Raw genomic sequence first — 57,671 nt, forward strand, 5'->3', positions numbered from 1 at the left:
GGTTGCCGCGGGTGAATCTGATAGCCAGCCGCACCGCGCGCCGCTGGGGCGGCTGGGTATTGACCCTGCGCTGCCTGGGGCATGAAAAGGTGGTTCAGCTGGAGAAAAAGATTGGCGCCCCGCTGCGGCTGTATAGCGGCTATAGCGATAGTGAGCAGGATAATCCATTGCTCGGCTTTTGCCAGCATCGCTGGCGGGTAACCCCTCAGGGAGAGCTTCAGCAGCTGGAGTAATAGTGTGTAATTGATAGCGCCCATGTATAATGCGCCCCGCTTTTTCTGCTGGAGTGGCCGCTGTGTCTGACCTCGAACTCAATGATGAATACTGGATGCGTCATGCCCTGACGCTGGCGAAACGCGCCTGGGAAGAGGGCGAGGTGCCGGTGGGCGCGGTGCTGGTGCATAACAATCAGGTCATTGGCGAGGGCTGGAACCGGCCGATAGGCCGTCACGACCCCACCGCCCATGCGGAGATCATGGCCTTACGCCAGGGCGGACTGGTGCTGCAAAACTACCGCCTGATCGACGCCACGCTGTACGTGACCCTCGAGCCCTGCGTCATGTGCGCGGGCGCGATGGTGCACAGCCGTATCGCCCGCCTGGTGTTTGGCGCCAGGGATGCCAAGACCGGCGCCGCCGGCTCGCTGATGGATGTTCTGCACCACCCGGGAATGAACCATCGGGTTGCGATAAGCGAAGGCGTGCTGGCAGAGTCCTGCTCTGTCATGCTGAGCGACTTCTTTCGCTGGCGGCGGGAAGAGAAAAAAGCGCTGAAGAAAGCCCGGGAGCAGACCGGGGAAAGTTAATACAGGTGGCCGGGGAGTTTCATCCGGGCATTATCCATCTGCTTATCGGCGCGAAACTTGAAAAAGGGCAGGGTGGTCTCCTGCGGCTGTTCGAGCTCATTGGGGAGCACGGCCGGGTAATCCTCCGCCAGGGCCAGCGTTTGCTGCTGCTGGCGCTCCTTCTCTGACAAATAGCCGACAAGGCTTATCTGATATTTGCGGATGTTTTCCACATAGGCGTAGGCCTCATGGCCGCGGGCATAGCCGTATTTTAGTTTGCTGTAATAGGGTTTCTGGCTCAGCAACGGTAAACGCAGCTTAACGTCCGCCCAGCTGTTAGGATTGCCTTTCTGTTTGCGGGTGAGCGCCATGGCGTCCAGCATATGGGCATAACCCATATTATAAGCGGCCAGCGCAAACCAGATGCGTTCATCTTTCGGGATCGAATCCGGCACTTTATCCATCATATCCTGCAGGTAGCGCATGCCGCCGTCGATACTCTGCGCCGCATCGGTGCGGTCGGTTAGACCCAGGCTTTGCGCCGTATTGCGTGTGAGCATCATCATACCGCGCACGCCGGTGGGGGAGGTGGCCTGCGGATCCCAGTGGGATTCCTGCCAGGCGATGGCGGCCAGCAGGCGCCAGTCAATCTCGCGGGCGTATTTTTCAAACAGCGGCTGCACCTCCGGAAGAATATTTTCCACCGCGCGCAGGAAGGTGCGGGTATCGACATAATCGAAATCGTTGCCGTGGCCGAGGTACTTCTCCTCGAGGCGCGCCAGGGTACCGTCTTCATTGATGTTGTTGAAGAAATCAAGCATTGCCGCCGACAGCGAATTATCGTCGTCCCGGGCGCTAAACCAGGTGACCGGCTGTTCGTCGGTGATATCGAGGGCCACCGCCAGCTCCGGATGGACGCGCTGAAACAGGCTGACGGCCACCGAGTCAGCGATGGTGTAATCAAGTTTACCGTCAATCACCGCCTGCATCAGCGCCGTGGTACCGCGTTTTTCGTCCACGCGCCAGGCAAGATCCGGGTATTTCTCGGCTTTTAAGGTCTGCAGGTCGGTGATCGCCACGTGGCCCGGAGCGATAGTGAGCTGCTCGGCGGTCAGCGCCGCGAGGGTGCGCGGCCGGGTATTGCCGACGCGGTAGACCAGCTGTTGCGAAACGGAATAGTAGGTGGGGCCGGCCTGATAGTTTTTCACTCGCTCCTGGTTATAGACCAGTCCGGCGGCCAGCATATCGGCCTGACCGTCGTCGAGGTCGTCAAACAGCTGGCTGATGTTTTGCCGGACGGTTATCTTAAGCGTTACGCCAAGGTAGTCGGCAAACTGCTTCGCCAGTTCATAATCCAGACCGAACGCTTTATTGTTCATGGTGGCGAAGGTCATTGGCGAGTTGATAGTGCTGATGCGCAGCTCGCCGCGAGCGATAATGCCCGCCACCCGGTTCTCGGGTTTACCAGACCAGGGGATCGACGGCCACAGGGCCGCCGCCAGCAAAAGGGTGACAATGCCGATCAGCAGATAATTAATCTTTAATTTTTTCAGAGAGTTAATCTTCTGCAGCTTCAGGTTCCTCAGCAGGCGATGTCCGGAAAAAACGCAAGGTTGTCGTCGAATGTGCGGCATTCTGCTTAATAATGCGCCAGTTGGCAACTTATTCGCGATGGTCGTCACATTTATTGATAAACAGCATCAATGATTTTATTTCTACGCAAACGGTTTCGTCGGGGCGCAGGATTCACTATAATGACGCCCGTTTCCCCCCCTGGCTCACCCTGAAAGCTTCGAAGACGAGAGACTTATGATGGAAATTTTGCGTGGTTCACCTGCACTGTCGGCATTCCGTATTAATAAACTGCTGGCACGATTTCAGGCGGCCAACCTTCCGGTAAGCGCCATATATGCCGAATATATTCATTTTGCCGATCTGAATGCCCCGCTGAGCGCTGACGATCGCGAGCGCCTGGCGCGACTGCTTCAGTATGGCCCGAGCTTAAGCAGCCATACCCCGACCGGTAAATTACTGCTCGTGACCCCTCGCCCTGGCACCATCTCTCCCTGGTCTTCTAAAGCTACCGATATCGCCCATAACTGCGGCCTGGCTCAGGTTGTGCGTCTGGAGCGCGGCGTGGCGTATTATGTTGAAGCCTCGACCCTGACCGAAGCGCAGTGGACCGCGGTGGCGGCGGAGCTGCACGACCGCATGATGGAGAGCGTCTTCGACGCGCTGGAAGCGGGCGAAAAGCTGTTCGCTCACCATCAGCCGACGCCGGTGACCAGCGTTGACCTGCTGGGCGAAGGGCGTCAGGCGCTGATTGACGCCAACCTCCGTCTGGGTCTGGCGCTGGCCGACGACGAAATTGACTACCTGCAGGACGCGTTTACCCGCCTGGGACGCAACCCGAACGATATCGAGCTGTATATGTTCGCCCAGGCGAACTCAGAGCACTGTCGCCACAAGATTTTCAACGCCGACTGGATCATCGACGGCGAACAGCAGCCGAAGTCGCTGTTCAAAATGATCAAAAACACCTTTGAAAAAACGCCGGACTACGTGCTGTCGGCCTATAAAGATAATGCCGCGGTGATGGAAGGGTCTGAAGTCGGGCGCTATTTCGCCGACCATCAGACCGGGCGCTACGACTTCCATCAGGAGCCGGCGCACATTCTGATGAAGGTGGAAACCCATAACCACCCGACGGCCATCTCTCCATGGCCGGGCGCGGCAACCGGCTCCGGCGGCGAAATCCGCGATGAAGGCGCCACCGGCCGCGGCGCGAAGCCGAAAGCGGGCCTGGTGGGCTTCTCGGTTTCCAACCTGCGTATCCCGGGCTTCGAACAGCCGTGGGAAGAAGATTTCGGTAAACCGGATCGCATTGTCACCGCCCTGGACATCATGACCGAAGGCCCGCTGGGCGGCGCGGCGTTTAACAACGAATTTGGTCGTCCGGCGCTGAACGGCTACTTCCGCACCTATGAAGAGAAAGTCACCAGCCACAATGGCGAAGAGCTGCGTGGCTACCACAAACCGATCATGCTGGCCGGCGGTATCGGCAACATCCGCGGTGAGCACGTGCAGAAGGGCGAGATTACCGTCGGCGCGAAGCTGATCGTGCTGGGCGGCCCGGCGATGAACATCGGCCTCGGCGGCGGCGCGGCGTCTTCTATGGCCTCCGGCCAGTCCGATGCCGATCTCGATTTCGCCTCCGTACAGCGTGACAACCCGGAAATGGAGCGCCGCTGTCAGGAAGTGATCGACCGCTGCTGGCAGTTGGGCGACGCCAACCCGATCCTCTTTATCCACGACGTTGGCGCCGGCGGTCTCTCCAACGCCATGCCGGAGCTGGTGAGCGACGGCGGCCGCGGCGGTAAATTCCAGCTGCGCGATATTCTCAGTGATGAGCCAGGGATGAGTCCGCTGGAGATCTGGTGTAACGAATCGCAGGAACGTTATGTTCTGGCGGTCGCCCCGGAGCAGCTGCCGCTGTTCGACGAACTGTGCCGCCGCGAGCGCGCGCCTTATGCCGTTATCGGCGAAGCTACCGCTGAGCAGCATCTGAGCCTGAGCGACAGCCACTTTAACGATCAGCCGATCGACTTGCCGCTGGACGTCCTGCTCGGCAAAACGCCGAAAATGACCCGCGACGTGCAGACTCTGAAAGCTCAGGGTAGCGCGCTGGATCGCCAACCGATTACCCTTGCCGATGCGGTTAACCGCGTTCTGCATCTGCCGACGGTGGCCGAGAAAACCTTCCTCGTCACCATCGGCGACCGCACCGTGACCGGTATGGTCGCCCGCGACCAGATGGTTGGCCCGTGGCAGATCCCGGTGGCCAACTGTGCGGTGACCACCGCCAGCCTCGACAGCTACTATGGCGAAGCGATGGCGATGGGCGAGCGCGCCCCGGTCGCCCTGCTGGACTTCGCGGCCTCTGGCCGTCTGGCGGTCGGCGAAGCGCTGACCAACATCGCCGCCACGCAGATTGGCGAGCTGAATCGCGTGAAACTGTCGGCTAACTGGATGGCCGCCGCAGGTCACCCGGGCGAAGACGCTGGCCTGTATGAGGCGGTGAAAGCGGTAGGCGAAGAGCTGTGCCCGGCGCTGGGCCTGACCATTCCGGTCGGTAAAGACTCGATGTCGATGAAAACCCGCTGGCAGGAAGGCAGCGAGCAGCGCGAGATGACCTCTCCGCTGTCGCTGGTCATCTCTGCCTTCGCCCGTGTCGAAGATGTCCGTCATACCGTCACGCCGCAGCTTTCGACGGAAGATAACGCCCTGCTGCTGATCGACCTCGGTAAAGGGCACAACGCGCTGGGCGCGACGGCGCTGGCGCAGGTCTATCGCCAGCTCGGCGACAAGCCGGCTGACGTGCGCGATGTCGCGCAACTGAAAGGCTTCTGGAATGCGATGCAGGCCCTGGTGGCGCAGCGTAAACTGCTGGCCTACCACGACCGCTCCGACGGCGGTCTGCTTGTCACGCTGGCGGAAATGGCCTTTACCGGCCACTGCGGCGTGGAAGCGGATATCGCCGCGCTGGGCGACGACCATCTGGCCGCGCTGTTCAACGAAGAGCTGGGGGCGGTGATTCAGGTCCGCGCCGCAGACCGTGAGGCGGTGGAAGCCATTCTGGCGGTTAACGGCCTGGCGGACTGCGTGCATTACCTCGGTAAAGCGGTTGAGGGCGATCGCTTCGTGCTGACCGCCGGCGGTCAGACGGTGTTCAGCGAAAGCCGCACCACGCTGCGCATGTGGTGGGCGGAAACCACCTGGCAGATGCAGCGTCTGCGCGACAACCCGGCCTGCGCCGATCAGGAGCATGAGGCGAAAGCCAATGATGCCGACCCGGGCCTCAATGTGAAGCTCTCGTTTGATATTAACGACGACGTCGCCGCCCCGTACATTGCCACCGGCGCGCGGCCGAAAGTGGCCGTCCTGCGCGAGCAGGGGGTGAACTCCCACGTTGAAATGGCGGCCGCCTTCCATCGCGCCGGCTTTGACGCCATCGACGTGCATATGAGCGACCTGCTGGCCGGCCGGACCGGTCTGGGCGATTTCCATGCCCTGGTAGCCTGCGGCGGCTTCTCCTACGGCGACGTGCTGGGCGCGGGCGAGGGCTGGGCGAAGTCGATTCTGTTCAACGAGCGCGTGCGCGATGAGTTCGCGACCTTCTTCCATCGTCCGCAGACGCTGGCGCTCGGCGTGTGCAACGGCTGTCAGATGATGTCCAACCTGCGCGAGCTGATCCCGGGCAGCGACCTGTGGCCGCGCTTTGTGCGCAACCAGTCTGACCGCTTTGAAGCGCGCTTTAGCCTGGTGGAAGTGACGCAAAGCCCATCCCTGCTGCTGGAAGGCATGGTTGGCTCACGGATGCCGATTGCGGTCTCCCACGGCGAAGGTCAGGTGGAAGTGCGCGACAGCGCGCATCTGGCTCAGCTTGAGAGCAAAGGTCTGGTGGCGCTGCGCTTCGTGGATAACTTCGGCAAAGTGACCGAAACCTATCCGGCGAACCCGAACGGTTCCCCGAACGGTATCACCGCGGTGACCAGCGAAAGCGGGCGCGCGACCATCATGATGCCTCACCCGGAACGCGTCTTCCGCACCGTAAGCAACTCCTGGCACCCGGAGAACTGGGGCGAGGATAGCCCGTGGATGCGTATCTTCCGTAACGCGCGTAAACAGCTGGGTTAATCTTCCCGCCGCGCTTCACGCGAACGTATCAGCCCCCTGCCTGACAGGGGGCTTTTTTTATCTGTGATGGTCGGCACGCCAGGGTGTCGGGAATTGCCGACAACTGCGATATTGCAGTGTCGTCAATAGGCGACACTTAAGTCATTGATTTAAATGATGAGTAATCGGTAGCCTATTTGGTGTCGCTAAATAGCGACAATGCGGGTGAAAAATAAACAGTGGTGGTTCGACTGTTTCTGCGGTTAAAGTCATATATATCAGTATGTTAATAAAATGTTTTGAGAGCTGGCATAGTTCATGCATAATATTAACCAGTGGCTCATTCACCTTCTTATGTCAGCCCCTTCGGGACGCGCTACATAAACTTCGAATGACGCACAAACAGGTGCCTGCCGTCCAACTCCTGATAACAGCCTGGCTTTATCAGACATCGGGCGAAACGTCGAGTAAGGCACCGCCTCATTCCTGAACAAAGCCAGGCCTTGCGCCTGGCTTTGTTGTTTCTGCGGCGCAGTAACCAGCGGTAGCGCTTTTCTCCGGCGCGCTCCTCAGTTAGCATCGACCAGAGCTAATGATTGAGACAACATCCTTGAAGCGACTCTCTCTTTTCCCCCGTTCGCTGCGTCAGCTGGTGACGCTCTCTTTTGTGCTGATCCTGCTGCCATTGCTGGTGCTGGCCTGGCAGGCCTGGCAGAGCCTGAACGCCCTTAGCGCCCAGGCGGCGCATATTAACCGTACCACCCTGGTCGACGCCCGACGCAGCGAGGCGATGATCAATGCCGCACTGGAGATGGAGCGCAGCTATCGCCAGTACTGCGTGCTGGACGATCCGACGCTGGCGCGCGTCTATCAAAACCAGCGGCAGCGCTACAGCCAGATGCTGGACGCCCACGCCGGCGTGCTGCCGGACGAGAAGCTCTGGCAGGCGCTGCGTCAGGATGTCAGCGATCTGGCGCAGCTGCAGTGTAAAAATAGCGGCCCCGATGCCCAGGCAGCCGCCAGACTGGAAGTTTTCGCCAGTAATAACAGCGATATGGTGCAGGCGACCCGGGCGGTCGTCTATTCTCGTGGCCAACAGCTGCAGCAGGAGATAGCCGAACGCGGCCAGTTTTTCGGCTGGCAGGCGCTGGTGCTGTTTCTGCTGAGCCTGGCGCTGGTGCTACTCTTCACCCGCATGATTATCGGCCCGGTGAAAGGCATCGAAAGAATGATCAATCAGCTGGGGGCAGGGAAGTCGCTGGACGACGCCGCATTGTTTACCGGCCCGCGCGAGCTGCGATCGGTGGGCAAGCGCATCATCTGGCTCAGCGAGCGCCTGGCGTGGCTGGAGTCGCAGCGGCATCAATTTCTTCGCCATCTGTCGCATGAGCTGAAAACCCCGTTGGCCAGTATGCGTGAAGGTACCGAGCTGTTGGCCGACCGCGTCGCGGGGCCCCTGACCCCTGAGCAGCAGGAGATCGTCGAGATCCTCGACAGCAGTAGCCGTAACCTGCAAAAGCTGATTGAACAGCTGCTGGACTATAACCGAAAACAGGCCGACGGCCCGGTGGCTCGCGAAGCGGTGGACCTGGTGGACCTGGTGGAAAACGTCGTGGCGGCGCACAGCCTGCCCGCGCGGGCTAAACTGATGCATACCGAACTGACGCTGCAGGCGCGGCGTTGCCTGGCAGAGCCTGCGCTATTGATAAGCGTAATGGATAATCTCTACTCCAATGCGGTGCACTATGGCGCTGAATCCGGTAACATCCGTATCCATAGCTACCGGCACGGAGAGCAGGTGCGTATTGATGTCGCCAACAGCGGCGAACCGATCCCGGCCGCGGAAAAAAACATGATATTCGAGCCTTTTTACCAGGGGAGTCACCAGCGTAAAGGGGCCGTTAAGGGCAGTGGACTGGGGTTGAGTATCGCCCGCGACTGCGTCCGGCAGATGCAAGGGGAGCTCAGCTTAGTTGATGCGCCCGCCGGGCAGGTCTGTTTTCGCATTACGCTTCCCTCAGCGCCGGAATAATCCAACTTATGAATCGATATCGGGGAACTATGTCCCAATTCCTGGCCTGGCGCCGTTCCCTCAGCGGATGGCTGCTTTCAGGCATTGCTTGTCTGACGCTGGCGGGGTGTTCCGCCGGCTTTTCACCGCATACCGCGGAAGGTACCGCCGCCCCCGGGCAGGCGCAGCATCAGGTGGCCGATTTTGTCGCGGTAGACTGCGCGGATATCTGGGCGCACAGCAGCGATGCCAGCGACAAAAATCCCCTCTACTGGCTGCGGGGCATTGACTGTGCCGATCGCCTCGCGCCGGCGCAGGCGCGGGCGGAGGCGAAACGCCATACCGACGACAGCTGGCAGGACGCGTTCCGTCGCGGCATCCTGCTTGCTGATGCTAAAATTACCCCTGAGGAGCGCCGCGACCTGGTGGCGCGGCTCGATACCTTCAGCCCGCAAATCGCCGTTCAGGTCCGCCCGCTGTATCAGCTCTGGCGCGACGGCCAGACCCGTCAGCTGCAGCTGGTGGAAGAGCGTGCCCGTTACGCGAAGCTTCAGCAGTCCAGCGACAGCGAACTGGAGACACTGCGTCAGCAGGAGCTGGCGCTGCGCGAGCAGCTGGAGCTGACCACCCGCAAGCTGGAGAACCTGACGGATATCGAACGCCAGCTCTCCAGCCGCAAGCCGGGCGGCAATTTCGGCAGCGAAAAAGTGCCGGAGGTGATCCATGACGATCCGTAAACCGGCGCGTTTACTGCTGGTGGATGACGATCCGGGACTGTTGAAGCTACTGGGCATGCGCCTGGTCAGCGAAGGCTACAGCGTGGTCACCGCCGAGAGCGGGCCGGAAGCGCTGCGCGTGCTGGGGCGTGAGAAAGTGGATCTGGTGATTAGCGATCTGCGGATGGATGAAATGGACGGCCTGCAGCTGTTTAGCGAGATCCAGAAGGGCCACCCCGGCATGCCGGTGATCATTCTCACCGCTCACGGTTCGATTCCCGACGCCGTGGCGGCTACCCAGCAGGGGGTGTTCAGCTTCCTGACCAAGCCGGTCGATAAAGATGCCTTGTATAAAGCCATTGATGAGGCGCTGGAGCAGCGCTCGCCGGCCACCGACGAAGCCTGGCGCCAGGCGATTGTAACCCGCAGCCCGCTGATGCTGCGCCTGCTTGAGCAGGCCGGGATGGTGGCGCAATCGGATGTCAGCGTACTGATTAATGGCCAGAGCGGGACCGGGAAGGAGATCGTCGCCCAGGCGATCCACAACGCCAGCCCGCGTCATGATAAGCCGTTCGTGGCGATCAACTGCGGCGCGCTGCCGGAACAGCTGCTCGAATCCGAACTGTTTGGCCATGCGCGGGGCGCTTTTACCGGCGCGGTCAGTAACCGTGAAGGATTATTCCAGGCCGCTGAGTGTGGTACGCTGTTTCTCGACGAGATCGGCGATATGCCGGTTGCGTTGCAGGTGAAGCTGCTGCGCGTCCTGCAGGAGCGCAAGGTGCGCCCGCTGGGCAGCAACCGCGATATCGAAATCAACGTGCGGATTATCTCCGCCACCCACCGCGACCTGCCGAAGGCGATGGCCCGCGGCGAGTTTCGTGAAGACCTGTTCTACCGCCTCAACGTAGTGAACCTGAAAATACCGCCGCTCTCCGAACGTACGGAAGATATTCCGCTGTTGGCCAACCATCTGCTGCGTCAGTCTGCCGATCGCCATAAGCCGTTCGTGCGGGCGTTTTCCAGCGATGCGATGAAGCGGCTGATGGCCGCCAAGTGGCCGGGCAACGTACGCCAGCTGGTGAACGTGATCGAACAGTGCGTGGCCCTGACTTCGTCGCCAGTGATCGGCGACGCACTGGTTGAGCAAGCGCTGGAGGGCGAGAACACGGCGCTGCCGACCTTCGTTGAGGCGCGCAATCAGTTTGAGCTGAACTACCTGCGCAAGCTGCTGCAAATTACCAAGGGCAACGTCACTCACGCCGCGCGGATGGCAGGGCGCAACCGCACCGAATTCTATAAGCTGCTGTCGCGCCATGAGCTCGACGCCAACGACTTTAAAGAGTAGCTCCGCACTATAGCGCAAGTTATGATACGGTAAGCAACCGGTTACGCGATTAAGACAGGAACCCCATGAAAAAGATTGATGCGATTATTAAACCTTTCAAACTGGATGACGTGCGTGAAGCGCTGGCCGAAGTCGGCATCACCGGGATGACGGTAACGGAAGTGAAAGGCTTTGGCCGCCAGAAAGGGCACACCGAACTGTACCGTGGTGCCGAGTATATGGTCGATTTTCTGCCGAAAGTAAAAATTGAAATTGTGGTGACCGACGATATCGTCGATACCTGTGTGGATACCATCATCCGTACCGCACAGACCGGTAAAATCGGCGACGGTAAAATCTTTGTCTTCGACGTGGCGCGGGTCATTCGTATTCGTACCGGCGAAGAAGACGACGCGGCGATTTAACGCTCGCCGCTCGCTGCAGTATTGCCGGGTGGCGCTGCGCTTACCCGGCCTACAGATCCCCGCATCGTCGGGGCTTACAGCACCTTATGCGGGCCGAAGCATTCGTAATGAATGTTGTCTTTGTTGACCCCTAATTCGACCAGCTGCTTCGCTGCAAACTGCATAAACGCTACCGGGCCGCAGAGATAATACTGCATCTGCGGGTCGCGAATATTGTCCGCCACTGCTGCTAAATCCATCAAACCTTCGCTATCAAAACGTCCAGCCTGACGGTCGGCCTCAGTCGGGGTGCGATACCAGACGTGAGAGGTAAACGCCGGCAGCGCCGCGCCGAGCGCCTTCACTTCATCGGCAAAGGCGTGAACGTCGCCATTTTCCGCCGCATGGAACCAGTTCACCTGACCCTGATGACCGCTCTTCGCCAGCGCATCCAGCATCGCCAGCATCGGCGTTTGCCCGACGCCGCCAGAGAGCAGAGTGACCGGCGTCTGTGGCTTAACGTTAAGGAAGAAATCTCCCGCCGGGGCGGCCAGATAGACCACATCGCCTTCGCTGGCATGGTTATGCAGCCAGCTGGAAACCTGACCGCCTTCCTCGCGTTTAACCGCAATGCGGTAGCCTTTGCCGTCCGCTTTGCGGGTCAGGGAATACTGGCGGATTTCCTGATATTCGAAGCCTTCCGGTTTCAGCCAGATGGCCAGGTACTGGCCAGGCTGGTAATCGGCGACCGGCTGGCCATCAACCGGTTCGAGCTCAAAGCTGGTGATAAGCTGGCTGCGCGGGGTTTTCTTCACGATGCGGAACGCGCGGGTCCCTTCCCAGCCGCCGGTTTTACTGGCGTTTTGCTGATAGATCTCGGCTTCACGGCCGATAAAGACGTTCGCCAGCACGCCGTAGGCTTTACCCCAGGCATCGAGCACTTCCTGGCCCGGACTGAACATTTCATCGAGGGTCGCCAGCAGATGGCTGCCAACAATATTGTACTGCTCCGGTTTGATCTGGAAGCTGGTGTGTTTCTGGGCGATCTTTTCCACCGCCGGCAGCAGGGCAGGCAGGTTATCGATATTGCTGGCGTAGGCGGCAATAGCGTTGAATAACGCTTCACGCTGATCGCCGTTGCGCTGGTTGCTCATGTTGAAGATCTCTTTGAGCTCCGGATTATGCGCGAACATACGATCGTAGAAATGGGCGGTTAATTTCGGGCCGGTCTCTACCAGCAGGGGAATGGTGGCTTTTACCGTGGCGATGGTTTGAGCGTCAAGCATAGCGTGCTTCCTTATGTGTTATCTTAATGATGCATTTTAAATGCATCTTAAAGAAATAACCCTGCGTTGTAAATGGTTCTTTAACACATTCCCCCGATCCAGTTACAACATGAAGAATTTGCATCACAAACCTGAAAAGAAATCCGTTGATACTGAGAGAGGCGTTATTGCTCAAAGCCTTGTGTCATGCGGAGCCAATCGTTTGCGTAAAATCCTTTGTCAAGACCTGTTATCACAGAATGATTCGGTTATACTGTGGGCCGTTGTCCAATCGGACCGCCTTTTTAGGCCGAAATTTTATTGTTAGCTGAGTCAGGAGATGCGGATGTTAAAGCGTGAAATGAACATTGCCGATTATGATGCCGAACTGTGGCAGGCTATGGAGCAGGAAAAAGTACGTCAGGAAGAGCACATCGAACTGATCGCCTCCGAAAACTACACCAGTCCGCGCGTTATGCAGGCGCAGGGCTCTCAGCTGACCAACAAATATGCTGAAGGGTATCCGGGCAAGCGTTACTACGGCGGCTGTGAATACGTCGACGTGGTTGAACAGCTGGCAATCGACCGCGCGAAAGAACTGTTCGGCGCTGACTATGCTAACGTCCAGCCGCACTCCGGCTCCCAGGCTAACTTTGCCGTCTACACCGCGCTGCTGCAGCCGGGCGACACCGTGCTCGGTATGAACCTGGCGCAGGGCGGCCACCTGACTCACGGCTCCCCGGTTAACTTCTCCGGCAAACTGTACAACATCATCCCTTACGGTATTGATGAGTCCGGTAAAATTGACTATGACGACATGGCGAAGCAGGCTCAGGAACACAAACCGAAGATGATCATCGGTGGTTTCTCCGCTTACTCCGGTATCGTTGACTGGGCGAAAATGCGTGAAATCGCTGACAGCATCGGCGCTTACCTGTTCGTCGATATGGCGCACGTGGCAGGCCTGATTGCCGCTGGCGTGTACCCGAACCCGGTTCCGCATGCTCACGTTGTGACCACCACCACCCACAAAACCCTGGCGGGTCCGCGCGGCGGCCTGATTCTGGCGAAAGGCGGTAGCGAAGAGCTGTACAAAAAACTGAACTCTGCCGTGTTCCCAAGCGCGCAGGGCGGCCCGCTGATGCACGTTATCGCGGCGAAAGCGGTGGCGCTGAAAGAAGCGATGGAGCCAGAGTTTAAAGTTTACCAGCAGCAGGTTGCGAAAAACGCTAAAGCGATGGTGGAAGTGTTCCTGAACCGCGGCTACAAAGTGGTGTCTGGCGGTACTGAGAACCACCTGTTCCTGCTGGATCTGGTGGATAAAAACCTGACCGGTAAAGAAGCTGACGCCGCTCTGGGCCGCGCCAACATCACCGTCAACAAAAACAGCGTGCCGAACGATCCGAAGAGCCCGTTCGTAACCTCCGGTATCCGTATCGGTTCTCCGGCAGTGACTCGCCGCGGCTTTAAAGAAGCGGAAGTCAAAGAGCTGGCTGGCTGGATGTGTGACGTGCTGGACAATATCAATGACGACGCGATCATTGAGCGCGTGAAAGGTAAAGTGCTGGATATCTGCGCCCGCTTCCCGGTATATGCGTAAGCGTTAGCGTTGACATCAAAAAGGCCGCGTATGCGGCCTTTTTTGCGTCTGGAGATTAGCGGCGGTCGAGGGAGATCGCCCCGGGGCCGGTTACCGCCAGCAGCAGGAAAGCGCCGGCGATGCTGACGTTTTTCCAGAAGTTAATCATGTTCGGCAATACCGCATCGCCAGTCATATCCCAGTAGTGATGGCCAATCACCGCCGTGCCCAGGGTGTAGAAAATAAAGATGACCGCCAGCGGGCGGGTGAAAAAGCCGAGCACAATCAGAATCGCGGCAGGCACTTCCATAATGACGGCGATAATCGCCGCCAGGGTCGGCATCGGCGCGCCGGAGGCGGCCATGTACTGCACCGTACCGTCAAAGCCCAGCAGTTTGGGGTAGCCAAAAAGAATAAACAGAATCACCACGGCGATGCGGGCGATAAGCAGCAACAGAGAGCGGGAAGCGCCAAAATCAAAATAGCGGAGTGAGTTCATAATCAGCTCGTTATGAGAGACGTGTGATTTAAACGTAATACACAAATTTGCGCTCCGCCACGTTCGTTTATGACTAAACCAGCGTCTGCAATTGCTCCTCAACGTACAGATAACCTATCCCCATCAGCTGCTGGGCGCGCGTCAGCTGGCCAAAGCCTATTTGGGTGGCGTGCGCTCGCGGCGTATCCCTGTGGTCAAAGGGGTTAAAACCCGTTTGTTTGACGATACTTTCCAGCCACTGCTCACCGAAGGCGCAGCTGCGCCCGTAAAGCCAGATTTGATTAATATTTAATATATTCAGGAAATTATAGAGGCTTAAGCCAATCGCGTTGGCAGCGTTATCAACCCATGCGCGAATTTGCACATCTCCCTCTTTCCAGGCCTCAATGAGCGACGCCGTGGTTAACTGCTCGGGGGCGAGCGTTGCTTCAGGCTGCGTTTTGAGCCACATTCGGGCCTGTTTTTTCAGCGCGCTGAGAGAGGCGACGGTTTCGAGGCAACCGTATCTTCCGCAGTCGCAGGCTTTGCCGTCAGGATTGACAATCGTATGCCCAATCTGCCCGCTGCCGTACAGACTGCCGCGATAAATATGATCGTTAATCACAAATGACGAGCCGATACCGTAGTCGACGTTGATCACGCAAAAATCCTGCTGTGTACCCTGATGCTGCCACTTCTCCGCCAGCGCCAGCATCACGCAGTCGTTATCCACCCGAACCTGCACGCCAAGCCGCTCCTCAAGCAGATACTTTATTTCGATCGGTGTTTTCCAGCGTGCCTGGGGCATGGTTTGTGAAACGCCGGTAATCGGATCAACCTGTCCATGCACGCCAAGGGCGAGATTGATGCTGTGCTGCGGGTAGCGGCGGTGGATATGCCGCCAGCATTCAACGATGGCCTCAAGCAGGGCCTGAGGAGTGGGCGCGTTGACCGGCAAATGCTGATGACCATCCACTGCCAGCAGGCGGGCGTCGGCAAGCTGATATTCAATGCTGGTCGGGGTGATATTCATGCACAGTGTCCAGGCGCCGTGCTCGGGGATCTGGTAGCTGCCGCTGTTCACGCCCCGTTTGCTCAAGTGTTCCGTTGAGTGACCGATCAATCCCTCGCTAAGCAGCTCGGCCAGAATATTGCTCACCGCCGGAATGGAGAGACCGGTGAGTTGAGAGAGCTGTGATTTACTGAGCTGCTTTTCCCGCCACAGATGGGAAAGAAAAATCGACTTATTGGCCTGCCGGACCCGGGCGTTATTAAAGCCAGTACGCTGCATACACTTAACTCCCTTAACTATATTGCGTGAGCATTGCGCATTTTAACAGCGAATTGGCGATATAGACTCCTGTTATTGCAACTTTTACTTCGTTTTGTTTAGTGGAGGCATCATGTACGGTTCGGTTAAGGTCTGGCAGGAAATCATTTCATTACCAACGTGGACGACGGGAGCGGAAGATCCGAACCCTATGTTTCTGGAAAAACGTGTTTATCAAGGATCTTCCGGCAGCGTCTATCCCTACGGCGTGATTGATACCCTGACCGGCGAACGCGAAATGCGCGATTATCAGGCAGTGTGGATGGAGAATGATTTCCTTCGGGTCATGCTGCTACCGGAGCTTGGCGGCCGTATTCACCGGGCATATGATAAAGTCAAACAACGTGATTTCGTCTATTACAATGAGGTGGTTAAGCCAGCCCTGGTAGGGCTGCTCGGGCCCTGGATCTCCGGCGGAATCGAATTTAACTGGCCGCAACATCACCGGCCGACGACCTTTAAGCCGGTCGATTTTTCTATTCAGCAGGGAGAAAACGGCGCGCAGACCGTATGGATGGGGGAAGCGGAGCCCATGCGCGGTTTGCAGGTTATGGCCGGGTTTACGCTCTATCCTGACCGCGCGCTGATTGAAATCACTGGCAAGATCTTCAATGGTAACGCCACGCCGCGCCATTTCCTGTGGTGGGCCAACCCTGCAGTAAAAGGCGGCGATGCCCACCAGAGTGTATTCCCACCCGATGTCACCGCTGTATTCGACCATGGTAAGCGTGATGTTTCCGCTTTCCCGATTGCCACCGGTACCTACTACAAAGTGGACTATTCTGCGGGGGTTGATATCTCCCGTTATAAAAACGTCCCGGTACCCACTTCGTATATGGCGGAGAAGTCGGATTACGATTTTGTCGGCGCTTATCATCATGACGAGCGAGGCGGGTTACTGCATGTTGCCGATCACCATGTCTCTCCTGGCAAGAAACAGTGGAGCTGGGGGTACGGGGATTTTGGCCAGGCCTGGGATCGAAATCTGACTGATGAAAATGGCCCTTATATTGAGCTGATGACCGGCGTCTTCACCGATAACCAGCCTGACTTTACGTGGCTTGCGCCTTATGAAGAGAAGGTGTTTGTGCAAAATTTCCTTCCCTACAGCGAGTTAGGGATGGTGCAAAATGCCAATACACAGCTGGCACTGAAGCTGGTTCGCGAGTCTGGGCAACTGCAGCTTGGCGTATATGCCATTGCTCCGCTAAATCATATCGTGGTTGAACTCAGCGCTGACCATCAGCCATTGTACGAAACTCAGCTGACGCTGAAGCCCGGTGAGAGCTGGCAGCAGACGCTGCCGGAAAATGGCGTCGGGCGCTTAACCCTCAAAGTGAAAACCGCCGAGAACCAGCCGCTGCTGGATTATCAGGAACATATTACCCAACAGACGCCGCTGCCCGAACCAGCTATAGCGCCCGCGTTACCGGAAGCGATCCACAATGGCGACGAGCTCTATTTTATCGGCCAGCACCTTGAACAATACAACCACGCAAGCCGCTACGCCGGGGATTACTATCGTCGGGCGGTTGAGCTCGATCCGCAGGATTATCGCAATAATGTTGCCCTCGGTACCCTGGCGTTCAACAGTGCCGACTGGGCGCTGGCGGAACAGTGTGCCCGTGCTGCGCTACAGCGCGCGCATCGTTTGAATAAGAACCCGCGAGATGGCGAAGCCAGTATGCTGCTTGCCAGCGTGCTGGAAAGGATGGGGGATGATGCAGGCGCCTGGGATCACTATTACAAAGCCTCCTGGAGCGGTAACTGCCGTGACGCCGCCTGGTGGTCGCTGGCGCGGCTGGCGATGAAGCGCGGTGATGTTGCCGATGCGCTGGAAAAAGTAAACACCAGTCTGCGGTTCAACGCCAGCAATCCTCTGGCGATGGGGTTGAAAGCGCTGGCATTAGCCAACAGTGGGCAGAAGAAAGCAGCGCTGGAGTTTATTTTCGCCTCTCTTGAGCAATACCCATTGAGCTATCCGCTGCACTGCGCGCGCTGGATGATTGAGCGGAGCGACGACGCGCGAGAAGCCCTGCTGCGCATCACGGGGCGCAGAGGGGTCAACGCCAGCCTGCTGGCGGGTTGGTTGCTCTCTATCGGACAGACGTCGGCGGTGAAAGAGGTTCTTGCGGTTCTGGACAGTCAGGAAGCGCTGCCGATGCTCTGGCGTGCGTCGCTAAGTGATGATGCCAATGAACGCCAACAGTTTATTGCCGCCGCCGAGCACTGCCATGCGCACAATGTTCGTTTCCCTAACTCGCTCGATGAAGTTCAGATGCTGCAGTCGCTGGGCGACAGCGCTTTTGCCCGCTATCTACTCGGTTGCTTCTGGTACAGCAAACGTCGCTATGACGAGGCGGTGAGCTGCTGGCGCGAGACGCTCGAAAAATCTCCCGATTATGCGCCCGCTCATCGTCTGCTGGGCGTTTACTCCTGGAATAAACAGCAGGATGCAACGCAGGCGCTGGCTTATCTGCAGCGCGCCGTAGCGCTGGAGCCGGACAATGCGCGCTTCCTGTTTGAACTCGATTTTTTGCAAAAATTACTGGCCAGGCCGGTACATGAGCGACTGACGACGCTGGTGGAACGTAAAGCCGTGGTGCTGAAGCGGGACGACCTGACCGCTGAGCTGCTAAGCCTGTGGAACGCGTCCGGTCATTATGCCGATGCCGCCGCGATTCTGGATACGCGCGTATTCCATCCCTGGGAAGGAGGAGAAGGGAAAATCACCGGCCAGTATTTGCTCAATCAGCTCCATCGGGCATTACAGTTCATCGAGCGTGGGGCGTTTAAACAGGCCACGGACTGTCTGAAAGCCGCATTACGCTATCCCGACAATCTGGGGGAGGGGCGACTGCCTGGGCAAACGGATAACGATATCTGGTATTTGCTGGGCTACTGCGCAGAACAGGCTGGGGATGCGCAGCAGGCGGCGGAATATTACCAGCTTGCCCGGCAAGGGGGCTCAACGCTGGACGCCGGGCGGTACTACAACGATCAACCCGCCGATTATCTTTTCTGGCAGGGCATTGCGCTGCGTAAGAGCGGTAACCCAGCGCAGGCCGAGCAGCACTTCCGCCATTTTATCGACTGGGCCGCGCAGCATCGGGATGACGTTCCGCAAGTCGATTTTTTTGCCGTCTCTCTTCCGGACCTGGTGGTTCTCGATGTATCAGCGCAGCAGAGACATCAGCAGCACTGCTTGTTTATTGAAGCGTTGGGCCATCTGGGGCTGGGCAACGTATCCGCCTGCCAGCAGAGGATGCAGCAGCTTCTGCAAATAAATCCGGCTCATGATAAGGCGCATCTGATTCGCCATGCCCTGCAAAGCGGCATTTTTTCCTGAACCTCAATGGGCGGGCTCGGCCCGCCTGAACCCTACTGTTCCCTGCGTTTCCCTTATAGAGGAATCATTATGAACAACGCGCAGACACATCTCAAAATGGGCTACGTCTGGACGATTTGTCTGGTCGCCGCCTGCGGTGGTTTACTGTTTGGCTATGACTGGGTGGTGATTGGCGGCGCTAAGCCATTTTATGAAGCCTGGTTTTCAATTACGGACCCGGCGCAGTCCGGCTGGGCGATGAGCTCAGCGCTGTTGGGCTGTATTTTCGGCGCATTAATTTCGGGATGGTGCGCAGACAAACTGGGGCGCAAGCTGCCATTAATTCTTTCCGCCGTGCTGTTCAGCGCGTCGGCCTGGGGGACGGCGGTCGCCAGTCATTTCGATATGTTTGTGGTTTACCGCATTGTGGGCGGCGTAGGGATTGGTCTGGCTTCCGCTCTCAGCCCGCTTTACATTGCCGAAGTCAGCCCGGCAGAGAAAAGAGGACGTTTTGTCGCGGTCAATCAGCTCACCATCGTGATTGGCGTGCTGGCCGCTCAGTTAATCAATCTGATGATTGCTGAACCGGTGGAGCCGGGGGCGACGCAGCAGATGATTGTGGACAGCTGGAATGGGCAGATGGGCTGGCGCTGGATGTTCGGTGCGGAACTGGTGCCGGCGCTGGCGTTTCTGGTCCTGATGTTTTTTGTCCCCGAGTCGCCGCGCTGGCTCATGAAGGCCGGTAAACCGGAGCGCGCCCGGGCTGCGCTGGAACGCATTGGTTCTGCCGACTATGCCGACAGGATCCTGCGTGAAATCGCGCATACCCTGGAAAAGGATAACAACAAAGTCTCCTACGGCGCGCTGTTGGCTCCCCAGGTGAAACCGATTGTGATCATTGGCATGGTGCTCGCCATATTCCAGCAGTGGTGTGGGATTAACGTCATCTTTAACTACGCGCAGGAGATTTTTGCCTCGGCGGGGTTCGATATTAACAGCACGCTGAAATCGATCGTCGCGACGGGCGTCGTTAATCTGGTCTTTACCATTGCGGCGCTGCCGCTGGTGGATAAAATCGGTCGCCGTAAATTAATGCTGCTTGGCGCTTCGGGATTGACGCTGATCTATGTGCTGATCGCCGGCGCTTACGCCATGGGCATTATGGGGTGGCCGGTACTGTTGCTGGTGCTGGCGGCGATTGCTATTTATGCGTTGACCCTGGCGCCGGTGACCTGGGTGCTGCTGGCGGAGATTTTTCCCAACCGCGTACGTGGACTCGCGATGTCTTTAGGTACCCTGGCGCTGTGGATCGCCTGTTTCCTGTTAACCTATACTTTCCCGCTGCTTAATGCCGGTCTGGGCGCGGCAGGAAGCTTCCTGCTGTATGGTGTCATTTGCGCTGCCGGCTACCTCTATATCCTGCGCAACGTCCCGGAAACGAAAGGTATCACCCTCGAAGCGCTGGAAGAGCAGCTGGCGCAGCGTCATACGGGCGTTAATGCGGCGAAGCAGGAGCAGATGCGCTAATGGCGGAAGAGTGGATTCTGGAGAACGCGCATCTGCGGATGTGCGTCTCTTCTCTGGGCGGCAAAGTGCAAAGTTTATTCTCGCGGCAATATCAAGCGCCGGTGCTATATGAAAATCCCGCCGGCGGCATGTTTCCGATGCTGCCATTGGCCAATCGCGTCGCCGGCAACCGTTTTATTTTTCATGGGCAGGAGATTATCCTGCCTCGCCACCATGCCGACGAGTATTTCTTTCTTCACGGTGACGGCTGGTTACAGCGCTGGGATATTATTGAGTACGGCGCCGAGTATTGTGTATTACAGCTGCGTCGGCAGCATGCCTGCGGTTTCGATTATCTGGCGCAGCTCCGCTACCAGTTGCTGCGTAACCAGCTGATAGCGGAGCTAACGCTTACCCACTATGGGGAGGTCCCTGCGCTTTACGGCTGCGGCTTTCATCCCTTTTTCCCTTTCGATGAACGCAGCAAGGTTCAGTTCCAGGTCAGCGGTTACTGGCCGGAAGGGGAGAATCACTTACCTCTCAACTGGCAAGGAAACTTGCCCGACTATGCCAATTTCAGCGTGGCTCAGTTCGGTGAAGATCGTTGGCTGAACGTGGGTTATTCCGGCTGGGGCGGGCGGGCGAGGGTAAGCAATGACGTGATGAGTATCACAATTCTATCGCAAACTCCGTGGTTGATGCTGTTCAGAATGCAAGGTGAATCATTCCTTTGCCTCGAGCCGCAAAGCCATCCGGTAAACGCCCACAACATGGACGGGCAGCCGGGGCTGCGAGTTTTAGGCGCGGGAGAGAAGCTTAATTTTTCGCTGAAAATCATCATCGAGGGGGCATAAATAACGAGCTATCGGCAGACAAGAGCATCTTGCGCCCGCCGGGGTTTATCGCCAGACTATCGCCACCATTCGGGAGGAAATCATGGTCTTGCACTCCACGCGCTGGCTGGCGCTCAGTTATTTCACCTACTTTTTTAGCTACGGTATTTTTCTGCCCTTCTGGAGCGTCTGGCTGGCCGGAAACGGGCTGACTCCGGAAACCATCGGCATTTTGCTTGGCGCCGGTCTGGTGGCCCGTTTTCTCGGCAGTCTGCTGATTGCCCCGCGGGTGAGCGATCCCTCCCGGCTGATCGCCGCGCTGCGCGTGCTGGCGCTGTTAACCTTGCTCTTCGCGCTGGCCTTTTGGGCCGGCAGCCACGTAGCATGGCTGCTGGCGATCATCATCGGCTTCAACCTGTTCTTTTCGCCGCTGGTGCCGCTGACGGATGCTCTGGCCAATACCTGGCAAAAGCAGATCACCATGGACTATGGCCGGGTGCGGCTATGGGGTTCTATTGCCTTTGTGATTGGTTCAGCGCTGACCGGCAAGCTGGTGAGCCTGTTCGATTACCGGGCGATCCTGCTGATGCTAAGCCTGGGGGGCGCCTCGATGCTGCTCGGCATGCTGCTTAAGCCGTCGGTGATGCCCCAGGGGGAGTCGCGCCAGCAGCAGGGGGCCGGAATGGCGGCCTGGCTGACGCTGGTGCGCCAAAGCTGGCGCTTTCTCGCCTGCGTTTGTCTGCTGCAGGGAGCGCATGCCGCCTACTATGGCTTTAGCGCCATCTACTGGCAGCAGGCCGGCTATTCCGCCTCGGCGGTCGGTTATCTATGGTCGTTAGGCGTGGTGGCGGAAGTGGTGATCTTCGCGTTGAGTAAAAAGGTGTTCCGCCGCTTCAGCGCCCGCGACCTGCTGTTGCTCTCCGCCCTCTGCGGGCTGATTCGCTGGGGACTGATGGGCTGGACCACGGCGCTGCCGGGACTCATCCTTGCGCAGATCCTTCACTGTGGCACCTTCACGGTGTGTCATCTGGCGGCGATGCGCTATATCGCCGCCCGTCAGGGGAGCGAAGTGATCCGTCTGCAGGCCGTCTACTCCGCGGTGGCGATGGGCGGCAGTATTGCCATCATGACCGTCTTCGCCGGTTTCCTCTATCAGCACCTGCACCAGGGCGTATTCTGGGTGATGGCCCTGCTGACGCTCCCGGCGATGGCTATACGGCCAAAAGCGGTGGCGGCCTAGTCCTCGAGCATGGCGCAGATATGCTGCTGCTGGCGTTCAGTGAAGTAGTTCTCCGCGTGGATCAGCGGCGGCGAAAACAGCGGCAGCGCCGTCGCATAGGGGGTGACGATAAGCGTCACCCCTTTGGGCGCACCTTCCTTCTGAAAGCGCTCTACGCTCTGGTATTTGATATTCAGCGGCAGCAGCGTTAGTTCGCGCAGCTGTTGTTCCAGGGCCTCTTCAATAGCTGGGTTGTCATCGGTTAGCAACAGCACCTGTTTCTCGTGCAGGTCGCTTTTCTGCATCAGCCAGGCGCCAAAGATCACCGCGATTAAACCGGTCTCTTCCTCATTAAAACGGATGTGCCAGGCCTCCTCGAATTCGCTCAATGCCGCCTGGGTGGTACGCAGTAAGCGAGGGTAGAGCCGGGTCACTTCCTCTGTGAGCGTGCTGTCGATGCCGATAGCAAACACGCTGCGGATCAACGCCTGCGACAAATGAATATAGAGTTGATCGCTGAGCCCCTGCTCATCACTGAACGCTCTGCCAGCGAGGATCTGGAAGCGGTGGATCAGGCCGGAGATAGCCAGCCGCAGGCGGCGATCGTGCGGGTGACCGTCGCGGACCGGGTCGGGGGTTTTGAGCAACATAAACAGCAGCGAGAGGAAAAAAGGTTCTCCGACATGGGGCGGAGCGCCGACCCGACGCTGCCAGTGGCGGACAATCTCCTGCGCCAGGGTGAACTCGGCGGCGGTTTGAGCCCAGCGTTGCTGTTCCTCATTGAAGTCCGGAGAGTATCCCCGGTGATGTTCGAGCAGACAGTACTGCAGGTACAAGCGCAGAAACTGCACGTCGCGGCAGTCAAACTGGCGATTGAGCGCCCGCGCGCAGCGGTTCACCAGCGCCTGCAGATTGGTATCATCGTATAAGGTGCGGGCAATGCCTTCCTGTTTAAGCTGCGTTTTCAGCGCCGGGGTAAAATGATGATTAACGAACTGTGGGCAGAGGCGCAGCCCCCGCCGCAGCGCATGCAGCAGACATAAACGTTGGTCGAGCGCGGCGCCTTCAATCCGATAGCTGCCGTCCACCTGTGACTGGAGGGTCAAACGGTGGTAACGCTGAATTTCGCGTCCGGTCTCCTCAATATCCTGCCGGGCCGTGGTCTCATCAACGAGGTTGATCCTGCCAAGCCGTTCAGTCGTCACCGACTGTCCGGGCAGATAAAACATCAGGAGCACCTGGCTACGGCGCTGTGGACTGGAAAGCGCAGATGGTGGTTCAATGACGGTCATCATCTGGTAAGTTCCAGTTAGGGTTTCCGCTAAGGATAGACAATGACCGCGGCGTGGGCAGGGAAGAGCGTCCGCTTTTACTCAGGATTGCTGGCGAAGTTCACAGAATTTTTCACGTGAGGAACAGATGAACAGAGTGAAACAATGCACAAGCGCGGCGTTTTTCATGGTTTTATCATGGTCGGCCGCTGCGCATCCGCATAGCTTCATCAGCCTGCAAAGCGAGCCGGTGGTCAAGGATGGTCTGCTGAGCGCCTTTAAAATGCGCTGGACGATGGATGAAATTACCTCATCGGATCTGCTCTATGATGCCGGAAACGCCAAACCGGGCAGCGAAGTCTGGAAAAAGCTGGCGGCGGAGGTGATGGCCAACGTGCTCGGTCAGCACTATTTCAGCGAGCTGTGGCATAACGGTCAGCGGGTTAAATTTGACAATCGTCCCGACGGTTACGGCCTCGAACGTGACGGACTGCAGGCGGTACTCACCTTTACTCTGCCGCTGGCGACGCCGCAACCCATTGCCGGGCAGACGTTTACCTTTTCCACCTTCGACCCGACCTACTACGTCGATATGTTTTATGACAAGGATAGCGATTTTTCCCTGCCCGCAGGGCTGCGGGCCGCCTGTAAGGCAACGGTGATGACGCCAAAACCGAACGACAAAATGCTCTCATACGCCCAGTCGCTGGATAAAGCGGATGCGCCGCCGGAGGATATGGCGCTGGGCAGCTATTTTGCCCAGAAGGTGACCCTGACATGTCAGTAATTTTTACTCCGCGCGCGCGATCTTCGCGCTGGAAAGCGCTGTGGCCGCTGGCGCTGTTGCTGGCGGTGAGCATCATCGGCGGCATTTGGCTGTGGCGGGCGTGGCCGCAGGTGCTGATGCAGAGCGCAGTCTGGCAGCGTTCGCTAAACCTGGAACTCAGCCGCCTGCTGCAGGCGGTGGCGGAGAACCCGGCGGCGGCAGGGCTGTCGCTGCTGGGGTTTAGCTTCGTTTACGGGGTGCTCCATGCCTTAGGGCCCGGACACGGTAAAATTGTCATTACGACCTGGCTTGCCACCCATCCCGCGAAGCTGAAATCAAGCATTGGCCTGACGCTGGCCGCTTCTTTACTGCAGGGGCTGGTGGCCATCGCGCTGGTGGTCGTGGTGCTGGCGCTGCTGCAGCTGCCGGCGCGCCAGCTGCACCTCAGCAGTTTCTGGCTGGAGAAGGGGAGCTATTTGCTGGTGGGCGCGTTAGGGCTGCTGCTGTGCTGGCGGGCGTTAAAAAAGCTGCGTCTGCTGCTGCGCCGGCCAACGTTTACCGCTTTTACCCCGCATCATGTTCATAACGAACACTGCGGCTGCGGGCATCAGCATCTCCCGGCCCCGGAGCAGCTGCAGGCTGGCGACGACTGGCGGGCTCGCGCCGCGATCGTCCTGTCGATGGGTATGCGTCCCTGCTCGGGGGCGATCATGGTTCTGCTGTTCAGCAAGGTAATCGGCGTTTTTGGCTGGGGGATGGCGGCGGCGCTGGCGATGGCGGCGGGAACCTCGTTGACTATCACGGCGCTGGCGCTGTTGGTGCATGGGTTCCGCCAACTGGCGATCCGCCTCAGTCGCCATCAGGCGCCAGCGTTATGGAAGCAGGTTGGTTGGGCGACGCTGGCGCTGGCCGGCGGCGTCATATTGCTGGCGGCGGCAGGGGTGATGTGGCTCAGCGCCGTCCCTGCCGGCGGTGGGATCCGTCCGTTTTAGACAGACGCCGGGCGCAAATCCTAAAGTGGGCGCCAGCGCTTGCCGCTGGCGAAGCGATGCTCTAGTTTTCCGCTTTTCGGCGGATGACAAGGAGTCGCTATGGCCGCAAATATCGTTTCTCCCGCGCAGAGCGGGCGGTTCTATTATGGCTGCGCCGGCGCCGCCGGGCTGCTGGCGGGCCTGGCGATCGTATTCTGGTTTCCAGCCCTGGCCAGCTGGTGGCCGTCAGATCTGGTGCGTGTCTACCACGCCATGCCGTATGTTATGCGATTCGGGGTGGCGAGTGTCGCGGATATTCCGCTGGTGGCCTACGCCACCCTAACGCTGTCGGGCTTCGTGCTGGCCTTTTGTCATCCCGGTCACAGTAAACTGCCCATTGTTGCCTGGGCTGTGCATAACCAGCCCTCGCCGCGGGAGATGGTCGACTGGATCCTGCGCAGCTGGGTGTTGCAGTTCGGTTTTCTGGTGATCATTTTCTGGCGTTTCGCGTTTATGGGTAAGCTAAGCAGCGACAGGCTAATGCAGATCGTGGGCATCTTTAACGACGTATGCTATCTGGCCACGCTGGTGCTGGCTGGAATACTGCTGCGCGACGGCTGGCGCGACTTTCAGGGCGTTGCCGCACCGGCAGGCAATATTCGCATTCCGCTGATCTTTGCCCTGAGCTTTTATCTGCCGTTTCAGCTGGTATGGATTTTACTCAGTGCGCAGCAGTATGAGCTGCCGCTGTGGGGATGGCTGCTGCTGGTTCCGGCGATGGTCGGCGTGCTGTTAGCCCGCCTGGCGACGGTAGGGATAGCGCTGTGTTTCCGGCGCTGGCTGGGGACGCAGGGCTGTCTGCGCTGGCGCGGACCGCTGGCCTTATTTAGCGGCCTGACGGTGCTCTGTATTGGCGGCAATGCGGTGATTCGCCAGATCCTCAACATGATAAAATGACATAAAAAAAGGAAGCCGCGGCTTCCTTTTTGACATCAGTAAGAGATTAACGCTTCAGCGCGTCGCTCAGCTGCTCGCGCATGTTCGCCAGCATCGCTTTCACCACGCGCGGGTTACCGGCAACGATGTTGCCCGTCAGCATATAGTTATGACCGCCGGTGAAGTCGCAGACAATCGCGCCAGCTTCACGGGCGATCAGCTCGCCTGCGGCGAAATCCCATGGTTTCAGGGCGATCTCAAAGTAACCGTCAACGCGGCCGGCGGCCACATAGGCCAGATCCAGCGCGGCAGAGCCGGTGCGACGGAAGTCGGCACATTCGGTAAACATGTTGCCGAGAATATTCATGTAGGTGGTGGCGTGCTGCTTCGCTTTGAACGGGAAGCCGGTCGCGATAATGGTGCCGTCGAGGTCGCGAGCGTTGCTGCCGCGCAGACGGTAGCCGTTCAGCTGCGCGCCCTGGCCGCGGGTCGCGGTAAACAGTTCGTTACGCATCGGATCGTAGACCACCGCGACTTCAGTACGCCCTTTGATGCGTACGGCGATGGAAACAGAGAAGTGCGGCAGACGTTTAACGAAGTTGGTGGTGCCATCCAGTGGATCGATAACCCATTGAACATCCTGCTCTTCGCCAGCGTGTTCACCGCTTTCTTCGGTGATAATGGTGTGCTGCGGGTAAGATTTGCGAATGGTTTCGATAATAATCGCTTCGGCGGCTTTATCGACGTTGGTCACAAAATCATTGCTGCCTTTCTGGCTGGTTTCTACGGTGTCTGGCGTTTCGTAGTGTTTGGCAATTAAATTACCCGCCTTGCGCGCGGCGCGCACGGCGATGTTCAGCATCGGATGCATCGGTCTCTCTCACTGGATGTTAAAGAACGGGAAAAAACGGCGCATATAATAGCAGCCAAATCTGCTTATGTCTCCGTTTTATGGTAGCATGCACGAATAATCTTTAGCCGAAGAACCATAATGCTGCAAAATATTCGAATCGTACTGGTAGAAACCTCCCATACCGGCAACATGGGCTCCGTAGCCCGCGCGATGAAAACCATGGGCTTAACTAACCTGTGGCTGGTCAATCCGCTGGTCAAACCCGATTCGCAGGCGATAGCCCTGGCCGCGGGCGCCAGCGACGTGATCGGCAACGCGCAGATTGTCGATACCCTTGATGAAGCGCTGGCAGGCTGTAGCCTGGTGGTTGGCACCAGCGCGCGCTCCCGCACGCTGCCGTGGCCGATGCTCGACCCGCGCGAATGCGGTCTGAAAAGCGTCGCCGAAGGTCAGCATGCGCCGGTGGCGCTGGTCTTTGGCCGCGAGCGCGTTGGTCTGACCAACGATGAACTGCAGAAGTGCCACTATCACGTGGCGATCGCCGCCAACCCGGAGTACAGCTCGCTGAACCTGGCGATGGCGGTGCAGGTTATCGCCTATGAAGTGCGGATGGCCTGGCTGACGGCGCAGGAGCAAGCGCAGCCGGCGGTTGAGCATGAAGAGGCGCCGTACCCGCTGGTGGACGATCTGGAGCGATTCTACGACCATCTTGAGCAGACGCTGCTGGCGACGGGCTTTATCCGCCCGAATCATCCGGGGCAGGTGATGAACAAGCTGCGTCGTCTGTTCACCCGCGCGCGTCCGGAAAGCCAGGAGTTGAACATCCTGCGCGGCATGCTGGCGTCTATTGAGCAGCAGAATAAAGGTAAGTAACCGCGTTAACGCCGGATGGCGCTTCGCTTATCCGGGCTACGAATCGGGCTCGCCTGGCGGGATGAAGGTATCAGGCTATGCGGAAGTAAAACGGCACGGAAAGCCAAATACCTGACTAAAACAGTCAAGTAAATAGTTGACCAAATTACTCGGGAATGTCAGACTTGGCCCTGCTATGCAATACCCATATTAATAAAAAGCCCGGCCAGGGGCGAGTTTGAGGTTAAGTAAGACATGAGACTGACATCTAAAGGGCGTTATGCCGTGACCGCGATGCTTGACGTTGCGCTCAACTCTGAAACGGGCCCGGTGCCGTTGGCAGATATTTCAGAGCGTCAGGGAATTTCGCTTTCCTATCTGGAACAGCTGTTCTCTCGCCTGCGTAAAAATGGCCTGGTTTCCAGCGTTCGCGGCCCAGGTGGTGGTTATCTGTTAGGTAAAGATGCCGGCAGTATCGCCGTCGGCGAAGTCATTAGCGCCGTGGACGAATCCGTTGACGCCACCCGTTGCCAGGGCAAGGGCGGCTGTCAGGGCGGCGATAAATGCCTGACTCACGCGCTGTGGCGCGACCTGAGCGAGCGCCTGACCGGCTTCCTGAACAATATCACCCTCGGGGAACTGGTGAATAACCAGGAGATCCTCGATGTTTCCGGTCGTCAGCATCAGCACGAAACCCAGCGCAATGCGCGCACCCAGGACGCGATTGACGTTAAACTGCGCGCCTGAGTGACCCGTCCCGTTTCGGGCTGCGGCTGACAGGGCAAGGCGGCGCGAAACGGCGGGACAACGATTATAAAGAGCTTTCAGAATCAGGCCGGGATGCTCCGACATTCCGTGTACTCGGTCGTACATCAAGCCGGTTGCCTGATTCCTTGCATTGAGTGATGTACGGAGTTTAAGAGCAATGAAATTACCGATTTACCTCGATTACTCCGCAACCACGCCGGTGGACCCGCGTGTTGCCGAGAAAATGATGCAGTTCCTGACCATGGACGGGACCTTTGGTAACCCGGCCTCCCGTTCCCACCGTTTTGGCTGGCAGGCTGAAGAGGCGGTTGATATCGCCCGCAATCAGATTGCCGAGCTGGTCGGCGCCGACCCGCGCGAAATCGTCTTTACCTCTGGTGCGACTGAATCCGACAACCTGGCGATCAAGGGTGCAGCCAACTTTTATCAGAAAAAAGGCAAGCACATCATCACCAGCAAAACCGAGCATAAAGCGGTTCTGGATACCTGCCGTCAGCTGGAGCGCGAAGGCTTCGAAGTGACCTACCTGGCGCCGCAGAGCAACGGGATTATCGATCTGAAAGAGCTGGAAGCAGCGATGCGTGACGACACCATCCTGGTTTCCATCATGCATGTGAATAACGAAATCGGCGTGGTGCAGGATATCGCTACCATCGGCGAGATGTGTCGCGCCCGCGGTATCATTTACCACGTAGACGCCACCCAGAGCGTGGGCAAGCTGCCTATCGATCTGAGCCAGCTGAAAGTTGACCTGATGTCCTTCTCCGGTCACAAAATCTACGGTCCGAAAGGCATCGGCGCGCTGTACGTGCGCCGTAAGCCGCGTATTCGTATCGAAGCGCAAATCCACGGCGGCGGCCACGAGCGCGGTATGCGTTCCGGTACTCTGCCTGTTCACCAGATCGTCGGCATGGGTGAAGCTTACCGTATCGCCAAAGAAGAGATGGAAAGCGAGATGGCGCGTCTGCGCACGCTGCGCAACCGTCTGTGGAACGGCGTGAAGGATATGGAAGAAGTGTACCTCAACGGCGACCTCGAGCAGGGCGCGCCGAACATTCTTAACGTCAGCTTCAACTATGTTGAAGGCGAGTCGCTGATTATGGCGCTGAAAGACCTGGCGGTTTCCTCCGGTTCAGCCTGTACTTCCGCGAGCCTTGAGCCATCCTACGTGCTGCGCGCGTTAGGCATGACTGATGAACTGGCGCACAGTTCTATTCGTTTCTCTTTAGGTCGTTTCACTACCGAAGAAGAGATTGACTATGCCATCGATCTGATTCGCAAATCCATTGGCCGTCTGCGCGAGCTTTCTCCGCTGTGGGAAATGTTCAAACAGGGCGTGGATCTGAACAGCATTGAATGGTCACATCACTAATTCGGCACCAATAAGGAGAATTCATCATGGCTTACAGCGAAAAAGTTATCGATCATTACGAGAATCCGCGCAACGTCGGCTCTTTTGACAACAGCGACGAGAACGTCGGCAGCGGCATGGTCGGCGCGCCGGCCTGCGGCGACGTGATGAAGCTGCAGATTAAAGTCAACAATGAAGGTATCATTGAAGACGCGCGCTTCAAGACCTACGGCTGCGGTTCCGCTATCGCTTCCAGCTCCCTGGTTACCGAGTGGGTGAAGGGCAAATCGCTGGACGAAGCGCAGGCGATCAAGAACACCGATATCGCCGATGAACTGGAACTGCCGCCGGTGAAAATCCACTGCTCGATCCTGGCGGAAGACGCGATTAAAGCCGCGATTGCGGATTACAAAAGCAAACGTGAAGCAAAATAATTAGTTGAGGTTTTGTTATGTCGATTACTCTTAGCGACAGTGCAGCAGCGCGAGTCAATGCCTTCCTGGCGAACCGCGGTAAAGGGTTTGGCCTGCGCCTGGGCGTAAGAACCTCCGGCTGCTCGGGTATGGCCTATGTACTGGAGTTTGTTGACGAGCCGGCGGCTGAAGACACCGTGTTTGAAGACAAAGGCGTGAAGGTCGTGATCGACGGCAAAAGTCTGCAATTCCTCGACGGCACTCAGCTGGACTTCGTCAAAGAAGGCCTCAACGAAGGGTTCAAATTCACTAACCCTAACGTCAAAGATGAGTGCGGCTGCGGCGAAAGCTTTAACGTATAATCGGTACTCCTCAACCCCACCGCGGTCACGCCGCGCGTGGGGTTTTAATTTAGATGCATGACCCTGAGGTTACTATGGACTATTTCACCCTCTTCGGGTTACCAGCCAGCTATACCCTCTCGCTTGAACAACTGGCTGTCCGGTATCAGGATCTGCAGCGCCAGTACCATCCGGATAAATTTGCCAGCGCGCCTGCGGCGGAACAGCTTGCGGCGGTTCAGCATTCCGCCACTATAAACCAGGCCTGGCAGACGCTGCGCCATCCGCTGACTCGCGCAGAATATCTCCTTTCGCTGCATGGCTTCGATCTGGCCAGCGAGCAGCATACCGTTCGCGATACCGCGTTCCTGATGGAACAGCTGGAATTGCGCGAAGAGCTGGATGAGATCGGCCAGGCGAAAGACGACGCGCGGCTGGAAGGTTTTATCAAACGGGTGAAAGCGCTGTTTGATACCCGTCAGCAGCTGATGGTTGACCAATTGCATAATGAGAGCTGGGAGGCGGCGGCGGACACGGTTCGTAAGCTCCGTTTCCTCGATAAACTGCGCAGCAGTGCTGAAGAACTCGAAGAAAAACTGCTCGATTTTTAATTTTCGGAAGCAATTATGGCCTTATTACAAATTAGTGAGCCCGGCCTGAGCGCCGCGCCGCACCAGCGTCGTCTGGCGGCCGGTATCGACCTGGGCACCACCAATTCTCTGGTGGCTACCGTGCGTAGCGGCCAGGCCGAGACTCTGCCCGATCATCAAGGCCGCTATCTGCTGCCGTCGGTGGTGAACTACCACGCTTCGGGGCTGACCGTCGGCTATGACGCCCGGCTTAACGCCGCTCAGGATCCTGCCAATACCATCAGCTCCGTGAAGCGGATGATGGGGCGCTCCCTCGCCGATATTCAAAACCGTTACCCGCATCTGCCGTATCAGCTGCAGGCCAGTGAAAACGGCCTGCCGATGATCCAGACGGCCGGCGGCCTGCTGAACCCGATTCGCGTCTCCGCCGATATCCTCAAAGCGCTGGCCGCCCGGGCGACCGAAGCGCTGGCCGGCGAACTCGACGGCGTGGTCATTACCGTTCCCGCTTACTTCGATGACGCTCAGCGCCAGGGAACCAAAGACGCGGCGCGTCTGGCGGGCCTGCACGTGCTGCGCCTGCTCAATGAGCCGACCGCGGCGGCTATTGCCTACGGCCTCGACTCCGGCCAGGAAGGGGTGATTGCGGTCTACGATCTCGGCGGCGGCACCTTTGATATCTCCATTCTGCGTTTAAGCCGCGGGGTGTTTGAAGTGCTGGCCACCGGCGGCGACTCGGCTCTCGGCGGCGATGATTTCGATCACCTGCTGGCTGACTACCTGCGCGAGCAGGCGGGCTTCAGCGACCGCAGCGATAACCGTCTGCAGCGTGAGCTGCTGGATGCCGCCATCGCGGCGAAAATCGCCTTGAGCGATGCCGAGGCAGCGCACGTCGAGGTCGGCGGCTGGCAGGGCGATATCACCCGCAGCCAGTTTAACGATCTGATTGCCCCGCTGGTAAAACGTACCCTGATGGCCTGCCGTCGGGCGCTAAAAGACGCTGGCGTTGAAGCGCAAGAAGTGCTGGAAGTGGTGATGGTCGGCGGTTCGACCCGCGTGCCGCTGGTGCGTGAGCGCGTTGGCGAGTTCTTCGGTCGCACTCCGCTGACCTCCATTGACCCGGACAAAGTTGTCGCCATCGGCGCGGCGATCCAGGCCGATATCCTGGTGGGCAACAAGCCGGACAGCGAACTGCTGCTGCTCGACGTTATCCCGCTGTCGTTAGGCCTGGAAACCATGGGCGGCCTGGTGGAGAAAGTGATCCCGCGTAATACCACCATTCCGGTGGCCCGCGCGCAGGAGTTTACCACCTTCAAAGATGGCCAGACGGCGATGTCCATTCACGTGATGCAGGGCGAGCGTGAGCTGGTCCAGGATTGCCGTTCGCTGGCGCGCTTTGCGCTGCGCGGTATCCCGGCGCTGCCGGCGGGCGGGGCGCATATTCGCGTTACCTTCCAGGTGGATGCCGATGGCCTGCTGAGCGTTACGGCGATGGAAAAATCGACCGGCGTGGAAGCCTCCATCCAGGTGAAACCGTCTTACGGTCTGACCGATGGCGAAATCGCCACCATGATTAAAGATTCGATGAGCTACGCCGAACAGGATATTCAGGCGCGCATGCTGGCTGAACAGAAAGTGGAAGCCGCGCGCGTACTGGAGAGCCTGACAAGCGCGCTGGCCGCCGACGCCGCGCTGTTAAGCGCCGCGGAGCGTCAGGCCATCGATGCCGCTGCGGAGCAGGTACGCGCCGCCGCGGCAGGCGACGACGCTGACGCGATTAAAGAAGCGATTAAAAATATCGACACACAAACCCAGGAATTCGCCGCTCGCCGTATGGATCAGTCGGTCCGTATCGCGCTGAAAGGCCAATCCGTGGACGAGGTTTAAAATGCCAAAAATTGTATTTCTGCCCCACCAGGACCTGTGTCCGGATGGCATCGTTGTGGAAGCTGTGACCGGTGAAACCATTCTCGATGCCGCGCTGCGTAGCGGTATCGAAATTGAACACGCCTGCGAAAAATCCTGTGCCTGCACCACCTGCCACTGCATCGTGCGTGAAGGTTTTGACTCGCTGGCGGAAAGTAGCGAAGATGAAGACGACATGCTGGATAAAGCCTGGGGGCTGGAACCTGACAGCCGTCTGAGCTGCCAGGCGCGCGTCACCGACGAAGATCTGGTCGTTGAGATCCCGCGTTACACCATCAACCACGCACGCGAGCACTAATATGGCACTGAAATGGACCGACAGTCGCGAAATCGGCGAAGCCTTGTATGACGCTTACCCGGATCTCGACCCGAAAACCGTTCGCTTTACCGACATGCATCAGTGGATTTGCGATTTGGAAGAGTTTGATGATGATCCAAACGCATCCAATGAAAAAATTCTCGAGGCGATTCTGCTAGTCTGGCTAGACGAGGCCGAATAATTTCGCGTTAAGCGAAAACATTTTAACGGGCTGCCATAGGGTGGCCCGTTTGCTAAGAAGGATAATGATAATGACCGAAGCTATGAAGATTACGCTTTCTACTCAGCCAGCCGATGGACGCTGGGGAGAAAAAGCGACCTGGAGCATCAATAACGACGGCATCGCTCTACATCTCAACGGAAAAGACGACCTCGGGCTTATCCAGCGCGCGGCGCGCAAAATTGACGGCATGGGCATCAAGCACGTCGCCCTGAGCGGCGAAGGCTGGAACACCGATCGCGCCTGGGCCTTTTGGGCCGGCTATAAAGGGCCGAAAGGTCAGCGTCAGGTCGAATGGCCATCCCTTGACGACGCGCAGCGCAGCGAGCTGGATAACCGCCTGACGATCATCGACTGGGTACGCGATACCATCAATGCGCCGGCGGAAGAGCTGGGTCCGGAGCAGCTGGCGCAGCGCGCTGTCGACCTGCTGTGCGGCGTGGCGGGTGAAAAGATTAGCTATCGCATCACCAAAGGCGAAGATCTGCGCGAGCAGGGCTATCTTGGTCTGCATACCGTGGGCCGCGGCTCCGAGCGCCCGCCGGTCCTGCTGGCGCTGGACTACAACCCGACCGGCGATAAAGAGGCGCCGGTATACGCCTGCCTGGTGGGCAAAGGCATCACCTTTGATTCCGGCGGCTACAGCATCAAGCAAAGCGCCTTTATGGATTCGATGAAATCCGATATGGGCGGTGCGGCGACTATCACCGGCGCGCTGGCTTTCGCCATTACCCGCGGTCTGAACAAACGTGTGAAGCTGTTCCTGTGCTGCGCCGACAACCTGATCAGCGGTAACGCCTTCAAACTGGGCGATATTATTCATTATCGCAACGGCAAAACCGTTGAAGTTATGAACACTGACGCGGAAGGCCGCCTGGTGCTGGCGGATGGCCTGATTGACGCCTCGGCGCAGAAGCCAGAGCTGCTCATCGACGCCGCCACCCTGACCGGCGCGGCGAAAACCGCGTTGGGCAATGATTACCACGCGCTGTTCAGCTTTGACGATGCGCTGGCGAATCGCCTGCTGGCGAGCGCTCAGGCGGAAAACGAAGCCTTCTGGCGTCTGCCGCTGGCCGAGTTCCACCGCAACCAGCTGCCGTCCAACTTTGCTGACCTGAACAACACCGGCAGCGCGGCCTATCCGGCCGGCGCCAGCACCGCGGCGGGCTTCCTGTCCCACTTCGTGGAAAACTACCATCAGGGTTGGCTGCATATCGACTGTTCGGCAACCTACCGCAAATCTGCCGTTGAGCAGTGGTCGGCGGGCGCCACCGGGCTTGGCGTGCGTACCATTGCTAACCTGCTGACAGCTGAGTAATGGCCTTGCCGGGTGGCGCTGCGCTTACCCGGCCAGGAAAACCATATGCCCGCGTGGACGAATGGCCGCCGGGCAATTCATTGTGAAGTAGCCAAACTATGTCAGATACAAAAAATGAATTAGAAACCCTGCTGGAAAAAGCGGCGACTGAGCCTGCCCATCGTCCGGCATTTTTCAGCGCGCTGCTGGAGGCCACCGTCTGGGTGCCGGGCAGGGCAGCCGATGGCGAGCAGATTGTCGAAGATAGCGCGCTGGATCTGCAGCATTGGGAAAAAGACGACGGTACCTCGGTGATCCCATTCTTTACCTCGCTGGAGGCGCTGCAGCAGGCGGTGGCGGATGAACAGGCTTTCGTGATGATGCCGGCCCGCACGCTGATGGCGATGACGCTGGGCGAATCGTTATTCCTCAACCCGAAGCTGCCGAGCGGCAAAGAGTTCACCCCACGGGAAATCAGCCATCTGTTAGGCGAAGAGGGCAGCCCACTGAGCACCCAGACGGTACTGGAAGGCGGCGAAGCGCTGCTGCTGTCTGAAGTCGCCGAACCGCCGGCGCAGATGGTCGATTCGCTGACCACGTTGTTCAAAACGCTGAAGACCGTCAAGCGGGCGTTTCTGTGCTCGATTAAAGAGCGCGCCGACGCGCCGGCAAACTTATTGATCGGGATTGAAGCGGAAGGAGATATTGAAGCCATTATCCAGACCACCGGCAGCGTGGCCACCGATACCTTGCCAGGCGACGAACCGATCGATATTTGCCAGGTGGTGGAAGGCGAGAAGGGCATCAGCCACTTTATGATTGCCCATATCACGCCGTTCTATGAAAAGCGCTGGGGCAGCTTCCTGCGCGATTTTAAGCAGAACCGCATCATCTGACAGCGGGGGCGGCAGCCCCCGCTGTTTCTTTCTGCTTCCAGTTCGAGGCACAAAAGCGGGGTGGCAAAAGCTAATGCAGGGCGGCAAAGATTCGCGGATAGGCAGACACCATGTGATAGAGGAGAAATCCCGTCACACACAGTGTGACAATGCCGTTGAAGAGCGCCATATCCCCGCGCCAGGCCCGGCACCTCTCTTCGCCCAGCAGAGAACGTAGCGCTGCCACCAGCCCGCCGACCAGCATAAACGCCAGTAACACCCCTGCCATTTGCGCGATAACAATGTACCAGCCCAGCGGCGTATTCACGCCCCGGGCGCTCATCAGCGCGATCTGCGCCGGCAAAATCGTCTGGAACCCGAGGGTAAGTATCATGAGAAGACGCAGGTCCGCCAGCTGAGCGTCGAACGTGCGGGCCAGGCGCCGGGCGTCACGCAGGAGCAGCACCCCTGACGCCACCGCCGCGGCAACGCTGACGTGCTGGAGAATAAAAATATATAACGCCAGGGTTCCGGATGGGACCCGGGACAAAAAGAACAGATTGCAAAAGACCATGACCAGCAGGCCAAATTTTGTGACCCAGGCACGGAATACCTCGCCGGGCCAGCGTCGGCTTGACGCTGGGTTATGCATCATCCACGCGGCAAGGGTCGACTTACCGTAACCGGGCGCGAGCAGCACCATCAGAAAACCCAGCAGCGCCTGATGGCAATAGGTGACTAACGGAACGTCTTCGAGAGTGACCCCGAGAAAGCGGGTATACACGGAGACTGGCGCAGGCACCAGGCTTAGCCATGTCCGGTTCCATTGCGGCCAAAAATAAAGGATCGCGCCGCCTGCCAGCAGGCCAGCTATACCTCCCAGCCAGGGAAGGCGCGGTGAATAAGCCGAATGTGGGTTAGAGACTAATGCCATTTTCACTCCTTGTGGTGACATCAGATTGGGATGGACTGGATGCGCTATCAGCCCTGAGGAATTCTGTACCAGTGCTCTGCCTCCTCATCAGGCAAAGCGAACTCGACAGGTACAAGCCCTGCGGCAGCACAGAGTAACCGGTTTAGCGAGAAGCAGAAGAAAGTGGGAGAGAAAATCAGAAATTATTTAGTGACCGCGGAACGGGAGGCCCGCGGTCACGCCGTGTTTACGGAGCGGCAGGGGCCGGTTCAATCGGCAGATCGCTCCGCGCGCCCCATTCGCTCCAGGAGCCGTCATACAGGCAGACGCCGTTCACGCCAAGCGTGGTGAGCGCCAGCACGACCACCGCCGCCGTCACCCCCGAGCCGCAGCTGGCGATGATCGGCCGTTCAAAATCGACACCCTGACGTAAAAAGATGTCGTTCAGCTCGTCAACGGTTTTCAGTTCGCCGTTAATCACCAGATCCGTCCACGGTACGTTCAGCGCGCCGGGGATATGCCCGCGGCGCAGGCCCGGGCGCGGTTCGTCGGCCTGGCCGTTAAACCGGGCCGCCGGACGGGCATCGACAATCTGCGCCGATCCTTCATGGCTGACCAACAGGACGTCGGTCAGACGCTTAATTTGTTGAGGATCGAACCGCACGTCGAATTCCCCTTCGGCCACCTCCGGCATCCCTTGTTCCAGCGGCAGTTCGTCGCGCCGCCAGCCCTCCAGCCCGCCGGCCAGAATTGACACCTTCTCTATGCCAAAGGTGCGCAGCATCCACCACGCGCGCGGGGCGGAAAACAGATTGCCTTCGTCATAGACCACCAGATGCTTATCGCTGCAGACGCCCAGTTCGCGCATGGCGACGGCAAACGCTTCGGCCCGCGGCATCATATGCGGCAGCGGACTGGTGTGGTCGGATAGCGCCTCGATATCGAAAAACAGCGCGTTCGGCACATGGCCGGCGCGGTATTCCGCGGCCATATCCCGCAGGGCCTCCTGCCCGGCGGGCGCCATGCGGGCGTCGATAATCTGAATTTCCGGGTCATCAATATGTTCTGCCAGCCAGTCGGCAGCGACAAAAAACGAGGTGGACATAGGTGCCTCCGTTTTATTATTCATGACTGAATTGTCGGCGTTTTAGCTGGCGCTGACAAGTTAAGGACGCCAGAGTGGGGACGGCGTCACGGCACTTTTCTGATTAATCGGCAGAAACCCGCTTCGTCACTGTTGAGAAGCGCCGCCATAACGCATAATAAATGTGACAAATTGCATCAGGCTCATCGGCCGAGGGGTTAGAAGGATGAAACCATTTCGTTTAGCGGCGCTATCACTGGCGCTCCTTACCGCATTTTCATTAACCGGGTGTGATGACAGCGGTACACCGCAGGCCTCGGCCCCGGCGCCAGCCGCGGATAGCAACCCAGGCGCGACGGCAAAACCGGACCGCGCCCAGCTGGCGGCGCTGGCGGAAAAAAGCCAGGGTAAAGCGCTGACGCTCCTCGACGCCTCGGAGGTGCAACTGGATGGCGCCGCGACCCTGGTGCTGACGTTTTCCGTCCCGCTGCAGCCGGACCAGGATTTCTCGCGCAGCGTGCATCTGGTCGACAAGAAAAGCGGTAAGGTGGACGGTGCCTGGGAGCTGGCGCCGAATCTGAAAGAGCTGCGTCTGCGTCACCTTGAGCCAAAGCGCGAGCTGATTGTCTCGGTCGACCCGACGCTGACCGCCCTGAACAAGGCGACGCTCGACAAACCGTTTGAGAAGACCCTGACCACCCGCGATATCGCACCGAGCGTTGGGTTTGCCAGCCGCGGCTCGCTGCTGCCGGGCAACGTGGTCGCCGGGCTGCCGGTGATGGCGCTGAACGTCGATAATGTCGACGTTAATTTCTTCCGCATTAAGCCGGAATCGCTCTCCGCCTTTGTCAGTCAGTGGGAATACCGTAACTCGTTAAGCAACTGGGAATCTGATGAACTGCTGAAGATGGCGGATCTGGTCTACAGCGGCCGCTTCGATCTCAACCCGGCGCGTAATACTCGCGAAAAGCTGCTGCTGCCGCTGAGCGACATCAAGCCGCTCCAGCAGCCTGGCGTCTACGTGGCGGTCATGAACCCGGCGGGCCGTTATAGCTACAGCAACGCGGCGACGCTGTTTACCCTCAGCGATATCGGCGTCTCGGCGCATCGCTACCATAACCGGCTGGACGTTTTTACCCAGAGTCTGGAAAACGGCGCCGCCCAGTCGGGTATTGAGGTGCAGTTGCTCAATGCCAAAGGGCAGACCCTGGCGGAAGCGAAAAGCGACAGCCAGGGCCACGTCACCCTGCAAACCGATAAAGAAGCCGCGCTGCTGCTGGCGCGCAAAGAGGGGCAGACCACGCTGCTCGACCTCAAGCTGCCGGCGTTGGATCTGGCGGAATTCTCTATCGCAGGCGCGCCCGGCTTTAGCAAACAGTTCTTTATGTTTGGCCCGCGCGATCTCTATCGTCCCGGCGAAACGGTGATCCTTAATGCGCTGTTGCGCGATAGCGACGGCAAGCCGCTGGCGGAGCAGCCGGTGAAACTCGAGGTGGTTCAGCCGGACGGCCAGGTGATCCGCTCGGTGATGAGCAAACCAGTGAATGGCCTGTACCAGTTTACTTATCCGCTCGACAGCGGCGCGGCTACCGGCATGTGGCACATTCGCGCCAGCGCCGGCGACAATCAGCCGCGCGAATGGGATTTCCACGTTGAAGACTTTATGCCGGAACGCATGGCCCTGAACCTGACGCCGCAGGCCGCGCCAGTCGCGCCGGATGCCGACGTCACCTTTGGCGTTAGCGGCGCTTATCTCTACGGCGCGCCGGCCAGCGGCAACCAGCTGCAGGGCAAGCTGTTCCTGCGCCCGCTGCGCGACGCCGTCGCTGCGCTGCCGGGCTTCCAGTTCGGCGATATTGCGGAAGAAAACCTCTCCCGTAGTCTGGATGAAGTCCAGCTGACGCTGGACGAAAAAGGCCATGGCGAAGTGACCACCTCAAGCCAGTGGCAGGATAGCCATTCGCCGCTGCAGGTGGTGTTGCAGGCCAGCCTGCTGGAATCCGGCGGTCGCCCGGTGACCCGTACGGTTAAGCAGCCGATCTGGCCCGCCGAGGCGCTGCCGGGGATCCGCCCGCAATTTACGCTGAAGGACGTTTACGATTACCGCACCGATACCACCGTCAAACAGCCGGTGGTGGATGAAAACAGTAACGCCGCGTTTGATATCGTCTATGCCGACGTCAAAGGCGAGAAAAAAGCGATCTCCGGTCTCCAGGTGCGGCTGATCCGCGAGCGGCGCGACTACTACTGGAACTGGTCCGACAGCGAAGGCTGGCAGTCGCAGTTCGATCAAAAAGATCTGCAGGAGGGCGAGGAGTCGCTGGACCTGCAGGCCGGCCAGATCGGCAAAGTGAGCTTCCCGGTGGAGTGGGGATCCTATCGCCTGGAGGTGAAAGGACCGGACGACGTGGTCAGCAGCGTGCGCTTCTGGGCGGGCTACAGCTGGCAGGATAACAGCGAAGGCGCCGGCGCGGCGCGTCCTGACCGGGTCACCATGAAGCTGGATAAACCGAGCTATAAACCGGGCGACACCATCAGGCTGCACATTGCCGCCCCGGCGGCGGGTAAAGGCTACGCAATGGTGGAATCCAGCGAAGGGCCGCTGTGGTGGCAGGAAATTGACGTCCCGGCGGAGGGGATGGACCTGTCGATCCCGGTGGATAAAACCTGGAATCGCCACGACCTCTACCTCAGCACGCTGGTGGTTCGTCCCGGCGATAAATCGCGCTCGGCAACGCCGAAACGCGCGGTGGGCCTGCTGCATCTGCCGCTGGGCGATGAAAACCGTCGCCTGACGCTGGCGCTGGAGGCCCCGGACAAAATGCGCCCCAACCAGCCGCTGACGGTGAAAGTGAAAGCCAGCGTCAAAGAGGGCGAGGCGCCGAAACAGGTCAATGTCCTGCTCTCGGCGGTGGATAGCGGGGTACTGAATATCACCGATTACGCTACCCCGGATCCGTGGAACGCCTTCTTTGGCCAGAAGCGTTACGGCGCAGATATCTATGACATCTACGGCCAGGTGATCGAAGGGCAGGGACGTGTGGCCAGCCTGCGCTTCGGCGGCGATGGCGACGAGTTAAAACGCGGCGGCAAACCGCCGGTCAACCACGTGACGATCGTCGCCCAGCAGGCGCAGCCGGTGGTATTGAACGATCAGGGCGAAGGCACGGTGACGTTACCCATTGGCGATTTTAACGGCGAGCTGCGGGTGATGGCCCAGGCGTGGACGGCGGATGACTTCGGCAGCAGCGAAGATAAAGTGGTGGTGGCCGCCCCGGTCATCGCCGAACTGAACACCCCGCGCTTCCTCGCCAGCGGCGATACCACACGGCTGGCGCTGGATCTCAGCAATCTGACCGATAAACCGCAAACCCTGCAGGTTCATCTTACCGCCAGCGGGCTGGTGACCTTGACCGAGGGTCAACTGCCGCCGGTGCAACTGGCGCCGGGGGCGCGCAGCACGCTGTTTATACCAGTGAGCGCGCTGGCGGGCTTCGGCGATGGTCAGGTTAATGCCACCATCAGCGGCCTGAGCCTGCCGGGCGAAACCTTCGCCCCGCTGCAAAAACAGTGGAAAATCGGCGTGCGTCCGGCGTACCCGGCACAGACCGTCAACAGCGGCGCAGTGCTGCAGCCAGGTGAAAGCTGGCAGCCGCCGGCGGCGCAGAGCCAGGGCTTTGCCCCGCAAACGCTGCAGGGCCAATTGCTGCTCAGCGGTAAACCACCGTTGAATCTCGCCCGCTATATCCGCGAGCTGAAAGCCTATCCTTACGGCTGCCTTGAGCAGACCGCCAGCGGCCTGTTCCCGTCCCTGTATACCAGCGCGGCGCAGCTAAAGGCGCTGGGCATTAGCGGGGACAGCGACGAAAAACGCCGCGCGGCCATCGATGTCGGTATTTCACGCCTGCTGCAGATGCAGCTGGAAAACGGCGGCTTTGCGCTATGGGATAGAGAGGGGCCGGAAGAGTACTGGCTGACCGCCTACGCCATGGACTTCCTCGTGCGCGCCAGCGAGCAGGGCTATAGCGTACCGGTCAACGCCATTAATAAAGGCAACGAGCGCCTGCTGCGCTATCTGCAGGAGCCGGGCCTGATGACCGTGCGCTACAGCGACGACGCCCAGGCCAGCCGCTTTGCCGCCCAGGCATACGCCGCGCTGGTGCTGGCGCGTCAGCAAAAAGCGCCGCTCGGCGCCTTGCGTGAAATCTGGAGCCGTCACGACCAGGCGCGATCCGGCTTGCCGCTGCTGCAGCTCGGCATTGCGCTGAAAACCATGGGCGATGCGCCGCGCGGCGACGCCGCCCTGAAGCTGGCGATTGCCACCCCGCGCCAGGATGAGAATCGTTGGCTGGGCGATTACGGTAGCCCGCTGCGCGATAACGCCCTGAAGCTGGCGCTGCTGGAAGAGAATAAGCTGCTGCCGGAGGTGCAAAATCAGCTGTTGAGCACGCTGTCGGAAGAGGCCTATGGCCAGCGCTGGCTGTCGACCCAGGAAACCAACGCCTTGTTCCTTGCCGGACGTACGCTGGCGGACCTGCCGGGCAGCTGGCAGGCGCAAACCTCGCTGCAGGCGGAGCCGCTGGCCGGCGACAAAGCGCAAACCCGCAATCTCGACGGCGATCGGCTGGCGGCGCTGCAGGTGAGTAATACCGGCAGTCAGCCGCTGTGGCTGCGTCTCGACAGCAGCGGCTATCCGCAAAGCGCGCCGCAGCCGGGCGGTAACGTCCTGGGGATTGAACGCACTATTTTCGATACCCAGGGGCAGCAGAAATCGCTGTCTTCACTGCGCAGCGGCGAACTGGTGCTCGTCAAGCTGGAGGTGACCGCCAAACGCAACGTGCCTGACGCGCTGGTGGTTGATCTGTTGCCAGCCGGTCTGGAGCTGGAAAACCAGAATCTGGCCAACAGCAGCGCCAGCCTGCAGGAGAATGGCGACGCGGTGCAAAACCTGCTTAACCAGATGCAGCAGGCGGATATTCAGCATATCGAGTTCCGCGATGACCGTTTCGTCGCTGCCGTCGCTGTCAATGAAGGCCAGCCGGTGACGCTGGTCTATCTGGCGCGGGCGGTGACGCCGGGCACTTATCAGGTCCCGCAGCCGCAGGTGGAATCGATGTATGCGCCGCAGTGGCGGGCGACAGGAGCGGCCAGCGGTCCGCTCACCGTGACGCCGTAAATGCGCGTATTGCCTCGGGTAAAACGCCGCTGGCGCTGGCTGGCGGCGTTTATTTTTCTGTTGTGGCTGGCGGTGCTGGCGGCCGATCGCCTGTGGCCGCTGCCGCTGCATGACGTCACGCCTGCCCGTGTGGTGGTGGCGGAAGACGGGACGCCGCTGTGGCGGTTTGCCGACGCGCAGGGCGTCTGGCGTTATCCGGTCACGCTCGCCGACGTGTCGCCGCGCTATCTGCAGGCGCTCATCCACTATGAAGACCGCTGGTTCTGGCGCCATCCGGGGGTCAATCCCTTCGCGGTGCTGCGCGCCGCCTGGCAGGATCTTACTTCCGGGCGAGTTATCTCGGGCGGCAGCACGCTTACCATGCAGGTGGCACGCCTGCTTGATCCCCATCCACGCACCTTCGGCGGCAAGCTGCGCCAGCTGTGGCGAGCGCTGCAGCTGGAGTGGCATCTGTCAAAAAGCGACATTCTAACCCTCTATTTGAACCGCGCGCCGTTTGGCGGCACCCTGCAGGGGATCGGCGCGGCCAGCTGGGCCTATCTCGGTAAGCCGCCTGCCCGGCTTAGCTACGGCGAGGCGGCGCTGCTGGCGGTACTTCCCCAGGCGCCCAGTCGTTTACGTCCGGACCGCTGGCCGCAGCGGGCCCAGGCGGCGCGTGATAAAGTGCTTACGCGAATGGTCAGCCAGGGCGTCTGGCCGGAGCAGGCGGTAAAGGAAGCTATGGAGGAGCCAGTATGGCTGTTTCCGCGCCAGATACCGCAGCTGGCGCCGCTTTTTTCACGCCGCGCGCTGGCGACCAGTCGTGATGAAAAGGTGGTGACGACTCTGGATGCCGGACTGCAGCGGCAACTGGAAGATCTGGCGCTGAACTGGAAATCGCGCCTGCCGCCGCGCAGTTCGCTGGCGATGGTCGTCGTCGACCACACGGATATGAAAGTTCGCGGCTGGGTGGGCTCGACGGATATCACCGACGACAGCCGCTTCGGCCATATTGATATGGTCTCGGCGGTACGCTCGCCGGGGTCGGTGCTGAAACCCTTTATCTACGCGATGGCGATGGATGAGGGGCTGATTCACCCGGCATCGCTATTACAGGATGTGCCACGGCGTTTTAGCGATTATCGCCCCGGTAATTTCGACAGCGGGTTTCATGGCCCGGTGAGCGCCAGCGAGGCGCTGGTGCGTTCGCTGAATCTGCCGGCGGTGCAGGTGCTCGAAGTCTATGGACCAAAACGCTTTGCGGCTAATTTACGCAACGCCGGGCTGCCCCTGACGCTGCCCGCTGGCGCAGAGCCGAATCTGTCGCTAATCCTCGGCGGCGCCGGGGCGCGGCTGGAAGATATTGTCGCGGCGTACAGCGCCTTCGCCCGCCATGGCAAGGCGGCGCGGCTGCGCCTGAAGCCGAGCGACCCATTGACCGAGCGCGCGCTGATGTCGCCCGGGGCGGCATGGATCGTCCGGCGTATTTTGGCCGGCGAAGCGCAACCGGTTCCCGATGCCTCGCTGCCGCAGGCGGTGCCGCTGGCGTGGAAAACCGGCACCAGCTACGGCTATCGCGACGCGTGGGCGGTCGGCCTCAATGCGCGATATCTGATAGGTATCTGGACCGGGCGCCCGGACGGTACGCCGGTGGTGGGCCAGTTTGGCTTCGCCAGCGCCGTACCGCTGCTCAACCAGGTCAATAATCTGCTGCTGGCCCGCCCGGCGATGAGCCGCGGCGGGCTGCCGAGCGATCCGCGCCCGGCAACGGTCAGCCAGGGGACAATCTGCTGGCCTGGCGGGCAGGATCTGCCGGCGGGCGACAGCAACTGTCGTCGTCGCCTGGCCAGCTGGCTTTTGGATGCCAGCCAGCCGCCGACTCTGCTGCTGCCGGGGCAGGAGAGCGTACGCGGGATCCGCTTCCCGGTGTGGCGCAATGAACACGGCGAACGGGTGGCGGCGGATTGTCCCGGCGCTCGGGAAAGCCAGGTCGAAGTCTGGCCGCTGCCGCTGGATCCCTGGCTGCCGGCCAGCGAAAGGCGGCGCGCGCGCCTGGGACCGGCATCGGAGTCATGCCCGCCGTTACAGACTCAGGATACCGCGCCGCTGGTGCTGTCCGGCATCCGTGATGGGGCGGTGATAAAACGTCTCCCGGGTGAGGCGCGGGTGATGTTGCCGCTACAAACCAGCGGTGGGGAGGGGCGGCGCTGGTGGTTTATTAATGGCGAACCGTTAGAGGCCGCCGGCGCAAGAACTACGCTAACGCTGGATAAACCCGGCGAGTGGCAGTTGGTGGTGATGGATGAAGCGGGTCAGACGGCAGCCGCCAGCTTCACCCTGCAATAACCAGGGTAAATTTGTTGTTGGCGGTTTGTGTTTTCAATACTCATCTTATTTTAACAAAATGTTACCTTCATCCGTAGGCAGGGGCGGGGATGCTCATTATAATGCGCGCCAGGCCATACAATCGTATGTGCAACAACAGAACATTTAATTAGAGGTAATCATGGCTATTGAACGTACTTTTTCCATCATCAAACCAAACGCGGTGGCAAAAAACGTTATTGGCAGCATCTTTTCCCGCTTTGAAGCTGCAGGGTTCAAAATCGTCGGCACCAAAATGCTGCACCTGACCGTTGAACAGGCTCGTGGTTTCTATGCTGAGCACGAAGGTCGCCCGTTCTTCGACGGTCTGGTTGAGTTCATGACCTCCGGCCCGATCGTGGTTTCCGTTCTGGAAGGCGAAAATGCGGTACAGCGTCACCGTGACCTGCTGGGCGCCACCAATCCGGCAAACGCCCTGGCGGGTACCCTGCGCGCTGACTACGCTGACAGCTTCACCGAGAACGGCACCCACGGTTCCGACTCTGTAGAATCCGCTGCCCGCGAAATCGCGTTCTTCTTTGCTGAAGGCGAGGTTTGCCCGCGCACTCGCTAATCTCCTGCGTCTTTCACGCCACAGCATTGTTGGCTTCCTTCGCGCACCCCGGTCACATAGTTATCTATGCTCCCGGGGATTAATGAGAGGCTCCTGCCTCTCACCGGAGGCCAGCCTAAGGCTGGTCAAATTCGTTCCCGACGAATTTGTCACTTGCTTGCCGCCTTGCGACAATCGAAAAGCCTTAGAGGATTGAGCAGTCAGTTACAGATTTTTTTTCATTGCTTTGTGCAAACGTGGCAATGATGCGCCAGAATTTGTAGAATATAGCGCCCCTGGACGAGCAGTCGCTCTCCGGGGCGTTTCTTTTTCAACCCACCTGGGGCCATAACGTGTAATAACGAGGCCGGAAAATATTATGTCTGAACAAATTGTCACGCCTGATACCGCCGCTCTGACGGTGCCGAACAAAGATGCCAAAATCAACCTGCTGGATTTAAACCGTCAGCAGATGCGCGAGTTTTTCAAAAACATGGGCGAGAAGCCTTTCCGCGCCGATCAGGTGATGAAATGGATGTATCACTACTGCTGCGACGACTTTGATGAGATGACCGACATCAACAAAGTCCTGCGCAGTAAACTGAAAGAAGTGGCGGAGATCCGCGCCCCGGAAGTGGTTGAAGAGCAACGCTCAACCGACGGGACCATTAAATGGGCGATTGCCGTTGGCGATCAGCGCGTCGAGACCGTCTATATCCCGGAAGAAGACCGCGCCACCCTGTGCGTCTCCTCCCAGGTAGGCTGCGCGCTGGAGTGCAAATTCTGCTCCACCGCCCAGCAGGGCTTTAACCGCAACCTGCGGGTATCCGAAATTATCGGCCAGGTCTGGCGCGCGGCGAAGATCGTCGGCGCGGTGAAGACCACCGGCGTGCGTCCCATTACCAACGTAGTAATGATGGGCATGGGCGAGCCGCTGCTGAACCTCAACAACGTCGTTCCGGCGATGGAAATCATGCTCGACGATTTCGGCTTTGGCCTTTCCAAGCGTCGTGTGACCTTGTCTACCTCCGGCGTGGTGCCGGCGCTGGATAAACTCGGCGATATGATCGACGTTGCGCTGGCGATCTCCTTGCACGCGCCGAACGACACCATTCGTGACGAAATCGTCCCGATCAACAAAAAGTACAACATCGAGACGTTCCTCAACTCGGTGCGCGGCTATATTTCGAAGTCCAACGCCAACCAGGGCCGGGTGACCATCGAGTACGTGATGCTGGATCACGTCAACGACGGCACCGAGCACGCCCATGAGCTGGCGGCGCTGCTGAAAGATACGCCGTGCAAGATCAACCTGATCCCATGGAACCCGTTCCCGGGCGCGCCGTATGGCCGCAGCTCTAACAGCCGCATCGACCGTTTCTCCAAAGTCCTGATGGAGTACGGCTTTACGACCATCGTGCGTAAAACGCGCGGCGACGATATCGATGCCGCCTGCGGCCAGCTGGCGGGCGACGTCATTGACCGTACCAAGCGTACGCTGCGTAAGCGGATGCAGGGCGAAGCGATTGACGTAAAAGCGGTCTGACAAATGATGACCCGTGCAGCGCAGGCGGCACGGGTCATATTTATGGCCGATAGCCAGGCGAAATACGCTGATTCGGTTAATAATTACGGTGCGTTTTTGTCGACTTTGAGGCAGTATGTAGCGGCACAACAACCGCTTAGCATTCAATTTTGATTCGTCTCTGTGATCGCGCGGCTGACAGTCCTATACTGTGAGGCTGACGTAGCACAGATGTCTCGCGGCGCCGGCTTTTTCCCGCGCTGAACTTTAAATTTCACGTACCAGTAGTTGTAGCGAATGAATACTGAAGCCACTCAAGATCATCAAGAAGCAAACACCACGGGCGCGCGTCTGCGTCACGCCCGCGAACAACTCGGACTTAGCCAGCAAGCGGTGGCCGAACGCTTATGCCTGAAGGTGTCCACGGTTCGTGATATTGAAGACGATAAGGCCCCCGCCGACCTCGCCTCCACCTTCCTGCGCGGGTACATCCGCTCCTACGCTCGCCTCGTACATATTCCAGAAGACGAGCTGCTGCCGATGATGGCCAAGCAGGCGCCCATCCGCGCGGCGAAAGTCGCGCCAATGCAGAGTTTCTCTTTAGGCAAGCGCCGCAAAAAGCGCGACGGCTGGCTGATGAGCTTCACCTGGCTGGTGCTGTTTGTGGTTATCGGTCTGAGCGGCGCCTGGTGGTGGCAAGACCATAAGGCGCAGCAGGAAGAGATTTCGACCATGGCCGATCAGTCTTCCGCTGAGCTGAACGGCGGCGACGCCAACAGCCAGAACGTGCCGCTGGATACCAGCGCCCCTGCAGCCCCGACCGCCGATAGCGCCGCGAACAGCGCGCCAACCGATACCGCCAGCGCACCGACCACCAGCGCGCCGGCCCAGACGCCAGCGGATAATAACGCTGTCGTGGCCCCTTCCCAGGCCAATGTCGATACCGCGGGGACGACGCCGGCAGCTCCGGCTACCACCCCAGCCTCGCCGTTGCCGACCGATCAGGCGAACGTCACGACTCCGGCGGCGTCGGCGCAGGATCTGGTGATGAACTTTTCCGCCGACTGCTGGCTGGAAGTGAGCGATGCCACCGGTAAAAAACTGTTCAGCGGCCTGCAGCGTAAAGGCGGTAACCTGAACCTGAGCGGTCAGGCGCCGTATAAGCTGAAAATTGGCGCCCCGGCCGCGGTACAGATCCAGTATCTGGGCAAGCCTGTCGATTTAAGTCGTTTTATCAGAACTAACCAGGTTGCGCGTCTGACCCTCAATGCCGAAGCATCACCGGCGCAGTAACAGACGGGTAACGCGGGAGATTTTTCATGCATAACCAGGCTCCGATTCAACGTAGAAAATCTAAACGTATTTACGTTGGTAATGTGCCAATTGGCGATGGGGCTCCCATCGCCGTTCAGTCAATGACCAATACGCGCACCACCGATGTGGCGGCGACCGTAAATCAAATCAAAGCGTTAGAGCGCGTAGGCGCGGACATTGTCCGTGTCTCTGTTCCGACGATGGACGCTGCTGAGGCGTTCAAACTTATCAAACAGCAGGTTAACGTCCCGCTGGTCGCCGATATCCACTTTGACTACCGTATTGCGCTGAAAGTGGCGGAATATGGCGTCGACTGCCTGCGTATCAACCCGGGCAACATCGGCAACGAAGAGCGCATCCGCATGGTTGTAGATTGCGCTCGCGATAAAAACATCCCGATCCGCATCGGCGTCAACGCCGGCTCGCTGGAAAAAGATCTGCAGGAAAAATATGGCGAGCCGACGCCGCAGGCGCTGCTCGAATCCGCCATGCGTCATGTCGATCATCTCGATCGTCTGAACTTCGATCAGTTTAAAGTCAGCGTTAAAGCCTCCGATGTCTTCCTGGCGGTGGAATCCTATCGTCTGCTGGCGAAACAGATCGATCAGCCGCTGCATCTTGGGATCACCGAAGCGGGCGGCGCGCGCAGCGGCGCGGTAAAATCGGCGATCGGTCTGGGACTACTGCTGTCCGAGGGGATCGGCGATACGCTGCGCGTCTCGCTGGCGGCGGATCCGGTGGAAGAGATCAAGGTCGGCTTTGATATCCTCAAATCTCTGCGTATTCGTTCCCGCGGCATTAACTTTATCGCCTGCCCGACCTGTTCACGCCAGGAGTTTGACGTTATCGGTACGGTGAATGCTCTGGAGCAGCGTCTGGAAGATATCATCACCCCGATGGATGTTTCGATCATCGGTTGCGTGGTGAACGGCCCGGGCGAAGCGCTGGTCTCCACCCTTGGCGTCACCGGCGGCAACAAGAAAAGCGGCCTGTATGAAGACGGCGTGCGTAAAGATCGCCTGGACAACAACGACATGATCGACCAGCTGGAAGCGCGGATCCGCGCCAAAGCCTCGATGCTCGATGAAGCCCGTCGGATTGACGTTCAACAGGTTGAAGCAAAATAACGTGTTGGGAAGCGATACGCTTCCCGTGTATGATTGAACCTGCGGGCGCGAGGCGCCGGGGTTCATTTTTGTATATATAAAGAGAATAAACGTGGCAAAGAACATTCAAGCCATCCGTGGCATGAACGATTATCTGCCGGGCGAAACCGCTCTCTGGCAGCGCATTGAAGGCTCACTGAAGCAGGTGCTCGGTAGCTACGGTTACAGCGAAATCCGTTTGCCGATTGTAGAGCAGACCCCGTTATTCAAACGCGCGATCGGCGAAGTGACCGACGTGGTTGAAAAAGAGATGTATACCTTCGAAGACCGCAATGGCGACAGCCTGACGCTGCGTCCGGAAGGGACGGCGGGCTGCGTACGTGCCGGCATCGAACATGGTCTGCTGTACAATCAAGAACAGCGTCTGTGGTACGTCGGGCCAATGTTCCGTCACGAGCGCCCGCAGAAAGGTCGCTACCGCCAGTTCCATCAGATCGGCGCCGAAGTGTTTGGCCTGCAGGGCCCGGACATCGACGCGGAGCTGATTATGCTGACCGCGCGCTGGTGGCGTGAGCTGGGCATCTCCGAGCACGTCAGCCTGGAGCTGAACTCCATCGGTTCGCTGGAAGCGCGCGCCAACTACCGCGACGCGCTGGTGGCATACCTGGAGCAGTTTACCGATAAACTGGATGAAGACAGTAAACGCCGGATGTATACCAACCCGCTGCGGGTGCTGGACTCCAAAAACTCGGACGTTCAGGCGCTGCTCAACGACGCGCCGGCGCTCGGCGATTATCTTGACGAAGAGTCGAAAGCCCACTTTGCCGGCCTGTGCGCGCTGCTTGACGATGCCGGGATCCGCTACACCGTCAACCAGCGCCTGGTGCGCGGCCTTGATTACTATAACCGCACCGTGTTCGAGTGGGTGACCACCAGCCTTGGTTCCCAGGGCACCGTCTGCGCCGGCGGTCGTTACGACGGCCTGGTTGAGCAGCTGGGCGGTCGCGCTACCCCGGGCGTGGGTTTTGCCATGGGTCTGGAACGTCTTGTTTTACTGGTCCAGGCAGTGAATCCGGAATTTAAAGCCGATCCTGTTGTCGATATATACCTGGTAGCCTCCGGGACCGATACTCAGTCTGCTGCAATGCGTCTGGCTGAGCAGGTTCGCGATGCGCTGCCCGGCGTGAAGCTGATGACCAACCACGGCGGCGGCAACTTTAAGAAGCAGTTCGCCCGCGCTGACAAGTGGGGGGCGCGCGTCGCGCTGGTGGTCGGTGAATCAGAGATTGCTGACGGAAACGTGGTAGTGAAGGATTTACGCTCAGGTGAGCAAACTACCGTAACGCAGGAGAGCGTTGCCGCGCATTTGCGCACACTTCTGGGTTAATCTCCCGGGAATTATTAGTCAGGAGAAGGACTGCGTGGAAACTTTTAACAACGAGAACGATCAGGTCGATGCGCTGAAGCGTTTCTTTGCCGAAAACGGCAAAGCGCTGGCGGTCGGGGTGATTTTAGGGATTGGCGCGCTGGTTGGCTGGCGCTACTGGACCTCCCATCAGCAGGATACCGCCAGAGACGCGTCGCTGGCTTACGAGAAGGCGACTTCCGCGCTGAAATCGAATACGCCAGAAGTGCTGTCAGGGGCAGAGAAATTCGCGGCTGACAATAAAAATACCTACGGCGCCTTCGCCTCTCTCGAGCTGGCACAGCATTTTGTTGAACAGAACGATCTGCCGAACGCTGAAAAGCAGCTGCAGCAGGGGCTGGCGGCCGCATCTGATGATAATCTGAAATCGGTTATCAGTATGCGTCTGGCCCGCGTTCAGCTGCAAATGAAACAGGCTGATGCGGCGCTGAAAACCCTCGACAGCATCAAAGGTGAGGGCTGGACCGCCATTGTGGCCGATTTGCGCGGCGAAATTCTGTTGAGCAAAGGCGATAAGCAAGGGGCCCGTGCGGCGTGGGAAGCTGGCGTGAAAAGCGATGCTTCTCCTGCGCTCAGCGAAATGATGCGTATGAAAATGAATAATTTGTCCATCTGAGAGGGACTCGATGCAATTGCGTAAATTACTGTTGCCAGGGCTGCTTTCCGTTACCTTGCTGAGCGGGTGTTCGCTGTTTAATAGCGAAGAAGATGTGGTGAAAATGTCACCGCTGCCGACGGTAGAAAACCAGTTTACGCCGTCCACGTCCTGGAGCACCTCGGTTGGCGATGGTATCGGCGAATTTTACTCTAACCTTCATCCGGCCTTTGCCGACGGCGTAGTGTATGCTGCTGACCGTAAAGGCACCGTCAAAGCGCTGAACGCCGACGACGGCAAAGAGGTGTGGTCGGTGAATCTGGCGGAGAAAGATGGCTGGTTCTCGCGCACGCCAGCGCTGCTTTCTGGCGGGGTGACCGTCTCTGGCGGCCATGTTTATATCGGCAGCGAGAAAGCGCAGCTGTATGCGCTGAATACCAGCGATGGTACCGTGGCCTGGCAAACCCGTGTCGCCGGCGAGGCGCTGTCGCGTCCGGTGGTGAGCGATGGCATGGTGCTGGTGCATACCAGTAACGGCCAGCTGCAGGCGCTAAACGAGACCGATGGGGCCGTGAAGTGGACCGTTAACCTCGATATGCCGGCGCTCTCCCTGCGCGGCGAGTCTGCGCCTGCGACCGCCTACGGCGCGGCGATCGTCGGCGGCGACAACGGCCGCGTCAGTGCAGTATTGATGCAGCAGGGGCAGATGATTTGGCAGCAGCGTATTTCTACGGCCACCGGCCCGACGGAAATTGACCGCCTGAACGACGTCGACACGACGCCGATCATCGTTAACGGTGTGGTTTATGCGCTGGCTTATAACGGTAACCTGACCGCGCTGGACCTGCGTAGCGGCCAGATTATGTGGAAACGCGAGCTGGGTTCGGTGAATGATTTCATCGTCGATGGTAACCGTATCTACCTGGTAGACCAGAACGATCGCCTGCTGGCACTGACCACCGACGGCGGTGTAACCCTGTGGACGCAAAGCGATCTGCTGCACCGTTTGCTGACCGCGCCGGTGTTGTATAATGGCAATCTGGTCGTCGGCGATAGCGAAGGCTACATGCACTGGGTTAATCCGGAAGATGGCCATTTTGTGGCGCAGCAGAAAGTGGACAGCTCCGGCTTCCTGACCGACCCGGTGGTTGCCGATGGTCGACTGCTGATCCAGGCGAAAGACGGTACGCTGTACGCGATTACGCGTTAATTACCGCTGTCGTGAGTGATTAAGAAACGGCCCCTGGCAGACAGGGGCCGTTTTGACTTTTTTAAAAACGTCGTTAAGACGATGTTGCTTAGTGATTGTATGAGGCATTTAACATGATACCTGTGGTCGCGCTTGTCGGGCGCCCTAACGTTGGAAAATCCACGCTCTTTAACCGCCTGACGCGCACTCGTGATGCGCTGGTTGCGGATTTCCCGGGGCTGACTCGTGACCGTAAGTACGGTCGGGCCGAAGTCGAAGGCCGCGAATTCATCTGTATCGATACCGGTGGTATTGATGGTACGGAAGAGGGCGTGGAAACCCGGATGGCGGAGCAGTCGCTGCTGGCAATCGAAGAGGCCGATGTGGTGTTGTTTATGGTCGATGCGCGCGCGGGCCTGATGCCGGCGGACATCGCGATCGCTAAACACCTGCGCTCTCGTGAAAAGCCCACCTTCCTGGTGGCTAACAAAACCGACGGCATCGACGTCGACCAGGCAATGGCGGACTTCTGGTCGCTCGGCTTGGGCGATATCTATCCGATTGCCGCTTCGCACGGCCGCGGCGTGACCAGCCTGCTGGAGCAGGCCCTGCTGCCATGGGTCGATGAGGTTAATCCGCAGGAAGAAGTGGATGAAGACGCCGAATACTGGGCGAAATTCGAAGCCGAGCAGAATGGCGAAGCGGAAGAAGAGCCGGAAGACGACTTCAATCCGCAGGATCTGCCGATCAAGCTGGCGATTGTCGGGCGTCCTAATGTCGGTAAATCAACCCTCACCAATCGCATCCTCGGTGAAGATCGCGTGGTGGTCTACGATATGCCGGGCACCACCCGTGACAGCATTTATATCCCGATGCAGCGTGACGAGCGCGAATACGTGCTCATCGATACCGCTGGGGTGCGTAAGCGCGGGAAAATCACCGACGTAGTGGAAAAGTTCTCGGTGATCAAAACGCTGCAGGCGATTGAAGACGCCAACGTCGTGCTGCTGGTGATCGATGCTCGCGAAGGGATCTCCGACCAGGACCTCTCGCTGCTGGGCTTTATTCTTAACAGCGGCCGTTCGCTGGTGATCGTCGTTAACAAGTGGGATGGCCTGAGTCAGGAAGTGAAGGAGCAGGTGAAGGAGACCCTCGACTATCGTCTGGGCTTTATCGACTTTGCCCGGGTGCACTTCATCTCCGCCCTGCACGGCAGCGGCGTCGGCAACCTGTTTGAATCGGTACGCGAAGCCTACGACAGCGCTACGCGCCGCGTAAGCACCGCGATGCTGACCCGGATCATGAACATGGCGGCGGAAGATCATCAGCCACCGCTGGTGCGTGGCCGTCGCGTGAAGCTGAAATACGCCCACGCCGGGGGCTACAACCCGCCTATCGTGGTGATCCACGGTAACCAGGTCAAGGATCTGCCGGATTCCTACAAGCGCTATCTGATGAACTACTTCCGTAAATCCCTGGACGTGATGGGCACGCCGATCCGGATCCAGTTCAAGGAAGGGGAAAACCCGTTCGCTAACAAGCGTAACACCCTGACGCCGAACCAGATGCGTAAACGTAAGCGCTTGATCAAGCACATCAAGAAAAGCAAATAATCATTAAACCCGCTTCGGCGGGTTTTTTGTGGCCGCCATGCCGGTAAATGTCAAAACCTTCCGCCATAATCCCGCGATACTTCGCCGGGAACAGAGCGGCTCAAAGGTGGACTTACTATGCAGATTGGTTTTATCGGCCTCGGCGCGGTGGTGGAAACCGCCTATTTACCGGCGCTGCGTCGCCTGGGGGACGTCATCGACCGCTGCCAGGGCTATGACCTGGACTGCAGCAGAGCGCTGCCGGGGATCCAGCGCTGTAGTTCGCTGTCGGCGCTGCTGGCCGAACCCCTGGATACGCTCTTCATTACCACCTCATCACTTCAGCATCTGCCCGTACTGGAGAGGGCGTTAGCCAGCGGCATTTCCCGCATCGTGGTGGAAAAGCCGATCGTGGCCAACCTTGAGCAGGCCGCCCGGCTGCGGGCGCTGCTGGCGCCGACTGAGCAGGCCGCGCGGGTGCTGGCTCTTGACCACTGGATGGCGCGAGGCGTTGCGCTGAACGCTCCTGGCCCGCTGTGGCGGGCGGAAGGGGAGACCAGCGGCCTGCCTCCGCCGCACCTGTCAGCGCAGGATATCGTCTGGATCGAAGGTTATTTGCAGGAGCCAAGCGGCTTTAACAGCGCTGGTGAGCCGGTCGCACTCAATTTTGCCACCGGGGAGCTGGATACCCGGCAGCTGCGTCACCCTGATGGGGTGATCCTCGATATCGGCACCCATGTCCTGGCGATGCTCCGCGAAACCCTGCACGCCAGCGGAGGCGATACGGCGCTGAGCCTTTCCCTTCGGGTGGCGAAAGACCGCCTCGGCCATGACATTGCTCCTGGGGATACGAGCACTGCCGAGGGGGAGGCGCATCTGCAGGGAACCTTGGGCACTATCCCGCTCAATATCTGGCTCAACAAATACGCGGGTCCCGCGGGCGGGCAAAAGGGAATGCGGATAGGACTGCGGGACGGGCGAATAATTACCTTCGATCGCGCCCCTGAGGGCGAAGTGGTGACGCTACAGGACGGCGAGCGGGTGCAGCGCTGGACCCGGCCCGGGGCGATCTATACGCACTGTCTTGATGAGCAGATCCTCGGCGCTGATAATCTGTTTATCCGGGCGCCGGACAGCGTGGCCGGGCTAACGCAGCGTAGGCTTGAGGAAGTGGAATGGCTGCTCAGGTTGCAGCAGCAATTACGCGGCCCGCATTAAACCCGGAACATGATAAAATAGGTGCAGATAAACGTTGAAAGGAATGGTTATGGAACTTGATTGCCCTCTGTGCCACGCGCCGTTAGATGTCAAAGGCAGTAGCGCGCATTGCGCCCAGTGCGAAAGGGTATTTACCCTTGAGGCCCGCTGCCCGGAATGCCACCAGCCGCTGGAGGTGCTGAAGGCGTGCGGCGCGGTGGATTACTTTTGCCAGCATGGGCATGGCCTTATCTCGAAAAAACGGGTGGAATTTATTCCGCTGGTTTAGTGGGCGAAGGCTTTCTGGCCCGCGTTTTTTTCACCGTCGCGATCTGCTTCACTTCGCTTTCGACCCAGCCGTCTTTCAGGCGGGTGGTGAGCAGATCGCCGGTTTTGACCTGTTTTGTCTGCTTCAGCACCGTACCGTCGCTCACCGAGGTGACGCTGTAGCCCCGCGCCAGGGTGGCTAAGGGGCTCACCGCCTCCAGATGGGTCACCGCGTTGCCAAACCGTTCACGCCGCTCGCTGAGGCGGCCACGCATAATTTCCGCCAGCCGGTATTCCAGCTGCTGGATCCGCGACTGCGCGCGGTGGATCCGCGGCTGCGGGTTGTAGTGATTCAGACGCTGAACGGTGCGCTTTTGCCGCTGTTCTGCGCGCTTAAGCTGTGACTCCACGGCGATACGCATCCGCTGGCGCAGGCGTTCCAGGGCGGTCTGCTGGCGGGCCAAGCGCAGCTGTGGATGCTGTTGCTGCAGGCGATGGAACAGCTGGGTAAAACGGCGCTGGCGACTGGCGAGGAAATAGTCCATCGCCATTTCCAGCCGCTGCTGTCCGGACTGCAGCTGGCGCAGCAGCTCCTGCTGGTTGCGGCTGACGATTTCCGCGGCGGCTGAGGGAGTCGGTGCCCGCAGGTCGGCAACAAAATCAGCGATCGTGACGTCGGTTTCATGGCCGACGGCGCTGACGATAGGGATCTGGCTGGCGAAAATAGCCCGCGCCACCCGCTCATCGTTAAAACTCCACAGATCCTCCAGCGAACCGCCGCCGCGTCCGACAATCAGTACGTCACACTCCTGGCGCGCGTTGGCCAGCGCGATGGCGCGCACAATCTGCCCGGGGGCGTCGTCACCCTGGACCGCGGTTGGGTAGATGATCACCGGCAGCCCGGGATCGCGGCGCCTGAGGACATGGAGAATATCGTGCAGCGCGGCACCGGTTTTCGAGGTGATGACGCCGACGCAGTGGGCGGGAGAGGGGAGCGCCTGCTTATGTTTTTGCTCGAACAGTCCTTCCGCCGTTAACTGCGCTTTCAGCTGCTCATACTTCTGCTGCAGCAACCCTTCGCCGGCGGGCTGCATGCTTTCGACGATAATCTGGTAGTCGCCGCGCGGCTCATACAGCGTGATGTTGGCGCGAACCAGCACCTGCTGCCCGTGCTGCGGGCGGAACGTGA

At 59.0% G+C, this 57,671-nt stretch carries 47 protein-coding genes (2 of these 47 only partly in view); 38 read left to right on the forward strand and 9 right to left on the reverse strand.

Annotated features, from left to right (window positions below; all coding sequences use genetic code 11):
* Together yfhb and tadA are read left to right on the forward strand one after the other, a co-directional pair.
* Positions 1 to 233, forward strand: partial view of a phosphatidylglycerophosphatase C gene (yfhb, locus tag IB144_RS06285; RefSeq protein WP_004144348.1) — the 3' end only. 379 nt of this gene lie to the left of the window's left edge; 233 of the gene's 612 nt are visible here — the last part of the coding sequence; its start codon lies off the left edge, out of view; it ends in the stop codon at positions 231 to 233.
* Between the two features lie 62 nt (positions 234 to 295).
* The gene (gene tadA, locus IB144_RS06290; RefSeq protein WP_021440569.1) at positions 296 to 805 is read left to right on the forward strand and encodes a tRNA adenosine(34) deaminase TadA; all 510 of its coding nucleotides are present in this window, start codon (positions 296 to 298) and stop codon (positions 803 to 805) included.
* On the opposite strand, the gene mltF is transcribed toward tadA, so the two are convergent.
* Entirely contained in the window at positions 802 to 2,418 is a 1,617-nt protein-coding gene (gene mltF, locus IB144_RS06295; protein ID WP_048270938.1) for a membrane-bound lytic murein transglycosylase MltF, read from the reverse strand. The genes tadA and mltF overlap by 4 nt on opposite strands.
* A gap of 175 nt (positions 2,419 to 2,593) precedes the next feature.
* Between mltF and purL the strand changes: the two genes are divergently transcribed.
* The 5 genes from purL to glnB all read left to right on the forward strand — a co-directional run bounded on the left by purL (position 2,594) and on the right by glnB (position 10,936).
* The gene (purL, locus tag IB144_RS06300) at positions 2,594 to 6,481 is read left to right on the forward strand and encodes a phosphoribosylformylglycinamidine synthase (RefSeq protein ID WP_042936784.1); all 3,888 of its coding nucleotides are present in this window, start codon (positions 2,594 to 2,596) and stop codon (positions 6,479 to 6,481) included.
* Positions 6,482 to 7,070: 589 nt separating this feature from the next.
* On the forward strand, positions 7,071 to 8,492 hold the full coding sequence (locus IB144_RS06305; protein ID WP_002914044.1) for a HAMP domain-containing sensor histidine kinase: 1,422 nt from the start codon (positions 7,071 to 7,073) through the stop codon (positions 8,490 to 8,492).
* 29 nt (positions 8,493 to 8,521) lie between these two features.
* The gene (gene qseG / locus IB144_RS06310) at positions 8,522 to 9,208 is read left to right on the forward strand and encodes a two-component system QseEF-associated lipoprotein QseG (protein ID WP_002914033.1); all 687 of its coding nucleotides are present in this window, start codon (positions 8,522 to 8,524) and stop codon (positions 9,206 to 9,208) included.
* Complete coding sequence (gene glrR / locus IB144_RS06315) at positions 9,195 to 10,532, forward strand: two-component system response regulator GlrR (protein ID WP_048270936.1); 1,338 nt, start codon at positions 9,195 to 9,197, stop codon at positions 10,530 to 10,532. Before qseG ends, glrR begins: the two co-directional genes overlap by 14 nt.
* A gap of 65 nt (positions 10,533 to 10,597) precedes the next feature.
* Positions 10,598 to 10,936: a nitrogen regulatory protein P-II gene (gene glnB, locus IB144_RS06320; protein WP_002914032.1), complete on the forward strand. Its 339-nt coding sequence runs from the start codon at positions 10,598 to 10,600 to the stop codon at positions 10,934 to 10,936.
* A 74-nt stretch (positions 10,937 to 11,010) separates the two neighbouring features.
* On the opposite strand, the gene hmpA is transcribed toward glnB, so the two are convergent.
* On the reverse strand, positions 11,011 to 12,201 hold the full coding sequence (gene hmpA, locus IB144_RS06325) for an NO-inducible flavohemoprotein (protein ID WP_004185137.1): 1,191 nt from the start codon (positions 12,199 to 12,201) through the stop codon (positions 11,011 to 11,013).
* 325 nt (positions 12,202 to 12,526) lie between these two features.
* Between hmpA and glyA the strand changes: the two genes are divergently transcribed.
* On the forward strand, positions 12,527 to 13,780 hold the full coding sequence (gene glyA, locus IB144_RS06330; protein WP_149358908.1) for a serine hydroxymethyltransferase: 1,254 nt from the start codon (positions 12,527 to 12,529) through the stop codon (positions 13,778 to 13,780).
* 55 nt (positions 13,781 to 13,835) lie between these two features.
* Here the strand turns inward: glyA and IB144_RS06335 are convergent, their stop codons facing one another.
* Together IB144_RS06335 and IB144_RS06340 are read right to left on the reverse strand one after the other, a co-directional pair.
* Positions 13,836 to 14,258, reverse strand: coding sequence for a DoxX family protein (locus IB144_RS06335; protein ID WP_020801883.1), 423 nt, complete (start codon positions 14,256 to 14,258; stop codon positions 13,836 to 13,838).
* Positions 14,259 to 14,331: 73 nt separating this feature from the next.
* Positions 14,332 to 15,528: an ROK family transcriptional regulator gene (locus IB144_RS06340; RefSeq protein WP_004149353.1), complete on the reverse strand. Its 1,197-nt coding sequence runs from the start codon at positions 15,526 to 15,528 to the stop codon at positions 14,332 to 14,334.
* 112 nt (positions 15,529 to 15,640) lie between these two features.
* Between IB144_RS06340 and IB144_RS06345 the strand changes: the two genes are divergently transcribed.
* The 4 genes from IB144_RS06345 to IB144_RS06360 all read left to right on the forward strand — a co-directional run bounded on the left by IB144_RS06345 (position 15,641) and on the right by IB144_RS06360 (position 22,474).
* Positions 15,641 to 18,916: a DUF5107 domain-containing protein gene (locus IB144_RS06345; RefSeq protein ID WP_032420357.1), complete on the forward strand. Its 3,276-nt coding sequence runs from the start codon at positions 15,641 to 15,643 to the stop codon at positions 18,914 to 18,916.
* Positions 18,917 to 18,985: 69 nt separating this feature from the next.
* Complete coding sequence (locus tag IB144_RS06350) at positions 18,986 to 20,422, forward strand: sugar porter family MFS transporter (RefSeq protein WP_002914018.1); 1,437 nt, start codon at positions 18,986 to 18,988, stop codon at positions 20,420 to 20,422.
* The gene (locus IB144_RS06355; RefSeq protein ID WP_004174827.1) at positions 20,422 to 21,255 is read left to right on the forward strand and encodes an aldose 1-epimerase; all 834 of its coding nucleotides are present in this window, start codon (positions 20,422 to 20,424) and stop codon (positions 21,253 to 21,255) included. Before IB144_RS06350 ends, IB144_RS06355 begins: the two co-directional genes overlap by 1 nt.
* 82 nt (positions 21,256 to 21,337) lie before the next feature.
* Positions 21,338 to 22,474: a 3-phenylpropionate MFS transporter gene (locus IB144_RS06360; RefSeq protein WP_046653559.1), complete on the forward strand. Its 1,137-nt coding sequence runs from the start codon at positions 21,338 to 21,340 to the stop codon at positions 22,472 to 22,474.
* Here IB144_RS06360 and csiE read toward each other — a convergent pair.
* Positions 22,471 to 23,748: a stationary phase inducible protein CsiE gene (gene csiE, locus IB144_RS06365; RefSeq protein ID WP_002914002.1), complete on the reverse strand. Its 1,278-nt coding sequence runs from the start codon at positions 23,746 to 23,748 to the stop codon at positions 22,471 to 22,473. The genes IB144_RS06360 and csiE overlap by 4 nt on opposite strands.
* 124 nt (positions 23,749 to 23,872) lie before the next feature.
* Between csiE and IB144_RS06370 the strand changes: the two genes are divergently transcribed.
* The 3 genes from IB144_RS06370 (at position 23,873) to IB144_RS06380 (ending at position 26,418) form a co-directional block, all read left to right on the forward strand.
* The gene (locus IB144_RS06370; protein WP_004151988.1) at positions 23,873 to 24,511 is read left to right on the forward strand and encodes a DUF1007 family protein; all 639 of its coding nucleotides are present in this window, start codon (positions 23,873 to 23,875) and stop codon (positions 24,509 to 24,511) included.
* Entirely contained in the window at positions 24,502 to 25,482 is a 981-nt protein-coding gene (locus IB144_RS06375) for a nickel/cobalt transporter (protein ID WP_065888734.1), read from the forward strand. The genes IB144_RS06370 and IB144_RS06375 overlap by 10 nt, the downstream gene beginning before the upstream one ends.
* A gap of 99 nt (positions 25,483 to 25,581) precedes the next feature.
* A complete protein-coding gene (locus tag IB144_RS06380) occupies positions 25,582 to 26,418 on the forward strand; it encodes a hypothetical protein (protein WP_004174831.1) in 837 nt (278 codons plus the stop codon).
* A 46-nt stretch (positions 26,419 to 26,464) separates the two neighbouring features.
* Here the strand turns inward: IB144_RS06380 and suhB are convergent, their stop codons facing one another.
* Positions 26,465 to 27,268: an inositol-1-monophosphatase gene (suhB, locus tag IB144_RS06385; protein ID WP_002913995.1), complete on the reverse strand. Its 804-nt coding sequence runs from the start codon at positions 27,266 to 27,268 to the stop codon at positions 26,465 to 26,467.
* A gap of 120 nt (positions 27,269 to 27,388) precedes the next feature.
* On the opposite strand from suhB, the gene trmJ reads away from it, so the two are divergent.
* The 11 genes from trmJ (at position 27,389) to sseB (ending at position 36,223) form a co-directional block, all read left to right on the forward strand.
* On the forward strand, positions 27,389 to 28,123 hold the full coding sequence (trmJ, locus tag IB144_RS06390) for a tRNA (cytosine(32)/uridine(32)-2'-O)-methyltransferase TrmJ (RefSeq protein ID WP_032418497.1): 735 nt from the start codon (positions 27,389 to 27,391) through the stop codon (positions 28,121 to 28,123).
* 234 nt (positions 28,124 to 28,357) lie between these two features.
* A complete protein-coding gene (gene iscR, locus IB144_RS06395) occupies positions 28,358 to 28,849 on the forward strand; it encodes a Fe-S cluster assembly transcriptional regulator IscR (RefSeq protein ID WP_002913993.1) in 492 nt (163 codons plus the stop codon).
* A 178-nt stretch (positions 28,850 to 29,027) separates the two neighbouring features.
* The gene (gene iscS / locus IB144_RS06400) at positions 29,028 to 30,242 is read left to right on the forward strand and encodes a cysteine desulfurase (RefSeq protein ID WP_002913992.1); all 1,215 of its coding nucleotides are present in this window, start codon (positions 29,028 to 29,030) and stop codon (positions 30,240 to 30,242) included.
* Between the two features lie 26 nt (positions 30,243 to 30,268).
* Positions 30,269 to 30,655, forward strand: coding sequence for a Fe-S cluster assembly scaffold IscU (iscU, locus tag IB144_RS06405; RefSeq protein ID WP_002913991.1), 387 nt, complete (start codon positions 30,269 to 30,271; stop codon positions 30,653 to 30,655).
* 17 nt (positions 30,656 to 30,672) lie between these two features.
* Positions 30,673 to 30,996 (forward strand): iron-sulfur cluster assembly protein IscA, encoded by a 324-nt coding sequence (gene iscA / locus IB144_RS06410; RefSeq protein ID WP_002913979.1) that lies wholly within the window; start codon positions 30,673 to 30,675, stop codon positions 30,994 to 30,996.
* A 74-nt stretch (positions 30,997 to 31,070) separates the two neighbouring features.
* The gene (hscB, locus tag IB144_RS06415) at positions 31,071 to 31,586 is read left to right on the forward strand and encodes a co-chaperone HscB (protein WP_004174835.1); all 516 of its coding nucleotides are present in this window, start codon (positions 31,071 to 31,073) and stop codon (positions 31,584 to 31,586) included.
* A gap of 15 nt (positions 31,587 to 31,601) precedes the next feature.
* Positions 31,602 to 33,452, forward strand: coding sequence for a Fe-S protein assembly chaperone HscA (gene hscA / locus IB144_RS06420; RefSeq protein WP_004149343.1), 1,851 nt, complete (start codon positions 31,602 to 31,604; stop codon positions 33,450 to 33,452).
* A gap of 1 nt (position 33,453) precedes the next feature.
* Entirely contained in the window at positions 33,454 to 33,789 is a 336-nt protein-coding gene (gene fdx, locus IB144_RS06425) for an ISC system 2Fe-2S type ferredoxin (RefSeq protein WP_015875087.1), read from the forward strand.
* 1 nt (position 33,790) lies between these two features.
* Positions 33,791 to 33,991, forward strand: a complete 201-nt coding sequence (gene iscX, locus IB144_RS06430) for a Fe-S cluster assembly protein IscX (RefSeq protein WP_002913954.1) — start codon at positions 33,791 to 33,793, stop codon at positions 33,989 to 33,991.
* 70 nt (positions 33,992 to 34,061) lie between these two features.
* Positions 34,062 to 35,348: an aminopeptidase PepB gene (gene pepB, locus IB144_RS06435; protein ID WP_004180902.1), complete on the forward strand. Its 1,287-nt coding sequence runs from the start codon at positions 34,062 to 34,064 to the stop codon at positions 35,346 to 35,348.
* A 98-nt stretch (positions 35,349 to 35,446) separates the two neighbouring features.
* Positions 35,447 to 36,223, forward strand: a complete 777-nt coding sequence (sseB, locus tag IB144_RS06440; RefSeq protein ID WP_002913952.1) for an enhanced serine sensitivity protein SseB — start codon at positions 35,447 to 35,449, stop codon at positions 36,221 to 36,223.
* Positions 36,224 to 36,293: 70 nt separating this feature from the next.
* On the opposite strand, the gene IB144_RS06445 is transcribed toward sseB, so the two are convergent.
* Positions 36,294 to 37,136 (reverse strand): hypothetical protein, encoded by an 843-nt coding sequence (locus IB144_RS06445; RefSeq protein WP_032434815.1) that lies wholly within the window; start codon positions 37,134 to 37,136, stop codon positions 36,294 to 36,296.
* Positions 37,137 to 37,362: 226 nt separating this feature from the next.
* On the reverse strand, positions 37,363 to 38,220 hold the full coding sequence (gene sseA / locus IB144_RS06450; RefSeq protein ID WP_071646935.1) for a 3-mercaptopyruvate sulfurtransferase: 858 nt from the start codon (positions 38,218 to 38,220) through the stop codon (positions 37,363 to 37,365).
* Positions 38,221 to 38,425: 205 nt separating this feature from the next.
* Between sseA and IB144_RS06455 the strand changes: the two genes are divergently transcribed.
* The 12 genes from IB144_RS06455 to IB144_RS06510 all read left to right on the forward strand — a co-directional run bounded on the left by IB144_RS06455 (position 38,426) and on the right by IB144_RS06510 (position 56,504).
* The gene (locus IB144_RS06455) at positions 38,426 to 43,375 is read left to right on the forward strand and encodes an alpha-2-macroglobulin (RefSeq protein WP_065888735.1); all 4,950 of its coding nucleotides are present in this window, start codon (positions 38,426 to 38,428) and stop codon (positions 43,373 to 43,375) included.
* Positions 43,376 to 45,700: a peptidoglycan glycosyltransferase PbpC gene (pbpC, locus tag IB144_RS06460; RefSeq protein WP_102016955.1), complete on the forward strand. Its 2,325-nt coding sequence runs from the start codon at positions 43,376 to 43,378 to the stop codon at positions 45,698 to 45,700.
* Positions 45,701 to 45,860: 160 nt separating this feature from the next.
* Complete coding sequence (gene ndk / locus IB144_RS06465) at positions 45,861 to 46,292, forward strand: nucleoside-diphosphate kinase (RefSeq protein ID WP_004144312.1); 432 nt, start codon at positions 45,861 to 45,863, stop codon at positions 46,290 to 46,292.
* Positions 46,293 to 46,650: 358 nt separating this feature from the next.
* The gene (locus tag IB144_RS06470) at positions 46,651 to 47,817 is read left to right on the forward strand and encodes a bifunctional tRNA (adenosine(37)-C2)-methyltransferase TrmG/ribosomal RNA large subunit methyltransferase RlmN (protein ID WP_002913894.1); all 1,167 of its coding nucleotides are present in this window, start codon (positions 46,651 to 46,653) and stop codon (positions 47,815 to 47,817) included.
* A 276-nt stretch (positions 47,818 to 48,093) separates the two neighbouring features.
* Positions 48,094 to 49,089: a cytoskeleton protein RodZ gene (rodZ, locus tag IB144_RS06475; protein WP_004174849.1), complete on the forward strand. Its 996-nt coding sequence runs from the start codon at positions 48,094 to 48,096 to the stop codon at positions 49,087 to 49,089.
* Positions 49,090 to 49,115: 26 nt separating this feature from the next.
* Complete coding sequence (gene ispG, locus IB144_RS06480; protein ID WP_002913892.1) at positions 49,116 to 50,237, forward strand: flavodoxin-dependent (E)-4-hydroxy-3-methylbut-2-enyl-diphosphate synthase; 1,122 nt, start codon at positions 49,116 to 49,118, stop codon at positions 50,235 to 50,237.
* Positions 50,238 to 50,328: 91 nt separating this feature from the next.
* Positions 50,329 to 51,603: a histidine--tRNA ligase gene (hisS, locus tag IB144_RS06485; protein WP_065888737.1), complete on the forward strand. Its 1,275-nt coding sequence runs from the start codon at positions 50,329 to 50,331 to the stop codon at positions 51,601 to 51,603.
* A 34-nt stretch (positions 51,604 to 51,637) separates the two neighbouring features.
* Positions 51,638 to 52,258 (forward strand): YfgM family protein, encoded by a 621-nt coding sequence (locus IB144_RS06490; protein ID WP_002913890.1) that lies wholly within the window; start codon positions 51,638 to 51,640, stop codon positions 52,256 to 52,258.
* Between the two features lie 10 nt (positions 52,259 to 52,268).
* Positions 52,269 to 53,447, forward strand: coding sequence for an outer membrane protein assembly factor BamB (gene bamB / locus IB144_RS06495; RefSeq protein WP_002913889.1), 1,179 nt, complete (start codon positions 52,269 to 52,271; stop codon positions 53,445 to 53,447).
* A 113-nt stretch (positions 53,448 to 53,560) separates the two neighbouring features.
* The gene (gene der, locus IB144_RS06500) at positions 53,561 to 55,039 is read left to right on the forward strand and encodes a ribosome biogenesis GTPase Der (RefSeq protein ID WP_004144309.1); all 1,479 of its coding nucleotides are present in this window, start codon (positions 53,561 to 53,563) and stop codon (positions 55,037 to 55,039) included.
* Positions 55,040 to 55,156: 117 nt separating this feature from the next.
* Positions 55,157 to 56,236 (forward strand): Gfo/Idh/MocA family oxidoreductase, encoded by a 1,080-nt coding sequence (locus IB144_RS06505; protein WP_023325323.1) that lies wholly within the window; start codon positions 55,157 to 55,159, stop codon positions 56,234 to 56,236.
* 49 nt (positions 56,237 to 56,285) lie between these two features.
* Positions 56,286 to 56,504 (forward strand): zinc ribbon domain-containing protein, encoded by a 219-nt coding sequence (locus tag IB144_RS06510; protein WP_004144303.1) that lies wholly within the window; start codon positions 56,286 to 56,288, stop codon positions 56,502 to 56,504.
* On the opposite strand, the gene xseA is transcribed toward IB144_RS06510, so the two are convergent.
* A protein-coding gene (gene xseA, locus IB144_RS06515) for an exodeoxyribonuclease VII large subunit (protein WP_004174856.1) crosses the window boundary here: on the reverse strand, positions 56,488 to 57,671 show its 3' portion. Its footprint extends 208 nt past the window's final position; only the last 1,184 of its 1,392 coding nucleotides appear in the window; its start codon lies off the right edge, out of view — the gene reads right to left on this strand; its stop codon occupies positions 56,488 to 56,490. The two genes, IB144_RS06510 and xseA, sit on opposite strands and share 17 nt — an antisense overlap.

The sequence above is a fragment of the Klebsiella sp. K4 genome (assembly GCF_014596785.2).
Lineage (GTDB): Bacteria > Pseudomonadota > Gammaproteobacteria > Enterobacterales > Enterobacteriaceae > Klebsiella > Klebsiella pneumoniae.

Excerpts from the sequence above, each read along its gene's own strand:
- IB144_RS06505 (WP_023325323.1), top strand. The coding sequence starts at position 55,157 with ATGCAGATTGGTTTTATCGGCCTCGGCGCGGTGGTGGAAACCGCCTAT.
- glrR (WP_048270936.1), top strand. The coding sequence starts at position 9,195 with ATGACGATCCGTAAACCGGCGCGTTTACTGCTGGTGGATGACGATCCG.
- bamB (WP_002913889.1), top strand. The coding sequence starts at position 52,269 with ATGCAATTGCGTAAATTACTGTTGCCAGGGCTGCTTTCCGTTACCTTG.
- IB144_RS06375 (WP_065888734.1), top strand. The coding sequence starts at position 24,502 with ATGTCAGTAATTTTTACTCCGCGCGCGCGATCTTCGCGCTGGAAAGCG.
- iscX (WP_002913954.1), top strand. The coding sequence starts at position 33,791 with ATGGCACTGAAATGGACCGACAGTCGCGAAATCGGCGAAGCCTTGTAT.
- IB144_RS06380 (WP_004174831.1), top strand. The coding sequence starts at position 25,582 with ATGGCCGCAAATATCGTTTCTCCCGCGCAGAGCGGGCGGTTCTATTAT.
- hscB (WP_004174835.1), top strand. The coding sequence starts at position 31,071 with ATGGACTATTTCACCCTCTTCGGGTTACCAGCCAGCTATACCCTCTCG.
- IB144_RS06510 (WP_004144303.1), top strand. The coding sequence starts at position 56,286 with ATGGAACTTGATTGCCCTCTGTGCCACGCGCCGTTAGATGTCAAAGGC.
- sseA (WP_071646935.1), bottom strand. The coding sequence starts at position 38,220 with ATGTCCACCTCGTTTTTTGTCGCTGCCGACTGGCTGGCAGAACATATT.
- hscA (WP_004149343.1), top strand. The coding sequence starts at position 31,602 with ATGGCCTTATTACAAATTAGTGAGCCCGGCCTGAGCGCCGCGCCGCAC.
- iscA (WP_002913979.1), top strand. The coding sequence starts at position 30,673 with ATGTCGATTACTCTTAGCGACAGTGCAGCAGCGCGAGTCAATGCCTTC.
- IB144_RS06340 (WP_004149353.1), bottom strand. The coding sequence starts at position 15,528 with ATGCAGCGTACTGGCTTTAATAACGCCCGGGTCCGGCAGGCCAATAAG.
- pepB (WP_004180902.1), top strand. The coding sequence starts at position 34,062 with ATGACCGAAGCTATGAAGATTACGCTTTCTACTCAGCCAGCCGATGGA.
- IB144_RS06470 (WP_002913894.1), top strand. The coding sequence starts at position 46,651 with ATGTCTGAACAAATTGTCACGCCTGATACCGCCGCTCTGACGGTGCCG.
- IB144_RS06350 (WP_002914018.1), top strand. The coding sequence starts at position 18,986 with ATGAACAACGCGCAGACACATCTCAAAATGGGCTACGTCTGGACGATT.
- fdx (WP_015875087.1), top strand. The coding sequence starts at position 33,454 with ATGCCAAAAATTGTATTTCTGCCCCACCAGGACCTGTGTCCGGATGGC.
- qseG (WP_002914033.1), top strand. The coding sequence starts at position 8,522 with ATGTCCCAATTCCTGGCCTGGCGCCGTTCCCTCAGCGGATGGCTGCTT.
- purL (WP_042936784.1), top strand. The coding sequence starts at position 2,594 with ATGATGGAAATTTTGCGTGGTTCACCTGCACTGTCGGCATTCCGTATT.
- IB144_RS06455 (WP_065888735.1), top strand. The coding sequence starts at position 38,426 with ATGAAACCATTTCGTTTAGCGGCGCTATCACTGGCGCTCCTTACCGCA.
- ndk (WP_004144312.1), top strand. The coding sequence starts at position 45,861 with ATGGCTATTGAACGTACTTTTTCCATCATCAAACCAAACGCGGTGGCA.
- iscU (WP_002913991.1), top strand. The coding sequence starts at position 30,269 with ATGGCTTACAGCGAAAAAGTTATCGATCATTACGAGAATCCGCGCAAC.
- glnB (WP_002914032.1), top strand. The coding sequence starts at position 10,598 with ATGAAAAAGATTGATGCGATTATTAAACCTTTCAAACTGGATGACGTG.
- csiE (WP_002914002.1), bottom strand. The coding sequence starts at position 23,748 with ATGATGACCGTCATTGAACCACCATCTGCGCTTTCCAGTCCACAGCGC.
- glyA (WP_149358908.1), top strand. The coding sequence starts at position 12,527 with ATGTTAAAGCGTGAAATGAACATTGCCGATTATGATGCCGAACTGTGG.
- der (WP_004144309.1), top strand. The coding sequence starts at position 53,561 with ATGATACCTGTGGTCGCGCTTGTCGGGCGCCCTAACGTTGGAAAATCC.
- pbpC (WP_102016955.1), top strand. The coding sequence starts at position 43,376 with ATGCGCGTATTGCCTCGGGTAAAACGCCGCTGGCGCTGGCTGGCGGCG.
- IB144_RS06370 (WP_004151988.1), top strand. The coding sequence starts at position 23,873 with ATGAACAGAGTGAAACAATGCACAAGCGCGGCGTTTTTCATGGTTTTA.
- IB144_RS06345 (WP_032420357.1), top strand. The coding sequence starts at position 15,641 with ATGTACGGTTCGGTTAAGGTCTGGCAGGAAATCATTTCATTACCAACG.
- mltF (WP_048270938.1), bottom strand. The coding sequence starts at position 2,418 with ATGCCGCACATTCGACGACAACCTTGCGTTTTTTCCGGACATCGCCTG.
- iscR (WP_002913993.1), top strand. The coding sequence starts at position 28,358 with ATGAGACTGACATCTAAAGGGCGTTATGCCGTGACCGCGATGCTTGAC.
- ispG (WP_002913892.1), top strand. The coding sequence starts at position 49,116 with ATGCATAACCAGGCTCCGATTCAACGTAGAAAATCTAAACGTATTTAC.
- IB144_RS06360 (WP_046653559.1), top strand. The coding sequence starts at position 21,338 with ATGGTCTTGCACTCCACGCGCTGGCTGGCGCTCAGTTATTTCACCTAC.
- suhB (WP_002913995.1), bottom strand. The coding sequence starts at position 27,268 with ATGCATCCGATGCTGAACATCGCCGTGCGCGCCGCGCGCAAGGCGGGT.
- sseB (WP_002913952.1), top strand. The coding sequence starts at position 35,447 with ATGTCAGATACAAAAAATGAATTAGAAACCCTGCTGGAAAAAGCGGCG.
- rodZ (WP_004174849.1), top strand. The coding sequence starts at position 48,094 with ATGAATACTGAAGCCACTCAAGATCATCAAGAAGCAAACACCACGGGC.
- iscS (WP_002913992.1), top strand. The coding sequence starts at position 29,028 with ATGAAATTACCGATTTACCTCGATTACTCCGCAACCACGCCGGTGGAC.
- trmJ (WP_032418497.1), top strand. The coding sequence starts at position 27,389 with ATGCTGCAAAATATTCGAATCGTACTGGTAGAAACCTCCCATACCGGC.
- IB144_RS06355 (WP_004174827.1), top strand. The coding sequence starts at position 20,422 with ATGGCGGAAGAGTGGATTCTGGAGAACGCGCATCTGCGGATGTGCGTC.
- IB144_RS06335 (WP_020801883.1), bottom strand. The coding sequence starts at position 14,258 with ATGAACTCACTCCGCTATTTTGATTTTGGCGCTTCCCGCTCTCTGTTG.
- IB144_RS06445 (WP_032434815.1), bottom strand. The coding sequence starts at position 37,136 with ATGGCATTAGTCTCTAACCCACATTCGGCTTATTCACCGCGCCTTCCC.
- hmpA (WP_004185137.1), bottom strand. The coding sequence starts at position 12,201 with ATGCTTGACGCTCAAACCATCGCCACGGTAAAAGCCACCATTCCCCTG.